The organism is Mesorhizobium sp. WSM4306, assembly GCF_007003975.1.
Taxonomy (GTDB): domain Bacteria; phylum Pseudomonadota; class Alphaproteobacteria; order Rhizobiales; family Rhizobiaceae; genus Mesorhizobium.
In genome coordinates this window covers 1-57,671 of record NZ_VFTC01000029.1, presented here as the reverse complement: position 1 = coordinate 57,671, position 57,671 = coordinate 1, and the positions used below count along the sequence as shown (strand labels likewise).

General features: G+C 57.3%; 43 protein-coding genes and 7 pseudogenes. 37 read left to right on the top strand and 13 right to left on the bottom strand.

The window, feature by feature from the left end; genetic code table 11:
• The first annotated feature begins 58 nt into the window (after positions 1-58).
• The 14 genes and pseudogenes from FJV77_RS26525 (at position 59) to FJV77_RS26460 (ending at position 11,012) form a co-directional block, all read left to right on the top strand.
• On the top strand, positions 59-931 hold the full coding sequence (locus FJV77_RS26525; RefSeq protein WP_063169369.1) for a universal stress protein: 873 nt from the start codon (positions 59-61) through the stop codon (positions 929-931).
• An 842-nt stretch (positions 932-1,773) separates the two neighbouring features.
• The gene (locus FJV77_RS26520) at positions 1,774-3,072 is read left to right on the top strand and encodes a SidA/IucD/PvdA family monooxygenase (protein WP_063169368.1); all 1,299 of its coding nucleotides are present in this window, start codon (positions 1,774-1,776) and stop codon (positions 3,070-3,072) included.
• Positions 3,073-3,085: 13 nt separating this feature from the next.
• The gene (locus tag FJV77_RS26515) at positions 3,086-3,463 is read left to right on the top strand and encodes a hypothetical protein (RefSeq protein WP_024505270.1); all 378 of its coding nucleotides are present in this window, start codon (positions 3,086-3,088) and stop codon (positions 3,461-3,463) included.
• Positions 3,464-3,735: 272 nt separating this feature from the next.
• Positions 3,736-4,881 carry a TlpA disulfide reductase family protein gene (locus tag FJV77_RS26510; RefSeq protein ID WP_063170388.1) on the top strand — a complete coding sequence of 382 codons (1,146 nt, stop codon included), beginning with the start codon at positions 3,736-3,738 and terminating at the stop codon, positions 4,879-4,881.
• Positions 4,882-5,201: 320 nt separating this feature from the next.
• Entirely contained in the window at positions 5,202-5,645 is a 444-nt protein-coding gene (locus tag FJV77_RS26505) for a DUF269 domain-containing protein (protein ID WP_224571203.1), read from the top strand.
• Positions 5,646-5,735: 90 nt separating this feature from the next.
• Positions 5,736-5,894, top strand: a complete 159-nt coding sequence (locus FJV77_RS26500) for a CCE_0567 family metalloprotein (RefSeq protein ID WP_224571204.1) — start codon at positions 5,736-5,738, stop codon at positions 5,892-5,894.
• Positions 5,891-6,206 (top strand): annotated as a pseudogene (fdxB, locus tag FJV77_RS26495) (ferredoxin III, nif-specific). Before FJV77_RS26500 ends, fdxB (FJV77_RS26495) begins: the two are co-directional and overlap by 4 nt.
• Positions 6,178-6,477, top strand: coding sequence for an exopolysaccharide production repressor protein (locus tag FJV77_RS33405; RefSeq protein WP_082826585.1), 300 nt, complete (start codon positions 6,178-6,180; stop codon positions 6,475-6,477). The pseudogene fdxB (FJV77_RS26495) and the gene FJV77_RS33405 overlap by 29 nt, the downstream one beginning before the upstream one ends.
• A gap of 236 nt (positions 6,478-6,713) precedes the next feature.
• Positions 6,714-7,727 (top strand): 1-aminocyclopropane-1-carboxylate deaminase, encoded by a 1,014-nt coding sequence (locus FJV77_RS26485; RefSeq protein ID WP_024505903.1) that lies wholly within the window; start codon positions 6,714-6,716, stop codon positions 7,725-7,727.
• A 599-nt stretch (positions 7,728-8,326) separates the two neighbouring features.
• Complete coding sequence (locus FJV77_RS26480; RefSeq protein WP_063170386.1) at positions 8,327-9,484, top strand: TlpA disulfide reductase family protein; 1,158 nt, start codon at positions 8,327-8,329, stop codon at positions 9,482-9,484.
• A 324-nt stretch (positions 9,485-9,808) separates the two neighbouring features.
• A pseudogene (locus FJV77_RS26475) lies at positions 9,809-10,245 on the top strand (DUF269 domain-containing protein).
• Between the two features lie 46 nt (positions 10,246-10,291).
• Positions 10,292-10,495 (top strand): CCE_0567 family metalloprotein, encoded by a 204-nt coding sequence (locus tag FJV77_RS26470; protein ID WP_063169367.1) that lies wholly within the window; start codon positions 10,292-10,294, stop codon positions 10,493-10,495.
• The gene (gene fdxB, locus FJV77_RS26465; RefSeq protein WP_174800308.1) at positions 10,492-10,809 is read left to right on the top strand and encodes a ferredoxin III, nif-specific; all 318 of its coding nucleotides are present in this window, start codon (positions 10,492-10,494) and stop codon (positions 10,807-10,809) included. Before FJV77_RS26470 ends, fdxB (FJV77_RS26465) begins: the two co-directional genes overlap by 4 nt.
• On the top strand, positions 10,806-11,012 hold the full coding sequence (locus FJV77_RS26460) for an exopolysaccharide production repressor protein (protein ID WP_082826584.1): 207 nt from the start codon (positions 10,806-10,808) through the stop codon (positions 11,010-11,012). The genes fdxB (FJV77_RS26465) and FJV77_RS26460 overlap by 4 nt, the downstream gene beginning before the upstream one ends.
• Before the next feature lie 597 nt (positions 11,013-11,609).
• Here FJV77_RS26460 and FJV77_RS26455 read toward each other — a convergent pair.
• On the bottom strand, positions 11,610-13,412 hold the full coding sequence (locus FJV77_RS26455) for an ABC transporter ATP-binding protein (protein WP_063169366.1): 1,803 nt from the start codon (positions 13,410-13,412) through the stop codon (positions 11,610-11,612).
• Between the two features lie 636 nt (positions 13,413-14,048).
• Between FJV77_RS26455 and FJV77_RS26450 the strand changes: the two genes are divergently transcribed.
• Positions 14,049-14,795, top strand: a complete 747-nt coding sequence (locus tag FJV77_RS26450) for a LuxR family transcriptional regulator (protein ID WP_063169365.1) — start codon at positions 14,049-14,051, stop codon at positions 14,793-14,795.
• A gap of 16 nt (positions 14,796-14,811) precedes the next feature.
• Here FJV77_RS26450 and FJV77_RS26445 read toward each other — a convergent pair.
• A pseudogene (locus tag FJV77_RS26445) lies at positions 14,812-15,047 on the bottom strand (transposase); the annotation flags it as partial.
• Between the two features lie 719 nt (positions 15,048-15,766).
• On the opposite strand from FJV77_RS26445, the gene FJV77_RS26440 reads away from it, so the two are divergent.
• The 7 genes from FJV77_RS26440 (at position 15,767) to FJV77_RS26410 (ending at position 26,367) form a co-directional block, all read left to right on the top strand.
• Positions 15,767-16,483, top strand: coding sequence for an SPASM domain-containing protein (locus tag FJV77_RS26440; RefSeq protein ID WP_224571099.1), 717 nt, complete (start codon positions 15,767-15,769; stop codon positions 16,481-16,483).
• Between the two features lie 1,064 nt (positions 16,484-17,547).
• The gene (gene ectB, locus FJV77_RS26435) at positions 17,548-18,804 is read left to right on the top strand and encodes a diaminobutyrate--2-oxoglutarate transaminase (RefSeq protein ID WP_063169362.1); all 1,257 of its coding nucleotides are present in this window, start codon (positions 17,548-17,550) and stop codon (positions 18,802-18,804) included.
• Positions 18,797-19,636, top strand: a complete 840-nt coding sequence (locus FJV77_RS26430) for a hypothetical protein (protein ID WP_063169361.1) — start codon at positions 18,797-18,799, stop codon at positions 19,634-19,636. The genes ectB (FJV77_RS26435) and FJV77_RS26430 overlap by 8 nt, the downstream gene beginning before the upstream one ends.
• A gap of 166 nt (positions 19,637-19,802) precedes the next feature.
• Complete coding sequence (gene ectB / locus FJV77_RS26425) at positions 19,803-21,104, top strand: diaminobutyrate--2-oxoglutarate transaminase (protein WP_063169360.1); 1,302 nt, start codon at positions 19,803-19,805, stop codon at positions 21,102-21,104.
• Between the two features lie 463 nt (positions 21,105-21,567).
• Entirely contained in the window at positions 21,568-23,397 is a 1,830-nt protein-coding gene (locus FJV77_RS26420) for an IucA/IucC family siderophore biosynthesis protein (protein ID WP_063169359.1), read from the top strand.
• 390 nt (positions 23,398-23,787) lie between these two features.
• Positions 23,788-24,354 (top strand): GNAT family N-acetyltransferase, encoded by a 567-nt coding sequence (locus tag FJV77_RS26415; RefSeq protein ID WP_158515808.1) that lies wholly within the window; start codon positions 23,788-23,790, stop codon positions 24,352-24,354.
• Positions 24,355-24,636: 282 nt separating this feature from the next.
• Positions 24,637-26,367, top strand: a complete 1,731-nt coding sequence (locus FJV77_RS26410; RefSeq protein WP_224571100.1) for a GMC family oxidoreductase N-terminal domain-containing protein — start codon at positions 24,637-24,639, stop codon at positions 26,365-26,367.
• An 81-nt stretch (positions 26,368-26,448) separates the two neighbouring features.
• Here FJV77_RS26410 and FJV77_RS33100 read toward each other — a convergent pair.
• Positions 26,449-26,592 (bottom strand): annotated as a pseudogene (locus FJV77_RS33100) (transposase); the annotation flags it as partial.
• A 456-nt stretch (positions 26,593-27,048) separates the two neighbouring features.
• Between FJV77_RS33100 and FJV77_RS26405 the strand changes: the two are divergent.
• Together FJV77_RS26405 and FJV77_RS26400 are read left to right on the top strand one after the other, a co-directional pair.
• The gene (locus FJV77_RS26405) at positions 27,049-27,978 is read left to right on the top strand and encodes a 2-oxoglutarate and iron-dependent oxygenase domain-containing protein (RefSeq protein WP_063170383.1); all 930 of its coding nucleotides are present in this window, start codon (positions 27,049-27,051) and stop codon (positions 27,976-27,978) included.
• Positions 27,979-28,454: 476 nt separating this feature from the next.
• Positions 28,455-28,895 carry a GNAT family N-acetyltransferase gene (locus FJV77_RS26400; RefSeq protein WP_158515807.1) on the top strand — a complete coding sequence of 147 codons (441 nt, stop codon included), beginning with the start codon at positions 28,455-28,457 and terminating at the stop codon, positions 28,893-28,895.
• 142 nt (positions 28,896-29,037) lie between these two features.
• Here the strand turns inward: FJV77_RS26400 and FJV77_RS26395 are convergent.
• The 9 genes and pseudogenes from FJV77_RS26395 to ectB (FJV77_RS26355) all read right to left on the bottom strand — a co-directional run.
• Positions 29,038-29,268: pseudogene (locus FJV77_RS26395) on the bottom strand (IS3 family transposase); the annotation flags it as partial.
• Positions 29,269-29,385: 117 nt separating this feature from the next.
• Entirely contained in the window at positions 29,386-30,555 is a 1,170-nt protein-coding gene (locus FJV77_RS26390) for a Xaa-Pro peptidase family protein (RefSeq protein WP_063169356.1), read from the bottom strand.
• Positions 30,556-30,636: 81 nt separating this feature from the next.
• Positions 30,637-31,905 (bottom strand): acetyl-CoA carboxylase biotin carboxylase subunit family protein, encoded by a 1,269-nt coding sequence (locus tag FJV77_RS26385; RefSeq protein WP_082826583.1) that lies wholly within the window; start codon positions 31,903-31,905, stop codon positions 30,637-30,639.
• A 313-nt stretch (positions 31,906-32,218) separates the two neighbouring features.
• On the bottom strand, positions 32,219-32,662 hold the full coding sequence (gene panD, locus FJV77_RS26380; RefSeq protein WP_063169354.1) for an aspartate 1-decarboxylase: 444 nt from the start codon (positions 32,660-32,662) through the stop codon (positions 32,219-32,221).
• A 986-nt stretch (positions 32,663-33,648) separates the two neighbouring features.
• Positions 33,649-34,842: pseudogene (locus FJV77_RS26375) on the bottom strand (IS256 family transposase).
• A 756-nt stretch (positions 34,843-35,598) separates the two neighbouring features.
• Positions 35,599-36,066, bottom strand: a complete 468-nt coding sequence (locus FJV77_RS33095; RefSeq protein WP_224571101.1) for a transporter substrate-binding domain-containing protein — start codon at positions 36,064-36,066, stop codon at positions 35,599-35,601.
• Positions 36,044-36,412 carry a GNAT family N-acetyltransferase gene (locus FJV77_RS26365; protein ID WP_063169352.1) on the bottom strand — a complete coding sequence of 123 codons (369 nt, stop codon included), beginning with the start codon at positions 36,410-36,412 and terminating at the stop codon, positions 36,044-36,046. The genes FJV77_RS33095 and FJV77_RS26365 overlap by 23 nt, the downstream gene beginning before the upstream one ends.
• Before the next feature lie 328 nt (positions 36,413-36,740).
• Positions 36,741-38,201: an aldehyde dehydrogenase family protein gene (locus FJV77_RS26360; RefSeq protein ID WP_063169351.1), complete on the bottom strand. Its 1,461-nt coding sequence runs from the start codon at positions 38,199-38,201 to the stop codon at positions 36,741-36,743.
• Positions 38,202-38,426: 225 nt separating this feature from the next.
• Entirely contained in the window at positions 38,427-39,743 is a 1,317-nt protein-coding gene (gene ectB, locus FJV77_RS26355; RefSeq protein WP_063169350.1) for a diaminobutyrate--2-oxoglutarate transaminase, read from the bottom strand.
• Positions 39,744-40,364: 621 nt separating this feature from the next.
• On the opposite strand from ectB (FJV77_RS26355), the gene FJV77_RS26350 reads away from it, so the two are divergent.
• The 8 genes from FJV77_RS26350 to FJV77_RS32525 all read left to right on the top strand — a co-directional run bounded on the left by FJV77_RS26350 (position 40,365) and on the right by FJV77_RS32525 (position 49,502).
• On the top strand, positions 40,365-40,829 hold the full coding sequence (locus tag FJV77_RS26350) for an Lrp/AsnC family transcriptional regulator (protein ID WP_063169349.1): 465 nt from the start codon (positions 40,365-40,367) through the stop codon (positions 40,827-40,829).
• 475 nt (positions 40,830-41,304) lie between these two features.
• Positions 41,305-42,990 (top strand): GMC family oxidoreductase N-terminal domain-containing protein, encoded by a 1,686-nt coding sequence (locus FJV77_RS26345; protein ID WP_063169348.1) that lies wholly within the window; start codon positions 41,305-41,307, stop codon positions 42,988-42,990.
• 770 nt (positions 42,991-43,760) lie between these two features.
• Positions 43,761-44,882, top strand: a complete 1,122-nt coding sequence (locus FJV77_RS26335) for an alpha/beta hydrolase (protein ID WP_063169347.1) — start codon at positions 43,761-43,763, stop codon at positions 44,880-44,882.
• Positions 44,883-45,106: 224 nt separating this feature from the next.
• Positions 45,107-45,979 carry an ectoine/hydroxyectoine ABC transporter substrate-binding protein EhuB gene (gene ehuB, locus FJV77_RS26330; protein WP_082826582.1) on the top strand — a complete coding sequence of 291 codons (873 nt, stop codon included), beginning with the start codon at positions 45,107-45,109 and terminating at the stop codon, positions 45,977-45,979.
• Between the two features lie 59 nt (positions 45,980-46,038).
• Positions 46,039-46,710, top strand: a complete 672-nt coding sequence (gene ehuC / locus FJV77_RS26325; protein ID WP_063169346.1) for an ectoine/hydroxyectoine ABC transporter permease subunit EhuC — start codon at positions 46,039-46,041, stop codon at positions 46,708-46,710.
• Positions 46,707-47,375, top strand: a complete 669-nt coding sequence (gene ehuD / locus FJV77_RS26320) for an ectoine/hydroxyectoine ABC transporter permease subunit EhuD (protein WP_063169345.1) — start codon at positions 46,707-46,709, stop codon at positions 47,373-47,375. Before ehuC ends, ehuD begins: the two co-directional genes overlap by 4 nt.
• 119 nt (positions 47,376-47,494) lie before the next feature.
• Complete coding sequence (gene ehuA, locus FJV77_RS26315; protein ID WP_063170381.1) at positions 47,495-48,271, top strand: ectoine/hydroxyectoine ABC transporter ATP-binding protein EhuA; 777 nt, start codon at positions 47,495-47,497, stop codon at positions 48,269-48,271.
• Positions 48,272-48,833: 562 nt separating this feature from the next.
• Positions 48,834-49,502 carry a hypothetical protein gene (locus tag FJV77_RS32525; protein ID WP_176477193.1) on the top strand — a complete coding sequence of 223 codons (669 nt, stop codon included), beginning with the start codon at positions 48,834-48,836 and terminating at the stop codon, positions 49,500-49,502.
• 248 nt (positions 49,503-49,750) lie between these two features.
• On the opposite strand, the pseudogene FJV77_RS26305 reads toward FJV77_RS32525, so the two are convergent.
• Positions 49,751-50,821, bottom strand: a pseudogene (locus tag FJV77_RS26305) (IS5 family transposase).
• Between the two features lie 715 nt (positions 50,822-51,536).
• Here FJV77_RS26305 and FJV77_RS26300 point away from each other — a divergent pair.
• Genes FJV77_RS26300 through FJV77_RS26280 form a run of 5 tightly spaced genes read left to right on the top strand, consistent with a single transcriptional unit; the run spans position 51,537 to position 57,132 of the window.
• Positions 51,537-53,216 carry an ABC transporter substrate-binding protein gene (locus FJV77_RS26300; RefSeq protein WP_063170379.1) on the top strand — a complete coding sequence of 560 codons (1,680 nt, stop codon included), beginning with the start codon at positions 51,537-51,539 and terminating at the stop codon, positions 53,214-53,216.
• Complete coding sequence (locus FJV77_RS26295; protein ID WP_063169344.1) at positions 53,213-54,202, top strand: ABC transporter permease; 990 nt, start codon at positions 53,213-53,215, stop codon at positions 54,200-54,202. The genes FJV77_RS26300 and FJV77_RS26295 overlap by 4 nt, the downstream gene beginning before the upstream one ends.
• Positions 54,199-55,131 (top strand): ABC transporter permease, encoded by a 933-nt coding sequence (locus FJV77_RS26290; protein ID WP_063169343.1) that lies wholly within the window; start codon positions 54,199-54,201, stop codon positions 55,129-55,131. The genes FJV77_RS26295 and FJV77_RS26290 overlap by 4 nt, the downstream gene beginning before the upstream one ends.
• Entirely contained in the window at positions 55,128-56,138 is a 1,011-nt protein-coding gene (locus FJV77_RS26285) for an ABC transporter ATP-binding protein (RefSeq protein ID WP_063169342.1), read from the top strand. The genes FJV77_RS26290 and FJV77_RS26285 overlap by 4 nt, the downstream gene beginning before the upstream one ends.
• A complete protein-coding gene (locus FJV77_RS26280; protein WP_063169341.1) occupies positions 56,131-57,132 on the top strand; it encodes an ABC transporter ATP-binding protein in 1,002 nt (333 codons plus the stop codon). The genes FJV77_RS26285 and FJV77_RS26280 overlap by 8 nt, the downstream gene beginning before the upstream one ends.
• Positions 57,133-57,671: the final 539 nt, after the last annotated feature.

The following is a 57,671-nucleotide window of genomic DNA, read 5'->3' as shown; positions in this document are numbered from 1 at the left end:
CTGAGAGCGGTGTTGCCGCTTTGAGGCGCTCCTAACGAAGACCAGGAGAAGCAGGCAAATGGAATTTAAAAGCATATTCAGTGTGACGGGTGCTGATCATTCTGATGAGGACCTCACAACAGCTGCCGGACTGTGTGCCGAGGTCGGCGCGCACCTATCGGTACTCATTATACCGCCTCCATTGCTCTTGATGTCGTCTCCGCCCCCCGAATGGAATACAGGACGTGCACAGGCAATTGCAGTACCGAACTATCGATTTCAGCAAATCGAGAAATTTTCACAGGACGTGACCAGAATGGAAAGACGGTCCGCGGATATCCTCAAAAGGCTGAAAGCTATGTCGCTTTCCTGTGACGTTGACACCGACTATTGCGATCCGGCTAGCCTCGGTGAAGTGGCACGACAGCGGGCGCTCTGCGCTGACCTGACGATCGTTGGAGGAGACCTCCTCAACGATGAGACTCTCGGACCTCCTGTTGTCAACGGCTGCTTGTTCGATAGCGGAAAGCCGGTGCTCATCGTGCCGAAGGGCGTTAAGGCGACGCTGTCGCCTCGACGCGTGCTGGTCGGCTGGGATTCGCGTGTAGAGGCCTCGCGTGCGGTTCGGGAAGCTCTTAGTATCCTATCCGCTGCCAAGGAAGTCTGTGTCGCTATGGTCGATCCAAAGGCGCAAAACAACGGGAAAGGCGCGCAGTCTGGAGCTGACATCGCTGCCTATCTTACTCGGCACGGTGCTCGGGTCTCCGTTGACCTGCTTAAGAGCGCCGGCAAATCGGCGGGCACAGTGCTGACCCAGCACGCGAACGACATCTGTGCTGACATGATGGTTATGGGTGCTTATGGCAGCCGTGGGCTGCGTGAGCGGATTTTCGGCGGTCCGCCGAGCTGGAGCTTTGGGAAGACCACATTGCCGCTGTTTTTGGCTCGCTGATCAGCTCCGTAGGAACACCGATCAGGTCGTAGGACCGCCAACCAGTCCGAAGTCGTCGTCGGTTACCGGTCGGATTGCGGAGACATGGCTGGATCCGCGAACATCTTGCGACGCTTGTCAGAGCCAAACCGGACGCCTCGACTGCTTCACGACGCTCTCGTGAACCAACTCGTGCGAGATCGTCCGCAACGGGCAGTAAAGACGAACGGCTGCAGCAGACCGCAGCCAAGCCACAGGGCGGGTGTACCAGGAGACCCCGCCTCGTGCGCGAACCCTGTTGGAAGGCCCCTTATCAGTACCCGGACGCGCGTCAAATCGGCGGCTGTCCCTGTCAGCCTGCGGTGTGCAAGGGCCGCTGCCGCGGAGCTTCCCCTGCCCGATCGTCGGGCGTGCGACAATGTCGGATTCCAGACGAGCTGGAACTGCGCGAACTCGTTGGTTTGACAGGTCTTTATCCGGCACGCCGCATGCATGGGAGTCTCCGAAAGCATTAAGAGCCGTTATCCATGGTTACGCCCCTCGAAAGAAAGAGCCGCTTCCGTCGTGGCAGGGAAACAGCCACTCCTGGGGTGGAGGCCGGCGCTAGAAGCCGCCGTAAGATCCGGAAGAGCCGCGCGACAGCATCACACACTTTCCTTCTGCTCTTGGGTTCGGATCACGCCGCGCCGCTGTCGATGCCGCCGACATTGAGCCCAAGACCTGGAAGGCGGCACACGCTTTTGCTGTCCTCTCAGTCGGGACCGCGGCTCAAGCATGCCTGTGAGGTTCGCATTGCTCAATGCCCGGCAATCGACGTCAACATGCCGCTGAGTTGGAAAACACTCCTAGAGGAGTAAGGATAAGTGGACCTCTTTTGTATTGGTGTGGGTGCTGGACCATCTAATTTGAGCCTTGCGTGTCAGATACAGGAAGAGATTGCGCAAGGGGCACTGTTCCTGGACCGGGAGGTCGATTTCCGAGGACATCCAGGCAGCGCTTTCGATTGCGCGGAGCTCCAGGTCGGCCACTTCCAGGATCTGGTTACTCTGGTCAATCCGCGATCAGCCTACACATTCGTAAACTACCTCCACGAGAACGGGCGTCTTTACAATTTCCTCAATGCGCAATTTCACGGGGTGCTTAGAGCCGAGTTCGCCCAATATCTCAACTGGGCGTTCCAGAAGAATCCGCTTGTCCGTGGCGGCGAGGCCGTTCGCGAAATCCGCTTTGACGGCGAGTTTCGCGTGCGGACGGACAACGCGGTCCTTGATGCAAGAAACCTCGTCATCGACATAGGCAAGCAGGCGCAAATTCCGCCTCAGTTTCATGGCTGGACTGGACCCAACCTGTTCCACTCATCTGAGTTGGCCCACATCAATCCTGAGGTGCAAAAAAAGCATGTCTGCGTTGTTGGCGGCGGACAGTCGGGAGCCGAGCTGCTACTGCACCTTGTCGGCCGGCCGAAAGAACGGCGGCCCGCGGCGATCACATGGGTCTTGACGCGCGAGATGCCTTTCGACGACCACGCGTTCACAAACGGGCTGTTCACGCCATGCTTCTCGGATCGTTTTGCTGCGATGAGCGAGGTGCATCGACAGCTGTTCCTGCGGCGTTTCGCGCTTGCCTCCGAGGGCATTTCAGAAAGCAAGTTGCGCGCGGTCTATCAGGCGCTCTACCACCACGCCTTTCTCGAGCCACACCAATGCGAGATCACATTGCGGCCAAGTTGCAACGTGTCGCGCTGCATCAATGCCGGAGCAGGGCACAGGCTCACGCTGCAACGCGGCTTGGACAACATCGGAGAAGTAACCGCCGATATCGTCATCCTGGCCACCGGGTACGAGAAACCGCTGCCGGGTTTCCTAGAACCGATCGCAGATCGCCTCGAACAGATCGGCAATGAGCTCGCCATCGGCGAGGATTTTTCGGTGTACTGGGACGGACCGCGAGACCGACGCCTTTTCGTTCAGAACGCCTGCCTTGGACAGCGCGGGCTGGCTGATCCGAACTTTGGGCTGCTGGCCTGGCGAGCGCGCCGCATCCTTGACAGCCTTCTGCGGCGCGCGCCATGCGCCAATCCCGAGCATCTAGGGTTCATCAACCGTCCCTTGACGGAGTGCTGGCCCGACCTCGGAGTCGAACAAATGGGCAGCGGGATATGATTCGTCGATATTGATGATCGGCGGTGGCATTCAGGAAAGATTTCCGCCTCTGGCGGCAAAAGCGGGACGAGCAATATTCCTACGGCGTCAGATCGCTCTGCTCGCGCTTGAGCAAGGTAGCGTCGCGCGACTCCTGCTTGGCGTGAAACAGCAAAGGGCATTCAATCACGATGCAGCTTTACGTGCTGTCGGGCTCAACGCCACGTGGATCGAGCCCAACGCCGCCGTTGGCAACCGCGACGCGAATTATGACGCCGGGCCACATGCGGCGGTGGCTGCAAGGGTACCGAGCCTCTCCCGCACTTTCGACCCCATCGCCGAAGTGCGACTACTCCAGGACGCCGAAGCCGGTCTTATCGCCAGCGGGCCAGCCAAACTCTCACCTTCCTAAACGGCAGCCGCTAAGGTGAGCCGTCGAAAGCCGACATTCAGGTTAACGTCAGCTGGCCGTGTTAGGGCTCGCTTATTCAAGGCGGTACCGGCGCTTGCCGAAGCTAAGAAGGGTTGGCATGCCCTTTGCCGTGCTTGATGTGCGGCAACACGGTGAGAGCTCCGCTGAAGCAAGCGAGAGGGAGCAATGCCCTCGAGACCGTGTCCGATTTTGACTGGAAAATATTCCGCGACAAAAGAGACGAAAGGTGTGGAATGACTTTGGACACCAAGATGGAACTGCGTATGGGGTCCCCGGCTCCTGCGCTGAAAGTGGAGAACTGGCTGCGTGGCGAGCCCCTCACGAGCCTTCGGCCCGGCAAGGTCTACCTCGTTGAATTTTGGGCGACTTGGTGCCGACCATGTGTCCACGCCATGCCCCATTTGATCGAACTGCAGGAGAAATATAAAGACAGCGGATTTGAGATTATCGGAGTCGCAGCTTGCGAAAAGGCTGCAACCGCGGACGAAGCGCGGACCAACGTGGATGCCTGGCTGACCGAGAAGTTCCCGAATCTGAATTATCGGACAGCGTTCGATTGCACTGGCGAAATGAAAAAGCTCTGGCTGGAACCCAGCTCTTCGTTCGGGATTCCCACCTCGTTCGTGGTCGACCGCGACGGCCACATCGCTTATATCGGCCACCCGGCACCTCTCGATGACGTTTTGCCGAAAGTCCTTAACGGCAGCTGGCGCAGCAGCTATGAAGCGAAAGCCGTCGATGCAAAGCGAATCTCGCGTGTGCGCGAATCGTCGCTGAGTCAGCCGATATACGCCAAACTTGGGCCGGCGATGCAGGACGAGGATTGGGCAGCGGCACTATTGGCCATCGAAGAAGGCCTCGCCGTGATGCCAGACTCTTTTGATTTTCGGCGGGTTCATGCGGATATTCTGCTTCACAAGCTGCGCGACATCAAAACCGGCTTGCCGCTTATGCGCGAATTGGTCGAGGACGCGATCAACAAAAAGTTCGAAGCGATGTCTTGGGTGGTGATGGCGCTGAACCAACTCTTCCATCCCACGATCGACAACTCCCATCTTCCGCATGATGATCGCTTTGCGATGGGCAAGGAGCTCTCCGAACAGATCCTGGAACTTAATCCTCCGCAAGGCGATGGAGACTTTAAATTCGGGTGTTACTTTCCGGTCGCTCAGTATTATTACGAGAGCGGCAACAAGGACCGGGCGATCGAGTTGATCGAGGTGGCAATCAAATCGCTGGACCATTCGGAGCCAGTGCCGGACCAAACCAAACAGCGCTACCTCACCTCGTTGCTCCAAGCCCTGGCCAACTACACGGGTGAGCCTGCCTGTCACGCGGGTCTCTGTGTGGCTCCGCAAAACAAGACTTCCGAAACTCAAAACGCTGTCACTTCCTGAGCAAGGATCGCGAAGGGCATGACAATTGGAATTGAACACCGGCAAATCCGCCCGCCCAGGCGCACTTCGCAGCAATAACGTCGATGCCGCAAAAGTGCGCGGCTTGCGGCAGGTGGAATTTCCATTGCGTTTACCTCGGGTCGAACCGCGGCGCAGGCGTTCGCGCCGCGGTGAAAGGTCTCGCATTGGTGGACGTGCTCGAGGTCGGCCACGGGACACTGTTGCGTGGGATCGGCTCGCCCAAGCCATTCCCCGCCCACGCAAGCGCCCGAACCACACATCGCAGAAAAAGAGATCGTCCTTCAAGAGGAGTACTGAAATTGGGGAAAAGCGAAATTCCTCATGAACCGGTTGGCCCTGCTGTCCACGGGGACGACGAGGCCCTTGCTTCCCCGTTCGTCAAATGCCTCCTGCGGCTCATTCGTACTCAGGATTCCTTCGGCTTATGGGAAGGCCATTCGGATGCCGAGCTGCTGGCCGAGTTCATCATCACCAAGCAACAGCAACGTGCGGTACCCTTTGGCGGCGATCCCGATCCTGACGCGCTGTGGAGGCTCGACATGTTTTACACCGCCGTAGCGCTTGCGATCGAGGAGCGCTCCGGCGTGTCGACGTCGCCGACAATAGAAATGAAACCCGTGGGGGCTTCCGGCGGTTGGGCGTTCTGTCGAGACGTCCACCGGTTCGGCTTCGAGACTTTCCGCAAACTTGCTGAGGCCGGTACGAAACTGGTCGACGATGCGACTGCAGCCATTGAAGCCTAGCCCGAGATGGAGCGCATCAAGAAACCATTGTTCCAGGAAGGATCTATGTCAGACCTAGATAGGATGAGGAAAAAAGTCTGAAAGCTCCAGTTGCGTGCAGCTATTGCCAAGATGGCATTGCAGGACCTCGTCGAGGGTCTGCCGGGCAAGTGGGCCGACATACAGGAAGTCGCCGAGAAAACCCAAGCCGTTTATGCCGAGTTGGATGTTGCCAAGAGAGAACTCGCTTCAATGAAGAATTTAGGATGATGCGCACATTCACCACCCGTGACGGCTCCATTTGGATGCCGCCGTACCTGACCTCCATCGATAGCAAATCTGCATCGGCTGCTGCCGTTGTTTCAAGGTCTGCTCGCGCGATGTCATGCATCTTCACGGCGTTGATGATGCGGGTGAAATCCTCGCCCCTGCGATGACGAGGACGACGATTTCGACGGCAAGCTCAATCGCATGATCATGGTTGTCGATGATGCCGGCCGCTGCATAGGCTGCGGAGCCTGCGGCCGCGTCTGCCCCAAGAACTGCCAGACGCATGTTCCGGCCGACGAGCTCGCAACATGATCTGGCGAAAACCAGGGGAGCGGCGTGCACTTCATCTTTTTGTCGGCTCGTGGGGCTGGTCCTGTGCAGCAATGCGTCGATGGTTTACTTCGCTTTGGATTCGCTCCGTGTGGCAGTCGTCACGACGCTGGCCTGTTCGCTGCTGCTTCAGGCCGGCTACTTCGGCCGCGTGCTCTTTCTGATCTGGCAGTCCTCTAGCCGCGCTCGTGGAACTCGCCACAGGGGCCAGCATGCCGATGGTTACAGGAAAGCTCGGGTACCAGTCGTCTGACTCTGATCAACTGCGGAATGCAATTTTCAGCTGTGTCCCGGCTTGGTCGAATGCCCAGCATGTGCTGCTGCTTTGATGCGCGGATGACAGGATCAGTGCTCAGACCCACACCAATTTTGGTCACCCTCTGATGACTGAGCTGATCGTATAGGGAATCTGTGTTCGGCTAACACGCGACCATACCCCTGGGCTGACCGGTGCGTAGCAGGTTCAGGTACTTTTTTGCTGGAGATAGCATGCTGGAAAAATTCGAACGTTATCCGCTCACCTTTGGACCCACGCCGATCGAGAGGCTCGACCGCCTCGGCAAGCATCTGGGCGACAAGGTGGAAATCTACGTCAAACGCGAGGACTGCAACTCCGGTCTCGCGTTCGGCGGAAACAAGCTGCGCAAGCTCGAATACATTGTGCCCGACGCGATCGCGTCAGATGCCGATACGCTCGTCACAATCGGTGGCGTGCAGTCCAACCATACGCGCATGGTCGCTGCGGTCGCCGCCAAGATCGGCATGAAATGCCTCCTGGTCCAGGAGAGCTGGGTCCCACATGATGATGCTGTCTACGACCGGGTCGGCAATATCCTCTTGAGCCGCATCATGGGGGCAGAGGTGCGCCTGGTTGACGAGGGCTTTGACATCGGCATCCGCCGCAGCTGGGAAAAGGCACTTTATGAAGTCAAGGCAAGGGGCGGCAGGCCATATGCGATACCTGCCGGCGCCTCTGTCCACAAATACGGCGGCCTGGGCTATGTGGGGTTCGCTGAGGAGGTGCGTGCCCAGGAAGAGCAGCTTGGGTTTGCCTTCGACTATATCGTCGTCTGTACGGTGACTGGTTCAACCCACGGCGGCATGCTCGTCGGGTTCGCCAAGGATGGTCGACAGCGCAACGTGATCGGTATCGATGCCTCCGCCATGCCCGCCAAGACCAAGGCGCAGGTGCTTGGCATCGCCCAAAATACAGCGAAGCTCGTCCACCTCGGAGCGGAAATTGTCGAGGCAGACGTGGTGTTGTTCATGGACTACGCGTACCCGGGTTATGGCGTTCCATCGGAGGAAACCAAAGAGGCAATCCGTTTGTGCGCGCGGCTCGAGGGCATGATTACGGACCCCGTTTACGAGGGCAAATCGATGCAAGGGATGATCGACCTCGTCCAGAGGGGCTTCTTTCCACAGGGATCGAGGGTCCTCTACGCACATCTAGGCGGCGCACCGGCGATCAACGGGTACGGCTACACCTTTCGCAACGGCTGACGTTCGGCAGTCTGCGATTCCGCGGTCGCGCTCGAACGTGGGTAGGTAGCGTCGTTCGAGCGCTTGGCTGGAGAAGTGGAGGCAGCGACGGGCATCCACTAATTGGTACCATTACGTGCTGTCGGTGCTCAACGCCACGCGCATTGAGCGCATGCCGCCGTTGGCAACCGCGAGGCGAATTTTGACTCCGGGGCAAGAATCCACACGCGGCGGTGGCGGCACGAGGACCAAGCCGGCGAGTTCGCGCTTTCGAACTGGCGCCAAACTGCCACTGCTCGAGGGCCGAGGCCAGTCTAATCACAGGCGAGCCGTCCAAGCTCTCAAGAGTGATAGGGCGAAACCCGACAGCGGCAGAAGACATGTCGGGTTCACGACAATCGGCCGCATTTGGCCTCGTGGAGAATTTCAAAGCATTTCCCGCCGCTTACCGGAGCTGAGGGAATTGGCACCTCCGTTGCAGCTTGATGTGCGGCAACACGGTGAGAGCTTCGCTGAAGCAAGCCAGAGGGAGCGATGCCCTCGAGACCGTGTCCGATTTTGACTGGAAAATATTCCGCGACAAAAGAGACGAAAGGTGTGGAATGACTTTGGACACCAAGATGGAACTGCGTATGGGGTCCCCGGCTCCTGCGATCAAAGTGGAGAACTGGCTGCGTGGCGAGCCCCTCACGAACTTTCGGCCCGGCAAGGTCTACCTCGTTGAGTTTTGGGCGACTTGGTGCGGACCATGTGTCGACGCCATGCCCCATTTGATCGAACTGCAGGAGAAATATGAAGGCAGCGGATTTGAGGCGGTCGGAGTTGCCGCCTGCGAACAGGGTCCTACCGCAGACGAGGCGCGGACCAACGTGGATGCCTGGCTGACCGAGGAGTTCCCGAATCTGAATTATCGTATCGGGTTCGATTACATTGGCGAAATGAACAAGCTCTGGATGGATCCCAGCTCTTCGATTGGGATTCCCACCTCGTTCGTGGTCGACCGCGACGGCCACATCGCTTTTATCGGCCACCCGGCGGAACTCGATGACGTTTTGCCGAAAGTCCTTAACGGCAGCTGGCGCAGCAGCTATGAAGCGAAAGCCGCCGATGCAAAGCGCATCGCGCATAACCAACTTGCAGCGCGCGAAATGTCGCTTACCGGGCCGATATACGCCAAACTTGAGCCGGCGATGCAGGCCGAGGATTGGACGGCGGCGCTCTTGGCCATCGAAGAAGGCCTCGCCTTGATGCCAGACTCTTGTGAGTTCCGGCAGATTCATGCGGATCTTCTGCTTCACAAGCTGCGCGACATCAAGACCGGCATGCCGGTCATGCGAGAATTGGTCGAGGACGCGATCGACAAAACGTCCGACGCGGTGTCGTGGATGGCCTTGGCCCTCAACCAACTCTTCGATCCCACGATGGACAATTCCCATCTTCCGCGCGCGGAGCGCTTTGCGATGGGCAACGAGCTCTCGGAACAGATACTGGCACTCAATCCCCCGAACGGCGATGGCCCGTTTAAATACCTCCGGTACCTCCCGGTAGCTCAGTATTATTACGAGAGCGGCAACAAAGATCGCGCAATCGAGTTGATCGAGGTGGCACTGAAATCGGTGGACCGGCTGGGGCCAATTCCGGACCACACCAAACAGTACTATCTTACCCCATTGCTCGAAGCACTGGCCAACTACACGGGTGAGCCTGCCTGTCACGCGGATCTTTGTGTGGCTCCGCAAAAGAAGGCACCCGAAACTCAAAACGAAGTCACTTCCTGAGCAAGAATCGCGAAGGGACTGACAATTGGAATTGAACACTGGCCAATCCGCCCATCGAAGCTCTCTTCGCAGCAAGTATGTCGATGCAGCAGGGCGGCGGCTTGCGGAAGGTTGGATTTCAATTGCGTTGACCACCGGTCGGATCGCGGCGCAGACGATGTGCGCCGCGAATTCGCGCCGCAGGTCTCGCACTCGTGGACATGTCGAGGTCGGCCACGGGGCACTCTTGGGGTTGGCCCGCCCAAGCCATTCGTCGGCCACGCAAGCGGACCCGGAGTGGGCATCGCAGGAAAAGGAAATCGTACCTCGAAGACGAAGACTGAAATGACGAACAACGAAATTCCTCCGGTTGGCCCTGCTGTCAACAATGACGACGAGGCCCTTGCTTCCCCGTTCGTCAAATGCCTCCTGCGGCTCATTCGTACTCAGGATTCCTTCGGCTTATGGGAAGGCCATTCGGATGCCGAGCTGCTGGCCGAGTTCATCATCACCAAGCAACAGCAACGTGCGGTACCCTTTGGCGGCGATCCCGATCCTGACGCGCTGTGGAGGCTCGACATGTTTACACCGCCGTAGCGCTTGCGATCGAGGAGCGCTCCGGCGTGTCGACGTCGCCAATAATTGGAATGAAGCCCCTGCGGGCTTCCAGCGGTTGGGCGTTCTGTCGAGACGTCCACCGGTTCGGCTTCGAGACTTTCCGCAAACTTGCTGAGGCCGGTACGAAACTGGTCGACGATGCGACTGCAGCCATTGAAGCCTAGCCCGAGATGGAGCGCATCAACAAAACCATTGTTCCAGGAAGGATCTATGTCAGACCTAGATAAGATGAGGAAGAAAGTCCGAAAGCTCCAGTTGCGTGCAGCTATTGCCAAGATGGCATTGCAGGACCTTGTCGAGGGTCTGCCGGGCAAGTGGGCCGACATACAGGAAGTCGCCGAGAAAACCCAAGCCGTTTATGCCGAGTTGGATGTTGCCAAGAGAGAACTCGCTTCAATGAAGAATTTAGGATGATGCGCACATTCACCACCCGTGACGGCTCCATTTGGATGCCGTCGTACCTGACCTCCATCGATAGCAAGACCTGCATCGGCTGCTGCCGTTGTTTCAAGGTCTGCTCGCGCGATGTCATGCATCTTCACGGCGTTGATGATGCGGGTGAAATCCTCGGCCCCTGCGATGACGAGGACGACGATTTCGACGGCAAGCTCAATCGCATGATCATGGTTGTCGATGATGCCGGCCGCTGCATAGGCTGCGGAGCCTGCGGCCGCGTCTGCCCCAAGAACTGCCAGACGCATGTTGCGGCCGACGAGCTCGCAACATGATCTGGCGAAAACCAGGAGAACGGCGTTGCACTTCATCTTTTTGTCGGCTCGTGGGGCTGGTCCTGTGCAGCAATGCGTCGATGGTTTACTTCGCTTTGGATTCGATCCGTGTGGCAGTCGTCACGACGCTGGCCTGTTCGCTGCTGCTTCAGGCCTGCTATTTCGGCTGCGTGCTCTTTTTCGCGGACGTCGATGATCTGTAGAACTGTTCATTCGCTCCGCAGAGGGCCGGCGAATCCAATCTCTTCCTAAGCCCGTTGGCCGTAATCGAAAGACACGGGGCCGGCGAGTTCGTGCTCAGCTGCCACTGTGCTAGCAAGGGAACGGAATCCAATCCCGGAGCAGATGGCCAGAGTTGAGCGAAGACTGCGGTCGGAGCTCCTGCGCTTCCGGGTCTCCAAGGGGACGACTTTGCGAACCGAAGGGACTTTGAACCGTTGACGTGGCCAGCGTGCGGTAGGTTGGGCCAGCGACAGGGATCCCGGCCGGCCGGGAAGCACCGCCCTCTCAATGTGCGTTGACTTCGCTTCCTTTGGCGAAATGTGGGTAACGGCGAGGGCCGCACTCTTCCCGGGCCGTCGACATTCCCGCCCTTTTGGTGCGTGCGCCGTTAGGCGCGACAATTCGGTGCCCGCGTGTAACTGCGCGCATTCGCCGAAGCTTAGACGTGGTGCATTCCCGCTCGCCCGTTTGGCGGACAGTTCCGGCCGTGCTGGTTTTGCCGCCTAACGCCCGCCGCTCGTCACTGCCACACCCCTCTCCGGCAACGGCTCGGCGCATCGCGCAAGCCGGTTTAGCGATCAGGCCAGGCCCTTCGCGAGTTCCAACGCCTGCCGTTCGAAGAGGCGGCGGTAAATGCCACCATCGAGATTGATCAGGGCGGCATGATCGCCGTCCTCCATGATGCGGCCACGGTCGAAGACGAGCAGCCGATCGAGCGAGCGGACCGTCGACAGCCGGTGTGCGATGACGAGTGTGGTTCGGCCCACCATCAACCGATCCACCGCTTGTTGAATGAGCACCTCGGATTCCGAATCGAGGCTCGATGTGGCCTCGTCCAGAATAAGGATCGGCGCGTTCGCGAGGAAGGCGCGCGCGATCGCCACGCGCTGGCGCTCGCCGCCGGAGAGCTTCAAACCCCTTTCGCCGACCAATGTCCCATAGCCCTTCGGCAGGGGCGCGATGAATTCGTGGGCACTTGCCAGTCGTGCCGCTTGCTCGATCTCGGCCTGGCTCGCGCCAGGCCGGCCATAGGCGATGTTCTCGGCAAGCGACCTGTGAAACAGGATCGGCTCCTGCTGCACGATCGCGATCTGCGAACGAAGGGACTCTTGGGTCACCTCCGAGACGTCCTGACCGTCTATCAGGATCCGGCCGCCGCTCAGGTCGTAGAGTCTCTGGATCAGCTTCACGAATGTTGTCTTGCCGGAACCGGAGGGTCCAACCAACCCAACCCTTTCGCCAGCTTCAATCGACAGCGAACATTCGCTATAGAGCGGCAGGGGATGGTTGGCGTAGCGGAAGTGGACGTTCTCGAAATCGATACGGCCGTTCGTGATCCGGATCGGCTTGGCCTCTGGACGATCGGCAACATCCACCTGCTGATTGTGGATGGCCACCAGTTCTTCCATATCATTAACCGAGTGCTGCACGTTGCGGACATGCATGCCGGCATCACGCAGATAGCCCTGCAGGACGATGAAGGACGTGAGAACATATGCTATCTCGCCCGGCGTTGCCTGTCCATGCGACCACAGAAGCAGGGCATATCCGACCACCGCCACCCTGAGCGCAACCAAAGTTACGCCTTGGGTTGAGCCGATGATCGTTCCGCGCACCCAGCTCCGGCGCGCGCGGTGCCGCCATTTCGTCATGATATTTGCAAGCCGCTCGTCTTCGCGAACCTCTGCGCCGAAGCCCTTGACCACAGCGTTGCAACTGACCGCGTCCGCAAGCGCGCCGCTGAGCCTTGTGTCCCATCGGTTGGCAAGGCTCGCCGCTGGCGCGACATAGCCGAGCGACAGCGAAATCGAAAACGCAAGGTAGACGAGAGAGCCGCAAGCAAAGATCACGCCCATGACCGGCCAGTGCCAGCCGAGCAGCACCGTCGAGCCGATCAAGATGACAAACGACGGGAGCAGCGTGACGAGTATCGTGCTGTTGAGGAGGTCGAGCGCCCACATGCCGCGCGTTATCTTGCGCACTGTCGAGCCGGCGAAGCTGTTTGCATGCCAGTCTGTCGAAAAGCGCTGCACATGATGGAACGCTTCGGTCGCGACGTCGGAAATCATTTTCAACACCAGGTCGCTCAGGCCAATGAAGGCGACGTGGCGCATGGCAATGCCACCGAGTGCCAATGCAATCGGTACAGAGAATGCTGCAACAGCTGAATCCGAAGCTGGTGCTGCCGCATTAGCAGCACGAGAAACAGCGTCGATGAGTCGGCCAGAATAGAGCGGCATCAACACGTCAGCCAGCGTGGAGGCGAGCATCGCGGTCATGATGATCGCGAGCCGGGCCGGCTGCCTGTTCCAGAGGCGAACAGTGAAGGCGAAAACGTCGCGACAAGTGGCGCCGCGCCCATGGACGGGGAAACGTCTCATAGTTTCCAAGCGGGCGCATCAACACGCTCGGTCCCAAAGACGATAAAAGACAAAACTGGAATTTCGACCTCCCCCATAACAGCATCAATTTTGGCGGGCAGCTCTTGCCGCCTCACGACGGTGAGTTCAAAAGTCGTGCCAACTGAGCGGGAACATCCGAAGGACAAATTCAGCAGGTTACCGAGCCTGGAGAAAGTCAGCCGCCATCCAGTCGATACGATTGCTACGGCTGCTCAACTCGGGAGATTGGAAAAGAAGGTCGATGTATCGATTGAATTTTGAGCTTGTTCTTGCCTCGATCAAATAAGTACAGTTGCAATGCAGCTTTCTCAGGCCCGGCACTTAGGTGCTGATTTCAAAAGCGCGCCGCGAATACTTTCCTGCCCATATTCCGTCAATCGAATGCTCGACTGTCGGATTGTGCGCTCCCCGACACAGTGCTGTCGGTTCGCCTCCTGGGTACCTCCCCCGTCGATTGACGACCTGAAGGAGAAGCTTCGCTCGCAAGCTGGCACGACTCTTGAGGGTACTCCAGGTGGCGGAAGGAACTCCGGCTCGAGTCCCGTTGACTTCGGATGTTGCGAGGCTGGGTTGGAGCAAACTGTGCACCAATGAGAACGCAATGAAGGAGACATCATGGAACTCCGGCGGATTGCGGTGGAGTTAGACCTATTCCTCAAGATGACTGATGATGTCGCTCAATCCGAACAGTTGTTCGAACTGTTGTCTGCGTTTGCGCTGAATTTCGATTGCCCGTGGATTGCCTATGGGCCGCTCGCATCAGAGAGGGCTTTCAAGCCGAACCGGGAGGGTTCTGTGGTGATGTGGAATTATCCTGCTGAATGGCAGGAGCGCTACTCGAGAATGGGCTATGCCAAAATAGACCCCCTCATCAAGAAAGGTCGAAAGGAGGCGGGACCCTTTCGATGGAGCGAGGTGTATACTGATGAAAACATAACTGAAGATGGACGCCGCGTCTTGGACGAAGCAGCAACATTCGGCTTGAGGTCAGGCGTTACCGTCCCATTACATGGCCCTGGTGGCAGCTTTAGGTTTGTGAGTTTTGCTCAATCCTCGGACTGCGAATTGCAGAATAGAGCGATCACCTACCTGCAAATGGCCGCGCTGCGGTTTCATCGGATGGTTACGAAGTTCGACACTACGACTGCGTCGGAACGAGCTCATAACCTGTCTCCGAGAGAAATAGAGTGCATTGATTTGGTGTCACAAGGAAAATCATCTTGGGAAATAGGAACTATTTTAGGCAGATCACGAAATACGATAGATTTCCATTTAAAAAATGTAATGCGGAAGTTGGATGCGACCAGCAGAACGGTAGCTGTTGTAAAAGCTTTGAACCTTGGGATTATCCAACCGCCGTAGGTGCGCAGCTAGTTCTCCGCCCGTAGTAGCGCGCGTGATAGCCGAGACGCTCCGGCGTGCGCTCGCTCTTCGAAGCACCCAGCGCCTCGTCCATCTCGGCCTCGAGCACCTCCTGCATCACGGCGCGAATCACCTCGTGCAATCCATCCGGCTTCGAAAGCAAAATGTCGTTGACGCTGCTACGGCGGATTTATCTTCAGGCTTGGTCCTGGTGGCGATGCTGAGTTCGCTTCGCTGAGATTGGGCGGTCATGACAGGGTGGTGTTCAATGTCACCGATTCCTGGAAGAAATTACCATCCGTATTAAGCGACTGACGATGAGTGATGTGTGTCCAAAATCTGACAGCTGTCAGAAAACATTTCGGGTTCAATACAGCGGAGCGTCTTAGCCCTGTCGGGCTTTTCGAAGCCTATCTCGCAGTAACTGCGCGCCAGGCGCACTAGCTCGGCCTTTGCTGGTCGATGTGCGGCAATATAGTGTGAGGGCTGACCCGCATGAGAACACGGAACTCGCTCGATGAAGGATGATCGACGGCATCCAGAAAGCTTCTCTCCGGCGGGTTCGAGGGTGCTGCGCGCGCATCTCGGCGACGGGCCAGCGACCAACGGTTGAGGCTACATCTCCGGAGCGAGTGATGCCTCGAAAGATGCAATGCTGTCTCTGGTCCGACGCGCTGGAAGTTTGTGAAGGGTCGGCCCGGCAAATCGGTGAACCGGGCGGCTTAGGCTGCCAAAAAGGGTAGATGTCTGCGTTGCCTCGGTAGATCAGCAGGCGGTATCAGAAAGCCAAAGGCACACGCACACCATCGTGGCGCTTCGCAGGAAGTAGATGGGAGTAATCACCAGTGATTTTACCGGAACTTCGCTCAGCAAACACAGCCGGCAGGGTTTTGGAGATAACGACGACCACGGGATGCGTCGTAGGATGTTCATATTGTCCCCAGGACAAGTTCGCGGTCCGGCAAAGAAAAGTGTCTCATGCGAGTCATCTGGATCTTGAAGATTTCAAGCGGTGTCTGGCCCGCGTACCGACTTCCGTCGACATTGGTTTTGCGGGATACTCCGAACCTTGGCTCAATCCGGACTGTACCGAAATGGTGGAGCACGCCTTCGCCAAAGGCCATGGCATCAGGATTTTTACGACGCTGGTGGGAATGAACGGGCAGGACCTGCAGCGATTGCAAGCCTTGCGCTTGGGCGTATTCGTGGTCCATGTTTTCGATGACGGCACCTACATGAACAGCCGCCTGGTCGGAGACAAGTATCGCGATCTGGTTCGTCAACTCGTCGACGCGGACATCCCCTTGATCCGATTCGTGGCCTTGGGCGAGCCCCACCCAGATATAGCCGACATTATTCCTACCGAAGCCCTGATAAAAGCGCGGCCGGTGAGCAGTAGGGGTGGAAGCGTCGACCCTAAGATCGTTGCACCACGTCAGCCAGTGGTCGGAGCCCTAACCTGCGTGGACGCACGACAGTATCGGAATGTTCTTCTTCCAAACGGCGACGTTACCCTGTGCTCTATGGATTTTGAACGGCGTCACGTATTGGGCAACCTTCTATATGAGGGTTACTCCGCTCTGTTTGAAAAGCCAGTTTTTCGCGAAATCGTCGACCGCATGAATGGAGCAGATGGTTTTCTGCTTTGCAGGATGTGTGAATTCGCCGACCCAAACGACCGGACCTGAGTGCATGCCGGCCGAGAGGGCGTGCCTGGCAGTGCGGATGGCCCCACGACAGATGCACCTGCCCGCGACGCCATCGTGTTTTCACGTTACGCCAGTATGTTCCTGTAGGCGCGGCAGTGGGCCTCGAGCATTTCGGAGACGAGCTCATCGAAAGGTCTTCGCCTTCCAACCGAGCTTGTCGGCCTGCCTAGCTTGAGGTAACGCCGATCACAGGTCAACCATCGGTCGGATGGAAACAGTGTTAGTCGATCCCGATCAGAGCTTGATTGCTTACTCACGGCTCACCTCGTCAACGCCTTCACCCTCCCGGACGATCTCCTTTTCGACTCGCCTGAAGGCAGCAGCCCAGCTGCGGCCGGGGATGGTTGCCGTCGCGGTAGTGGACGTTCTCGAAACCGATGCGGCCCTTCGCCAGCGCGTCTCCCGGTTGCTTCCGCCTGGCCTACGAACGGGCTTTCCGTCAAGGGGGTCCACGGCGGCCCCGCCCTCTTGATCCGGCGGCTCGGGCCAGTCATCGCGCAAGAGATCGGAATCCGCATTCTTCTCAAAGAGAGCGTGGCTTTCGCTGTGTCATCGGTCATCAAATAGTTTCTTGAATCAGGTTGGTGTCCGCAGCCCGAGGTTGAACGGCGAATATTGATGACCGCCGCGAAGCCGCTCGCTCGCTACGGCGCTATTGAGGAGCGCGCTCGCGAGCGGCTTCGCTACCGCCGAGCGACACAACCTCTGGCGACGCGACCCTGCTGATCTCCTTGGACTCATTCATTTGTCCGGAGCGCTATGGGCAGCGAAGGGTGGGTACGTCAACTACCTGATGCCATAGTAGCGATGCTTTCGCGGAAGCTTTAGAAGCCATCCTGTTGCAGCACATTCGAAAGCATCCGAATGGAGGGCAACGCAACCCAACAATATTTGATGAGGATGCCGGCATCACCAGACCAAACCCAGACCAAACAAAGCTGCCTCCGGCATTCTGCTTCAACGTTAAGCGACGAACATCTGCCGCAAACCACTAGCCATTAAACAGCTCTCTTCTTTGAAAGACTATGTGCAGAGGACTTGATATGGACACCGACGCTTTCACGGCTCATGAATCTAACGTTCGTCGTTATTGCCGGGCGTTCCCCACCGTCTTTACGAAGGCCCTTGGGGCGACGATCTGGGACGAGACGGGTAAGCCCTTTATCGATTTCCTGGTGGGTTCCGGCGCACTCAACTACGGGCACAACAATCCGGATATTATGGCGCCAGCGATTGAATATCTCGTCGGTGAGAACATTCTTCTGTCGCTTGATATGCATACGGCGGCAAAGCGTGACTTCATTGAAGGGTTCGTCGATTGGATCCTGAAACCCAGAGGCCTTTCGTACAAGATTCAGTTTCCCGGGCCGACCGGCACGAACGCCAACGAAGCGGCGCTGGCGCTGGCGCGAAAATACACCGGCCGCTCGAGCGTCATGGCCTTTACGAATGCGTTCCACGGCATGTCGCTCGGCTCTCTAGCGGTGTCGGGCTCGGCCTCAACCAGGGAACTGGGAGGCGTCGCTCGCCACGATGTGATCCGTGTTCCCTATGACGGCTATCCGAGCCAAGCTTTCGATTCCGCCAGTTACATCGACAGCGTTTTGAGCGACCCGGGGAGCGGCATAGAAAAGCCTGCCGCAATCATTCTGGAGACCATCCAGGCCGAAGGCGGCATGAACGCCGCATCCGCAGCTTGGCTCACGGAAATTCAGCGCATTTGCCGTACGCACGGCATTGTTTTTATCGTCGACGATATTCAGGCGGGTGCGGGCCGAACTGGCGATTTCTTCTCATTCGAGTCCGCGAAAATCGAACCGGATATTGTGTGTCTTTCCAAGTCCCTAAGCGGTTCAGGTAGTCCGTTGTCCATCGTTCTGATTCGACCCGACTTGGACATATGGAAGCCCGGAGAACATAGCGGGACCTTCAGAGGCAACAATTTCGCCTTCGTGACGGCAGGAGCCATGTGCAAGATGTGGTCGGATAGGAAATTTACTGCAGGTGTCGAGCGGACAGCCGTCAGGCTGCAAACGCACCTCGATCGCCTGGTTGCGAAATTTCCAAGATACATCGAACAGAAGCGCGGCCGCGGTCTGATGGCCGGCCTGAAATGCCGTTCACCGGCAGTTGTCGGCCGCGTGCACGATGTCGCATTCGAAAATGGCCTTCTTATCGAATCCTCGGGGCCAAATCGCGACGTTATCAAAGTCCTCCCACCGATAACCATCACCGATGCCGAACTCGATCGTGGCATCACCATCCTTGAACACGCACTACAGGAGCAAGACAATGCCTAGTCAGATATCTCAAGTGCCAGCCATCTCGCCGGTTTCGATCAAAGAACGGACCGGGTCGATCAACACGGCGGAGATCATCTCGGTCCTGAAAGGTGAGCTCACCGCTCTGCACATCAAGCAAGCTTTCAGCACCGAAGTAGCCGAGGAGATCACTACGAACTTTATTGGAAGCTCTGGTCTCAGAGAGCGTAAAGATGGTGTGCCCGGACAATATGTCGGCGCATCTCACTACAGGAAGGATGCAGCCACCTATTTCGCAGACGCCGAAAACGCGCGGCCGTACGTCGATGCCCTTTTTAAGAATTTGGTTGACCCGGTTCGAGCAGTATTCAGGGCGTTGAAGCGAGAGCTTCACAACCAGGGAATCGAATTGCGGCTAGCCCGTTCCGAACACGGCCAGGCCAATGTTTGTCGCGGCCTCAGTTGGTCGGGCACAGGCACATTTTCCTTGGATCCCCACGACGACGTCGCTCAAGTCTTACGTGCTGGCGATGATTACGAGCTTTCTGCGGTGGCGCACAATACGGTCGCAGCGCTCAACCTCTATCCCAGCATGCCTGAGGAAGGCGGCAATCTGAAGCTCTGGAGCCACAAGCCGACGGTTGCGGACCGGATATCGCAAGGTGTGGAGACCACTGGATATCCCTATTCGGCAGCCTATCTGGAAGCCGTCCCTTGCCGCGAGTTCGAGCTCAAAACCGGGGATATCGCCCTAATCGATGGCGGCTTCGTTCACGGGGTTACCGGTCAATTAGGCGACGGAAAGCGTCGCCTAGTGCTGAATTGCTTTTTCGGATTTGCGCGGCCTGATCTTGTTCTCTGGTGGACGTGACGTTGGACCTCGCAGCGATCGACTGGCTTGGGCCGTGAGTTGGCGTGGCCAGGCGTGTGACTGCTCATGCTGCCGTCATACAAGCCGAACCTCGAACCGATTGAAATGGCCTTCGCCAGACAGTTTGGGCTGATGCCTTTGCAGGCTACAATTCAGGACTCGCCCTATGAAGAAGCAGTTTACTCCTACAAACGATGTAAGCCTCGCGATCTTTGATCGTCTTGAGTCTGAGGTGCGGAGCTACGTCCGTGCGTTCCCAGTTCTGTTCGATCGAGGCGTCGGCACTGCCCTCATAGCTACAGACGGTCGGGAATACATCGACTTCTTGGGAGGCGCGGGAGCCTTGAATTACGGGCACAACAACCCAGCCTTCACGCGGGCGTTGTTGGACTACATTGCGCGCGACGGAATTGTGCACGGGCTCGACCTTGCTACGACCGCCAAGAAGGCCTTCATCGAAGCTTTTGAGCAGTTTATTTTGAAGCCCCGCGGTCTGTCTTATAAATTGCAATTTACTGGCCCCACAGGTACGAACGCGGTCGAGGCGGCTCTGAAGCTAGCTCGCCAAGTGACCGGCAGGTCAAACATCGTTTCGTTTACGAACTCGTTTCACGGAGTCAGCGCTGGGGCGTTGGCGGCAACCGGAAACACGAAGTTCCGAGATGCTGTCGGCTTTCCCCTCGCGCACGTGACATCGTTGCCGTACGAGGGCTATCTCGGCGCTTCAGACACGATCGAGTATTTCGAGAAGCTTCTCGATGATCCTAGCAGTGGTCTCGGCAAACCCGCTGCGGTGATCCTAGAAGCAGTGCAGGGCGAAGGCGGTGTCAATGCTGCTACCGTTGAATGGCTGCAACGGCTGCGTGATCTGACCTCTCGGCACGAGATCCTGATGATCCTCGATGATATTCAGGCTGGTGTCGGTCGCACAGGGAAATTCTTCAGTTTCGAGGCGGCTGAGATCGTGCCGGACATCGTTACCCTGTCAAAGTCGTTGTCTGCAATTGGAACGCCTATGGCCCTTGTCCTCATGAAGCCTGAACTTGATGTCTGGACGCCGGGTGCGCACACCGGCACGTTCAGGGGCAACAACTATGCTTTCGTCACTGCTCGTGCGGCCCTTGAGACTTACTGGTCCGACTCCAAGTTTGAAGATGAGATTGCTCGCAAATCAGCCATCTTGGCTCAAGAACTCAAGTCGATCGCAGACGACTTCCCCAGCCTTGCTCTGAATGTCCGAGGCCGCGGCTTGATGTATGGACTCGTATCACCAAAGCACCACTCATTGCCGGGGCTCATTTCCCGGGAAGCTTTTCGTCGCGGCTTGGTGATCGAGATCGCTGGCTCGTATGGTGAGGTGCTCAAGTTCATGACAGCCCTTACCATAACCGAGGCTGAACTGCGCCGTGGTCTGTCGATCGTACGCGACAGCATTGGCGCGGTGCAGGACAGCATTTCAGCGGAGTAGGCATTCACTCAGTCCCCCCTACCCAGTCTGGGCTTATCAAGCAAAGGAAATTCCGCTTTAGACGTATGCGATTGTATGGAGACGGACAGCAAAAATGGACACTCGGAGAGCTCAAACAATGGACACCGACCGCTTGACGTGATCGAACGACAGTACGGCATGTGCAAATCAATACACACTTCTTGCTCGTTGCAAGATGAAGGACGACGTCCAGGGCCGGTGAAACCGGTATTCTAATATATTATATAAGTAAGATGGTAATATTGCTGGTTTATCACGAGCGAAGACGAACGGTACACAACACATTAGAAATTAACTTGTATAAGAGGTCCGGTATTTCTTATCCTTTCTGATGAAAAATAGAACGGATTTTGTGCGACGTCGAAGTTTGGCGAGACGAGTGTAAGGCGCGTTCGCGAACCTTACACCGTTACGTTCTGAAGGAGTTGAGATCGTGAGTGATATGACAGCCCGAGACGATGAGATAAGCCTAGCCGAACGCGTAACGCAGCATTTGAAACCGCATTTATGGGCAAAGGCCAACCGGCTCCTTATCCGTAAAGCAATCAGCGAATTTGCACACGAGTTGCTAATTGCTCCTCGACTCCAGCGAATGGAAGGCGACTGGGGGAAGTATGTGCTGGAAAGCGAGACCCCTGGGTTGGAGTATTGGTTCCAGGCTCGGCGCCTCCTGCTAGATCACTGGCAAGTGGACGCCGGCTCTCTGGAGAAAAGGATTGAGGGCAGGCCGGCCCCCCTGGATGCGCTTGATTTTGTTATTGAGTTCAGCCGCCATCTTGGCATAAAGGAAGAGATGATGCCGGTTTACCTGCAGGAGATCAGCAGCACGCTGTATGGCAGCGCGTACAAGCAGGCCAAAACAGAGATATCCGCCGCAGAACTGGCTTTTGCCGATTACCAGATCGTTGAGGCTGGCATGACGGAGGGCCACCCGACCTTTATCGCGAATAACGGTCGCATTGGCTTTGACGCGCTCGACTATAGTCGCTATGCGCCGGAGGTGGGCAGTTCGATAAGACTCATATGGCTGGCCGTCCATAAAGAAATGGCAACGTTTAAGTCCATTTCAACGCTCGACTACGACCTTCTCATGCACGAGGAACTCGGTCGACAGGCGCTGGAACAGTTCGACGCAGCGTTGCGTCAAAAGGGACTAAACTCGACCGATTACATCTATATGCCAGCGCATCCTTGGCAATGGTTCAATCGGCTCTCAACTATCTTCGCGGCGGATATCGCCAACCGGCACATTGTCTGCCTAGGCCAGGGGAAGGACATATATCATGCCCAGCAATCGATCCGCACACTTTTCAATATAAGCGATCCGCATAAACGGTACGTGAAAACGGCGCTGTCGATACTTAACATGGGGTTTATGCGCGGCTTGTCACCGACACACATGCTGGCGACGCCCGCCATCAACGAATGGTTGAAGAATTTGCTCGACAGTGACTCCTATTTAGCCGCCAACGGCTTCAGCATCCTTCGCGAGGTCGCGACGATTGGCTATCGCAATCGTTGTTTCAACACCGCCCTCAAGAAGGACTCCCCTTACAAGCAGATGCTTTCTGCGCTGTGGAGGGAAAGCCCCCTTCGGCAGTTGAAAGAAGGGGAACGTCTGATGACAATGGCGTCGCTGCTTCATGTCGATTACAATGGTGAAGCACTCGTGACAGCCCTCATCAATGCCTCGGGGTTAGACGCCGCCGCTTGGCTACGCCGCTATTTTGAATCTTATCTGGCGCCGCTTCTCCACTGCTTTTATGCTTACGATCTAGCGTTTATGGCACATGGAGAAAATATAATTCTAGTTATGAAAGATCACGCTCCGACGCGAGTTATCATGAAAGACATTGGCGAGGAGCTTCGTATTCTAGGCGGAGATCTCAACGTGCCGGAGGAGATTAAGAGGATCTGCATTCAAGTAAATCGCGACATGAAGCACGACTTCATTTTCACCGACGTTTTCGACTGCTTCTTTCGTTACTTGGCTGTAACACTCGAAGAACATCTTGATTTTCCGTCGACACACTTCTGGCAGCTCGTAAGCGAGTCCATCCTTGGCTACCAGACGAAACATCCGGAATATGACGAAAAATACAGGCAGCATGACCTATTCGCTCCAGAATTTCTGCGACGATGTATGAATCGACTGCAGATACAAAAAAACCAGCAAATGGTGGACTTCGGTGATCCGGGAGAATACCTGCACACCGTCGGCACGCTGAAGAACCCACTGGCGGGCATTCGCAAAGTGACCAGTGCAGGTTAAGCTTGAAGGAGGCGCGTATTTTAAATGAACAATGTAGTTAGCCGGTTTTGGGCCAATACCATACCCCCCCCTTGGGGTAAGCAACCCCTTGCGTAAACGCCGCCGCAGCATGTTGCGCGTATCAGGCGCCCGCTCACCAGCGCGTCGCCTGCTTCCATTCTGAAAGGAGGCGCCTAATTTTTTTATCGCCTTCGGGCCGGCTTTCCAGGTGCCGTCAACACTGACACGGTTAGGCGCCCAAAGCTTGATTTGTGTAGACCTCGCTACCTTAAGCATAAACCTCGTCGAACGCCTTCAATCAAGCACTGCGGCCTTGACGCTCATGCTAGGAGATCATGGCCGCGTTGGAGGTAAGTGCGGCTCTAACTTATGGCTAGAAGGGAGCTTCTCATGTACATTCTAGAAACGCCGCGCCTAATCCTAAGGCCACCGTCGCATAGCGACGAGCTTCTTCTACATGAGCTTCATAGCGATCCATTTGTGGTAAATGCCATGTGGGATGGAGTCTATCCGACCCGAGAGCAATCGAAAGCTAAACTACAACAGTTCATCCATCATTGGCAGAGCAATGGTTTCGGCTTATGGATGGTGTTCGTAAAAGGCGAAGGCCAAGTCGGAAAATTCGCAGGCTACTGTGGATTGATGTACAGTGGCCCGTATCTGCCCGAAGATCCCACTAATGTGGAAACCGTATCGTGCCTCCACCTTGCGTCTTCCGGTAAGGGGATCGCCGCAGAGGCCGGCAGGGCAGCGATCCAGTTTGCTTTCGAGAACCTAACGCTCGAGAAGGTCACTTCATTCATTCGCCCAACGAACACGCGTTCGCTTCGGAAAGCACCGAAAGTAGGCCTTCGCTATGTAAGAGACCGGGTCTACAATAACGTAGTTATGCGATATTTTGAAGTGACAGTCTTGACTGCTGTAAAAATCGAAAAAGTCGTCGTTATCTCTTGTTAGTATCATTGTTTCTCGGAAGACGGTGATGCAAGAAACCGTAGGCGAGCGCTGCTCTCGCCCTACGAACTTGCAATCATTCACACCGACGCACCGGCGTGTCCGGAGATGCATGTGCCCTGGAATTGAGAGCTTGTCGGTTCAGAGATAGTTCAGATGGGTCGCTCGGTCTCGCTTCGGGCATGCCCTCGACCGATTTGGCGATCAAATCGCTCCGTTACAGACGGCATGATGTGGAGCTGCCGCGCCGTAAGTGACCATATCTCAGGCGGTAGGAGGAGCGCTTTGCTGAAGAAGCCCATCACACTTGGTACCTTGATGGGGAGTTGCGTGGTTTTCGATTATATCGTCGTGGGTGGTGGCTCCTCTGGATGCGTGATGGCGAGCAGGCTCTCCGCCTATGGCGCTCGCGTGCTGCTCATTGAAGCTGGCCCTGATACGCCGCCGAATGCCATTCCTGACGACATCCAGGATGGCGACCCAACGCGTGCTTACCTTAATCCCGGTTATCGATGGCAGTCACTCCACGCGACAACGGTGCGAGGTGGCCGCAAGCCTGTCCATTACGAACAGGCGCGCGTCATGGGTGGCGGCTCCAGCATCAATGCCCAAGTCGCCAACCGCGGCGGGCCCGGAGATTACGATGAGTGGGCCTCAAGCGGTGCAACGGGCTGGGGTTGGGAAGACGTGCTGCCCTACTTCCGTCGTCTAGAATGCGATTTGGATTTCGGCGGGGAATTTCATGGCACGAACGGCCCCTTGCCAATCAAACGTGTGCGCCAATCAGACTGGTCGGGCTTCATCCGGGCAATCTCCGATGCTTACGATGCTTTGGGGCTTCATTTCAGGCCAGACTTCAATGGTGCATTCGGTGATGGCTATTCAGTTGTCCCATTGACCAACCGCAATGGTCATCGGGTCTCCTCCGCGATGGCGTACTTACCCGAAACCGTCCGCTCTCGCCGCAATCTAACGATTTTATCCGAAACGACAGTTGCGCGGCTGACCTTTTTGGGAACAACGGTAACGGGGGTCGAGACGGAGAACAAATCGGGCGTGCAATCGTATAGCGCTTCTTGCGTTATCCTGTGCGCAGGAGCACTCCATTCACCCGCCATATTGATGCGCTCCGGGATCGGCCCCGCGAAGGAATTAGTACAATTCGGAATCCCTATCGTTGCAGATTTGAAAGGTGTGGGCCAGAATCTTCAGGAACACCCCACGATTTGCGTTTCGGCCTATTTGAAGCCGGCCGATCGCTTGTCACCCGGCGTGAGCGAATATATTCAGATGCACGCCCGCTACTCGTCGGGTTACGAAGGCTGCCCGTCGACCGATATGGCAATATCGACTGTTGCCAAATCATCCTGGCACCCGCTGGGGAGGCGCCTCGGCACTCTCGCCGTGTGGGTCAATCGCAGCTACTCGACGGGAACTGTGGCGCTCAAGGGTAGTTCGCATAAAATAGAGCCGGAGGTCGATTTCAACTGGTTGAGCGACAAGCGGGACGCCGAGCGCCTCAAGCAGGGCTTTCGCTTCATAGTCCGCCTGCTGCAGCAAGATTCGCTGTCCTCTGTGGCGCTGGACCCGTTTCCGTCAGCGTTGAATGCGCGAGCGAAGCTGGTGAGCAAGGTCACAAGCACAAACTATGCACTCACGTCATTTCTGGCGCTGCTCATGGACGCGTCGCCGCGGCTGCGCCGTGGGCTGATTAGGCGCGTCATAACGGATGGGGATAGCATTTCCGATCTCGTCAACGACGAGAAACATCTGGATCGGTATATTCGCCAGAACGTCATCCCAAGTTGGCATCCGACGTCGACCTGCAGGATGGGGGCAGCCGCGGATCCTGGCGCTGTGACCGATCCGTCGGGACGCGTTCATGGTATTTTGGGTTTGAGGATCGCCGACGCTTCCGTCATGCCATTTTGCCCTCGGGCGAACACAAACATTCCGACGATTATGGTGGCTGAGAAATTGGCCGACACAACCTTGAGAGACGGCAGACGGAGCTAAATCGCTGCCTGCTTTGCTGCTCGGCTAGTCGTCTCGTCGAGACGGCGGATAACGTCGACAAGCGCTTCCTCAGCTCATGTGCTCCTTGGTGCCGCCAGGCAGAACGCCGAACCCGATGTAGATGGCTTTTTTGCGAACGAAGTCTTCGTCCCTGAGCTTGACCGCTCGACCCGGATAGCGTCGAAAAAGACTATGGGATAGGAAAATTTCGAGCGGTCGGTTTCTGCCATTCGGCCATCGTCCGGGACGGCGTGTGTGATGGACGAGCTCAGGTAGCTGGCGATACCTCGCGTCATAGAGCTCTTCGAGATGGCCGATCCTGCCATGAAACCCGGAGGTCGGCGCTGGTCTGGATTGAGCCTGGAAGTCATAAAGCAATTCAGAATTGTAAATCGCTCTTAGTATCTTGGCCGTGATAATGTTAAACTAACCGCGACGGATGTAACAATATATACAACTATATTAACATACAAATCGTTGTTATCTTCACCAGGAAGCGCTAGAGATCAATTGCTAAGACGGAATCACCGCCCAGCCATCGGCTTAGCCTTAGAATGGGACATCATGTCGACTTTCGTTATTATTGGAAGAGACGGCGCGTTGCCCACATCCAAGGAACTGTCGACTTTGAGAGCCGCGGCAAACACTAATCAACTTAAGCGCCCAAAAAGGGGATTGACTATGACCACGCTGCCGAAAATTTCACTTTCGAAATTGAGAGACGATGCAACGCGACGTGACGAGCGCCAGCGCCTGCAAATGGCATGCCAGGAATACGGGTTCTTCTACCTTGTCGAGCACGGCATCCCCGGGGAACAGATCGCGCAAGCCATTGAGGCTTCCCGGCGATTCTTCGCATTGCCACAGTCGGTTAAGGAACGCTACGGGCACGCCTTTCAGGACGTGTACCCCACTGCCGCCCGTGGATACAGTCCTTTACACGGCGAAATGCTACATCCTGAGGCCGGCTTCGATCCAAAGGAGGTATTCGACCTCGGAATTGAGAACGAAGGCGACCGGCGTCCGTTCTCCGGCCGCACGCGCCTTCCGGATGAAGCCTTGGCTCCTGGCTTCGCAAGAAACCTGCTTGCTTTGCAGGCTACCGTGCTCGCCGGGATTGTCCCCCAGATCGGGGATGCGCTGGCGGACCTGATAGGTATGGAAGAGGCATGGTTCCAACGCCATTTCAGCACGCCGACGCTTGGGCAACGCGTGATACGGTATCCAGCTCGCGGCGGCACTTGCGCAAAGCACACGGATCATGGCTTCTTCACGCTGCTGCTGCAAGAGGAACTCCCCCTGCGTTCCTTGCAGGTGTGGTTCCGCGGTCGATGGATGCCGGTGCCGAGCCTGCCCGATAGTCTCGTAGTCAATCTGGGCGACCTCCTTCAGGTCTTGAGCGACGGCCGCTTCAAGAGTACGCCCCACCAGGTCGTGCATAGTGGTCCGACTGATCGAATTTCGCTGCCCTTCTTTATTTATCCCGAGATCGACGCTCGCCTGACTTCGCGACAAGGGCAGCAAGTTAGTGTTGTAGAAATGATGCTGCGCAACGTTGAGTCAATATGGGTGACTGGGAATGGCGCCGGACGCGCGCGCGAACTGCAATGATTGTCTGCTTTTCTAAAGCATGCGCAATTATGGCGCCGACGCGGTGCAGATCTCCGTGGTAAGCTGGAAGAACTCTCGCATCCGCTAGATTGTCCCGCCGTCGCGCGTGTAGCGCGGCGGTCGGAAGCCCGCTTCGGGATGAATGCACCTATGGTGTCAGATTGTTTGCATCGTGTGGTCGCAGGGAAAGATCGCACTAGATCTGCACCGCTGTCGCAAACGTGCTGCGGGAAAACCTGAGGGAACTTGATCCCATGATAACGCTCGCCCAACTCGCGCTTGACGTATCGCGAACCGAGCTCCCGGGAACCAGTTCCAGCGCGACCACGACGCCGTCACAGGCGGAAAGATCTTATAACACCCGGCGGTCGCGTGCTGCACGTCTTGCGGGCCGGTGGCAGTTATCGCAAGCCGTCAACCTTTCAGGCCGAACACCTCGCGCCCTGGAGCCCATTCTCAGCCGGAGCCCGCCCCTCATGGAGATTCGTCTCGCAGGCACTGCCGACCGCGATGCATGGCGGTCCCTTTGGTACGCATATTGCGCCGACCAAGGTCTCAATTCATCAGAACAGGCGACAGATAGGATCTGGCGGCGCATCGAGCGCCCAGACGAACCGATTAACGCGCTGATCGCGGTCTCAGCAACTGGCGTTACCATAGGTTTTGCTACCTTTGTCATTCACCCGTATACTCTTAGCGATCGTCCGGTCTGTTTTCTCGCAGATCTCTATGTCGACGAGTCTTCGCGGCGCCAGGGGATTGGCCAAGCCATGCTCACGAATCTGGCCTCCTACGGTCGCGACCAAGGCTGGCTGAGAATCTATTGGAATACGGACAGATCAAATTATCATGCGCGGGCGCTCTATGACAAGATCGGTAAATTGAGTCCATACCTTACCTACTACTATGACCTGTAGACTTGCTCTGAGGTCGTAACGAAAGCGCATTGACCTGCCCCAGTCTTTTAAACAGTGGCGAGTAGACTAGAGGTGCAGCCATTTATGTTGCGCACATGGGCTTGCAGCGGAATGTATTTTCGGCGCGATGATCCATTGATCAGGCAAGGACCGTGTTCGAGGTAAACTCCGTGCGGTGGTCTGCGACGATCATGCCGGGCTTGCCGCGCTGGGCGATCAGGTCGTCAGTTCGCGAGCAACGCGGCGACCAGAGATCTGTGTCCGGAATCGCGTAAGGCATTCGCGCGTCACGTCGTCGACGAGTTGATCGGCCGCAGGAGAACTGGTCGTACAGCGACCAGCGTGCGTTCGGCTTCGCCTCGACACGGATCGGCCCCGCATGCCGACCGCCGCTCGCCGTCCGCACTTCAACAAGGTAGGCGACATCTCGTCGACCGGCAAGATCTATTCCGGACGTCCGCGCTGTCGTTATGACAAGCCATATTCTAATTTAGATCTCAAAAATCTTCCGGGGAGCAGTGGTCAGTACCTCGACGCCGGAGTCTGTGACACGGAACGTTTCGCTGATGACGTATCCAAAATCCTCCTCGATCCAATTACCTAACATCAGGTGAAAGGTCATGTTTGGTAGCAACTCTGTCATATCGCCATCCTTAAGGCTTGCGGTCGGCTCCAACCAACCAATGCCGTGTGCATAGCCGCAACGCGTCTCCTTTTTGAGGCCCCGCTTCTCGATGCTGCGATTGAAGGCGTTGGCAACATCGCTGCAAGTCGCTCCTGGCCGTATCGCATCAAGAGCGACCTCAAGGCCGGCGACTTGGATCTCATGCACGCGACGTAGACGATCGGAGGGTGAGCCGATCGTGTAAGTGCGCATAAGCCCAGCACAGTAACCATATCGCGCACCGCCGATTTCGAGATTCACCTGCGATCCATAGCGAAAAACGTCCTCGCTCCACGGAATGTGGCACGTTCCCGTTCGCGGTGATGAACACAAACTTATTCCCTCGATCCCGCTTCCTGGCTTACCGTTTGCGCCGCGCACCAACGTTGCCACAATTTCCGCGCACGCGTCTGCTTCACGCACCCCGGGGCGTATTACCTCAGCAGCGCGTCGAATCGCGGCGTCTGAGATTGCCGCCGCCTCCCGCATTACAGCTATCTCGAGATCTGACTTGATGAGCCTTTTCCAAGTGACCGCCTTAGTAGCATCGACGATCGTGGCACCAGGCAGGCGCATCCTAAACTTTTTCGCCGATTGCGATGGAAGGCAGCATAGCTCGATTCCTATGCCTCGACTCGCGAGGCCGACGTCCTCCAAGTAATCGACTACCGCGTCATAGCCATCCTTGTCAGGATTTCCAATATACGCTTCGGGGTATGCGACGATTTTGTCGCGCTCCATAAAACATTGATGAATGGCTGCCGGCGCATCACAGCGGCGCAGAATGAACGTCGGTTCCTCTTCTCGTATCGAAACCACAACGGCCTGAGGAACATAGGCTGATAGCGCGGTGTACCCCGTGAGATAGGTAATGTTATGTTGGTCGGAAACGACGAGCGCGTCGATATCGCACCGACCCATTTCGAACTTCACCGAGCCGAGCCGGCGAAGGTATTCACTTCTAGGGAATGCCTGGGGTCCCTTGGATATATTCATAAGTTTGAACTCCAGCTATGCTTTTGACAACAAGGCGAGCTATTGCGGGTAAGAGTTCTTATGCTGGCGACGGATCACCTCTCAGTTGGGGGGGAGTCGTGGGGCTGCAGATCGCTCCTGTTCGCCCGACGGCGGTGTGATAGACCAAGCGATTAAGTCGACAGCTCGTTGGAGTATCGCTTCGGTCTGAGCAAGGCTGGGTGAAACGGCGACGACATGTCCTATCCAGTCTCGAAAATCGCCTTTCCTGAAGATCGGCGCGTTGGGTTCAACATACAATTTGATTTCAGCGACACCTGGTACCGCGATCGCCTGACTGCCGCCATCGATCCAATCGAGGGTGCCGTCGCAATCAGCAACTAGGAACCGCGCGGCTGCGGTCTGCAAATGCCTTCTGCGCAAATCCCATTCCTCGCCGACGACAAGCTTGATGTGCTCGGTGACCAGATCGACACCGCTCGCCAGTTGGACCAGTTCAGGCTCAAGCGCACCAGCAAGACGCGGATTCACTTCGATTACAACCGGGCCATGATTAGTCAACCGGAGCTCGATGTTCGTTGGCCCCCAATTAAGGCCAAGAGCTTGCAAGCACCTCAGCGAAACATCAACGATACGGTCATGATCGTCTTCCGCAAGCGGGGCCGGGAAGGTCGTTTCACGGAAGACGAAATGCGGTGGGGGGCCGAAATCAACGGCGACAATCCCAATAACCTCATTGCCCATTATCTCCACGCTATAAAAAGGGCCGCGCGCGAATTCCTCAACCAATATCCTCGGCGAAGACGGCCAGATGTGCTTCCCACCCAACAGATAGGTCGTGTGGTCAGCTAACTCATCGGCGTTGCGGCACAATCGGACACCGATGCTACCGCTGCCGATTGCCGGCTTAACAATTACGGGAAAGCCGATCTCCGCGACAGCGCTTTCTACTTCTGCCACATTCAGCGCCATGCGATAAGCGGGTATCGGAACTCCGGCTTCCGCAAGTAGCTGGCGCTGAGAGAATTTGTCACAGCATCGTTCAATCAATTCGGGGTTGGGTCCCGGTAAGTCGAAATGCCGACATAGTTTGCCAACGGTTGCATAGACCGACTCGTCGATGCCCGAGAAGCCCGTGATACCAGCGATGTCATTGGTCTCACGCAGCCTGGAACATTCGCGAATCAAGGTATCAAGATTGGTTGTATCGACACGGATTGCCTCGCTTCTTTCCGCCGCAAGATACTCGTACTGTGTTGGATCAACTGATAGTGTAATTGGATGAAAGCCAAGACGCCGGGCCGCGTGGATGTATCGTATTCCATTACCTCTTGCATGGCCTTCAACCAGGATGAGAGCTTTCCTTGACATTGGCTGTTCTCCACTCTGCGTTTTTGTCGATAGGTCGTTTTGCCATCGTGGACCTCAGACTTAAAGACAACGATCCAAGGCCAAACATTCCGTGAAATTGGTCGCCTCTACCCGCAGCCGCTGGCTGAAGCTGAAGTTGCCTTTGGCGCAGCAAAATCGTCTTCCCAGATCTGGGCAGAACCGATTGGGCTTGATGGCAACTGACCGAATAGTGGCCGAGTGGGATAATGCACTGTATCGCGTACCAGAGTACTGGGGACGAGTACGCCCTTGACCGGGACCCGGCGCCACGAGCTGTCACCGAAAGGCCCTACTAGGGAGTGAGTTTTAGCGCGTTATCGCCGGGAGAGCCCTCGCGAATCGAGAACGTTATCCTTCCATCGTCGTCTATTGCACCCTCGTAGAACATGTGGTCGCAGATAGAATTATCCCGGTGGAAAGTCAGCACTCGCGGCTTGATCTCCACCATCTGATGCTCCTCGATGTATGCGGAGGAGCAAACGATTATTTCGTCCCCGACCTGACAGGTGCGAGCAGCGGCTCCGTTCAGCACGCAGCAACGAGAACCCCGCTCTCCATAAATCACGTAAGTGCTGATTCGAGCGCCCGATGATTTATTCCAGATTTCAACGAATTCCATTGGAAGGATGCCGGCTTCGTCGCAGTGATCTGGATCCAAAGTTATTGAGCCCCGGTAGTTCAAATTCGCGTCGGTCACAGTTATTCCATGAAGCTTGGCGGCAACAAATTTTCTCATCTACATTTCCTCTCGGCGGTGGGACACTGCGTCGACAAGCGATTGCTGTGTCTTGGTTTCAGGATGGATGGATGGACGTTCTGCGATTTGTCGTATTGTGGTTCTTAGGACAAAATTGATTACTCTGGCGTGGCCAGCACGAGACAGTCAGGCGAAGGCTGGTTGTGGTGGGCGGAGGCATTGCCGGCCGGCTGTCCCCCATTGGTAATGCCATCCGATACAGTTCCGACATGTTCCGTTCCTTTAATTAGTTGTGATTTCAGGTGACTGTGCCAATCGGCCCGTTCAACTGGATCGCACACAAAGTTGCAAACCTCGTGCCAAACTGGCTAATCAGGCCGGAAACAGAAATGCGTGATCTCTTTCAGCTATTTAGGTGAGCAGACCACGGATCGGATCAAGAAGGCACGTCGCGGACGCGACAAAATGTTGAGTGTAGGACGGGTTGAGGTGGCGCCCTTCTGCTGGTGGTCGTGCGGCCGATCTGGGCATCGTTGACTTCTGGCGGCGGGGATGTCGAGGACGCTCGGGTATTGGCTGTTCGGATCTTAGACGCGTGCAGCCTCATGCCTCGAATGCGGCCGTTTTACTTGTCCCAGTCGAGGCCTGCCTAAATGTTTGATCTCAGGTTTTGATGGGGCATCCTTATCTTCCGAATCAAAGGATGCACTATGGGCCAGGTTCTTCATGGGAGCGCCACGACGACAGAGGCGGTCCGTCGGGCGCCCGCTGATCAAGGGTTTGTTTTCAGCGATGGGATGGTCGCGGGGCTTACGCTCCTAAGGACGACCTTAAGAGCCCAGCCTCGCTACCGTGCCATGATCGCGCAAGGCGGCCCTCGCCGGAGGCGTACCCGAGGATCGCCCCTGACCAACAAGGAAAAGCCGGATCGACGCGGTCATGTATCCTCTAAGAGTTGTCATGACGCTTACCTCCTTCAGGTTGTGTGCGTCAAGTTCTGCAAAATGGGGCGGCCACGATGCTGGTCATGCGGCTTGGCGTAGAGCGAGCTTCTTGTGCTCGCGCAGATCGTCCATGTTGATGTAGCGGTTGGCCTCCATCCAGTTCTCGTTGGTCTCGCAGCCAGCGCCCTGACGAGGCGCAGGCAGCTTTCATTGGGGAAGATGCGCATGACATTGGTGCGCCGGCGGATTTCCTCATTGTGCCGTTCAAGCATGTTGGTGCTCTTGAGATGCTTGTGATGCTGGCGCGGCAGGCAAAAGAAGGTCAGCGTGCGCTCGATGGTCTCCTCCACCCAACTCGTCAGTCGCGGATAGCGGCCCGACCATTTGGACAGCCATGCGGCGAGATCGGCCTTGGCCTCGGCGAGATCGCGCCGGTCATTAGAGCCAGCGCAAGTCCTGCAGGCAGTCGGCGCCGTGCTTTCTCGGCAGGTGATCGAGCGCGTTCCTGAGGAAGTGGACGTAGCAGCGCTGCCAGGCGGCTTCGGGGATCACCTCGCCGATCGCCGCGACCAGGCCGGCATGATTGGCGGAGACAACCAGCTCGACGCCCTTGGGGCTGCGCGCCTTCAGCGCGACGAGGAAATCCCTCCAGGCCGAGCGGCTTTCGCGATTGGCCATCTCGACGGCCAGGATCTGGCGCCGGCCGTCCCAGTCGATGCCGACAGCGATCAGCACCGCCTGGCTCATGACGACGCCGGCCTCACGCACCTTCTCTTAGCGCGCATCGAGGATGAGGTAAGGAAACGGCTCTTGAAGGGGGCGCCTGGCAAAGGCAGCGAGGCTCTCGTCCAGCCGCTTGTTGATGGCCGAGATCGACGAGGCCGAGAACGCATGGCCGCACAGCTCTTCCGTGATCGCCTTGACCTTGCGGGTCGACACGCCCTGCACATACATCTCCGCAAGCGTCGCCACCAAGGCCCGCTCCGAACGCTGGTAACGCTCGAGAAGCTCGGTCGAGAAGCGGCCGGCCCGGTCCTGCGGAACCCGCAGCTCAAGCTTGCCGACCCGCGTGACAAGGGTGCGGCCGTAATAACCCGAGCGGTAGCCGAGCCGCTCAGGTGTGCGCTCGCTCTTCGAAGCCCCCAGCGCCTCGTCCATCTCGGCCTCGAGTACCTCCTGCATCACCGCACGGATCACTTCGTGAAGTCCGTCCGGGTCCGAAAGCAGAATGTCTTTGATGGCAGCGCTGCCGGTCTTACTTTCAATCTTGGTCATGGTGGCGTTCCTTCGCGGGAATCGGTGACGTGAACAATCACCAGCCTGCCATGACCGCCCTCTCTCAGCGAATTTGCAGAACTGTCAGCACACACCCTCCTTCATCACAAACCCAACCGAACAACTGGGCAGGTGTTCCAAAAAACGCCGAGTTCCAATAAGGACTCAGGTCCTGGTCCGCTATTGTCACCCCTTCCAAGTCGATGTGTTCGTCACAAATCTTGCGCAATTGAGAAAGGTCGCCCGGGCGTACAACTCTGATTTCCACAGTATTCTCCTGCTTCTCGTTCCGGCACACGTCAGGGGATTTGCTTGCGCAGTTGCCTGATGTGGCAGGTGAGCCAGCCCGCATATTGGCCGTCGTATTGTGGGCCGCGACGCTCACATGTGCGCACCCGATGAAGTGTAGATGTGTTTGTTTCAGGCAATGAGGCGCGTCTTGTGAGCACCGCCACGGTGGACCTGAAATCGCCTCACAGACGCTTGCCCACTGAACACGTCCCCGCCATGACCGGGGACGTGTTAAGGCACATTGCCTTCAGCCTCTGCAGAGGTCAGCGGTCTTGCTGCCGTCCGCAGGTTGTCTTTGCCGTAGCCGTATTTGCCGAATACTGCCATCATTTCGCCAGAGCCAACATAGTCCTGCATACGGCATTGAACGCGTCGACCGCAGCCTGCTCGTTGAGCTCGAAGGCGATAGCAGGATAGTTGGCTGGCGCGATGAACGAATCGGCCAGCTCAAGGCTGTGGTCCTTCTTAACAAGTCCAGTCGCTGTAAAGTAGTCGAGGGCACCGGCGGCGGCGCGACAGCCTGTCCGCCGGCGGTCCGGCGACCTGCATGATTTTGTCGTCGGCGATGCCTGACTTTTTCGCGTCCTGGACCGCGGTGTAGCCTGTATCACTGACGAAGGTGAGTCCCTTGTCACGCACATCCTCATAAGAATGCAGCCCTTCCGGGTTGCCCTTAGGCACCAGCAGTGCGCCTCTCTCCGTAGCGATCGGTTCGCTGAACAGCACGTTGCGGCAGCGCTCCGGCTTGATCCACATGCCGGCCGTGATGAAGTCGAAGCGGCTAGCCTGCAGGCCGGGGACAAGTGAGCCCCATTCGGTTACGACCGGCTCGATTCTATTCTCGTGTTTTTGCGCGACGCACGCAAATGCCAGACAATCCGATCCCCAAATTAATTCCCAGCACCGCAGGTTATTTGGTGTCCGCTTTTTCAACGAGACGCTCCATGAGCGTGCTGTAGGCGACAAAACCGGTGTGAGACCAGAAGGTCTTGCGGCCAGGATTGGTCTCCAGCACGTCGAGGAAAATCCTTGATTTGTTGTGGAAACGAGACCGAATAAGCAGCTCAAGGGTCCTGCAGCCAATCTCCGAACGTCGGTGTTGGCAGCTGACGTAGAATTGCCTCAAAAAGACGCGTTGCCCACTCGGCTCCGCATTGTCTGGCTCCAAACGATGAGTGGCGAGGCCCACAATCTCGCCGTTCTGGCTGAAGAGGTCGACCATCCAAATTTCGCGATTCACCAACTGAATAAACCGCTCCTTGAGTTCTGAAACCGTCATCGGGGTTTCGATGCTTCTCGGCCTCGATCAACTCGCGGTTCAACATTGCCAACTTGTCGAAATCTTCGGCGGCAGCTCTGCGAATCTCAATTGTCTCTGAAGCACTGTGATCCTCTCCTGACCCATGCGACCCACGCAGCGGGCTAGGCAATGCGCTCCTACATGTCCGTGGTGGGTAAAGCCCGTCCGCAGCCAAAAATCCTATGATTAGAGTTGTTCTCGATGACCTCCGATACGGATTCTCTCGCCGGGCTTATTTCGATTTGGTCGAGGTCATTGAATCCTGCATCGCCCGACAGCCGCGCCGTCGGTAGGGATCAGCAAGCGTTCAATTTCCAGATGGTGGCTGCGAGAGGCGGATACCAACGTTTCTCGTCTGAACGTAGCCGTCCAGCGCTTCCTGACCCTTCTCCCTGCCGTAGCCGGACTGGTTTATCCCACCGAACGGTGTTTCCACCCCGCCCACATACCACCCATTCACGTACACTTGACCGGCCCAAAGGCGGTCGGCGGTCCAGAGGGCCCGGTCAATATCCCGCGTGAACACGCCCGCTGCCAGACCGTGAACGGTGTCGTTCGCGAGATTGACGGCCATTCCCGGATTATCGAACGTGGTAACGGCAAGAACAGGACCGAATACTTCTTGCTGGAAGAGATTGCTGTCTCGCGCGACATCGGCAAACACCGTGGCCGCCATAAAGTAACCGCTCCGCTCCGAAAGCGCAGTCCCGCCGGTTACGAGTCGCGCGCCCTGCGAGAGGGCCGTCTGGCAGGCCCGCTCAACTCCTTGTCGTTGGTTTCGGGAGATCAACGGGGTGATGTCGCAGTTTTCGCGTCCTGGACCGACCGACAGTCCTTCGACGCAGACCCTCACTCTTTCCACCAGTTTGTCTGCAATAGAACGTTCCACAATAAGACGTGTAAGGTTGTTGCAATTCTGGCCTGCATTCAGAAAGGTCCCGACGCGTACCGCTTCCACAACGCAGTCGAGGTCGGCATCGGAATACACAACTGCAGCCGACTTTCCGCCCAGTTCCATTATGCAGGGCACGATCCGATCCGCTGCCGTCTTGAGCACCGTCCGCCCAGTAGTAATCGAGCCCGTGAAGACGATGTGGCGAACGTCGGGATGTTCGATCAGCGCCTGGCCTGCCGTTTGGCCGTATCCAGTGAGCACGTTGACCGCTCCGGCAGGCAGCCCCGCTGTCTCACAGGCACGCGCAAGTTCAACTCCGGAAAGGGGAGCTAGTTCCGGCGACTTCACCACGACTGAGTTGCCGGTTGCGATGGCGCAGGCCAGCGAGCGGGCCGTCAGTTCAAGTGGACCATTCCACGGAACGATCTGGGCGGACACGCCGAAGGGACTTCTGACTGTGTAGTTGACCAGGTTGGCCCCGCGCGGGATCGAGCGCCCTTCAAGTTTGTCGGCCAAGCCACCATAGTATCGCAGGTATCTGATGGCGGTCTGAACCTCGCCATCGGCAAGTTCCAATGCCTTCCCCGTCTCCGCGCAGTTAATGGCTGCGATCTCGTCGAAACGCGCTTCAAGGGCGTCGGCAACGCGAAACAACATGCGACCGCGATCATACGGATGCATGTCTATCAGCACGCGGTCGCGAAAAACGCGGTGAGCAGCAGTAACGGCAAGCTCGATGTCTTGGGGTCCTGCTTCAGCTACGACAGCAATCGTTTCGGCGCTCGCCGGGTCATCGACCTCGATGCGTGTGCCGGACACAGAATCCCGCCACTCGCCATCGATATAATTTTTGACTACGTCGTTGCTGGCCATCCAGTCCTCTTTCTTATCGCTCGATTTTCTTCGAATTGGCGCAGCGACAGTGGTCGGCGCCGCAGGAAGAACGGCAACCGTGGTATCGGTCCGGCAGTGAAAGCCCTAGTCTGCCGTTCAGCCGCTCCGAGTTCGCCCACTGCCACATGCCACGGAACGGCCTTCCCGTTCCGTGACTGCGAGCGGCCCGATTTTGGACCTGCTAGTGGCCCGGTGCTTTGTCGGCTAGCGAGCCGCGCCTCCACCGTCGAGGGTAGTCGCTACTGCGCCAATGCTGTCGCGAATGATGGACAGACCACGCCGAAGGTCAGCCTCGGCGATGGTGAGGGCAGTCATGAACTTAAGCACCTCACCGTATGAGCCGGCGATCTCGATCACCAAGCCCCGACGAAAAGCCTCCTGGGAGACCAGACCTGGCAAGGAGTGGTGCTTCGGTGAAACGAGTCCGTACATCAGACCGCGGCCTCGCACGCTCAGGCCGAGGGTGGGGAATTCCTCGGTAATCGCGTTGAGTTCTTGGACCAAGATCGCAGACTTGCGAGCGATCTCATCCTCGAACTTGGAGTCGGACCAGTAAGCTTCGAGGGCCGCACGAGCAGTGACGAAAGCATAGTTGTTGCCTCTGAAGGTCCCGGTGTGTGCGCCCGGGGCCCAGACATCAAGTTCAGGCTTGATGAGAATAAGGGCCATTGGGGTTCCGATCGCCGACAAAGATTTGGACAGGGTAACGATGTCCGGCACAATTGCAGCCGCTTCGAAACTGAAGAAACTGCCCGCGCGACCGACCCCGGCCTGGATGTCATCGAGGATCATCAAGATTCCGTGCCGCGACGTTAGCTCGCGCAGCCGTTGCAGCCAAGTAACGCTCGCAGCATTGATGCCGCCTTCACCTTGGATCCCTTCCAGGATCACCGCGGCAGGTTTGTCGAGGCCACTGTTGGGGTCATTGAGAAGCTTTTCGAAGTAATCGATTGTGTCAACTGACGCCCCCAGGTAGCCTTCGTATGGCAACGATGTCACATGGGCGAGGGGAAACCCGGCAGCGGCCCGGTGCTCCTTGTTTCCCATCGCTGCCAATGCTCCAGCGCTTTCCCCATGGAACGAGTTGGTAAACGAGACGATGTTCGATCTCCCGGTCACCTGGCGAGCCAGTTTTAGACTCGCTTCGACCGCGTTCGTACCTGTGGGGCCGGGAAACTGTAATTTGTATGTCAGACCACGAGGCTTGAGAATGTATCGCTCGAAAGCTTCGATGAAGGCTTTCTTGGCCGTCGTGGCAAGGTCCAGCCCATGCACAATTCCGTCGCGCTCGATATAATCCAGCAGCGCCTTCTTGATGACGGGGTTGTTGTGCCCATAATTCAAAACGCCTGCACCGGCGAAAAAGTCGAGATATTCCCGACCGTCTGCAGCGATGAGAGTGGTCCCGACTCCGCGATCGAATAGGGCGGGGAAGGCGCGGACGTAGCTGCGCACCTCAGACTCCAGGCGATTGAAAACCGCGAGACCTGCATCCATTTCAGGTGCGAATTGCTTGCTCATAGGCGAACTCCTCAATCTGAAGCCTGCAAAGCCAGGCCTCTTCTGCTTTATGAAGTGGCGTGTAGGTGCCGTTGTGAGACAATAGCGCGCTACATTGGGCGCCTTGCGCAAATTCTGAGCGGCGGGATGCAGTAATTATGCGAAATTGCCGGCAGGTTGCATAAGGCCGGCGGTTTGTGTGGCTGCGGTGACGATTTTTCCCAACCACCTCAAGACGGCTGCATTTGATGCAGCAACCGGGGCAGGCGAACCTAGCGCTCGATTCCCTATACACAGATGAGACTCTTGGCAGCGTGAGCCAACGAATGGAAGCCGAAGCGCGGAAATAGAGGTCCCCCCTATCATCATCGTCCAGTCGGCTTAGCGTTTAAGTTCCGAGACGTTTCCTCGGCCGAACTGGGCGCAAGGCCTCGGCTTTTGACCGTCGGCTGCCATTGTCAGTTGGGCGATGGTGGACAGCACTCTTCGGCCAATGGCTATAACTGACGTCGAGGACGATAGCCGACTTTGGTCCCATGCCTGGCCTGATCGTTTGGGCTTCCGTCTGCGCGGGGTTGAGGCTACAGTCGAGTGCATATCGCAGTTTTTCTGCGCAAATTGCAGCTATTCCGGAGAATGACCATGGAATTGGATCGGATAGATCTGAAAATCTTAAGCGCTGTTCAGCGCAACAATCGCCAAACAACGGAAGAATTGGGCCAACTGGCCGGTATATCGCCCACGGCCTGTCAGCGGCGATTGAAGCAGTTGCGACAAATTGGCGTAATTGAGGCTGATGTTGCAATCGTGTCGCCTGAGGCGGTGGGCAGGTCCCTGATGATGCTGGTCTTGGTCGACATTGAGCGCTATCGTTCCGACGTCATCGATCGCTTCAAGCAGTCTCTACAGAAGGCGCCTGAAGTAATGAGCGCGTATGCGGTCACCGGTAACGCCGATTTCGTTCTCCTTCTCTCCGTGCGTGACTTGGCAGAGTACGACGCATTCTCGAGGCGTTTCTTCTTTGATAGCCCGGCTGTTAGAAATTACAGCACGATGATTGTGATGGATCGCACGAAGGTAACCTTGGCGGTGCCAATCGATGTATAGAACGCGCAATCTTACGCGCATTCAACAACTGGTTGATCCGATTCACCGATGACTGGCGCAAGGGTCAGCCGCCTTGCCCGCCGGCCATGATTGGGACGGGAGTTTTCGTACCGCTAAAGCGGCGATGGAGCGCAAGGCGAAGCATCATTCTGCTCCTTACAACGGCCTCGTCAGCGCGATGCTGCAAAAGCACTTCTGGACCTACCGGGCTGCATTCTGATGTATCTCGCGATAGGTTTGTCCCCTTCAGTCGCGATGCGCTTTGTCCACTTAAGTCACGACGCTCCGGCATCGCCTTCAGCCCTGATGGACTGCTGGCAAGGTCATGTTTAAACGTTCCGCCCCGTTGGGAGGCCGCCATAATGCGAATCTCTTAAGAATGCGCTGATTTCCTGCGTCCTGCAAGATAATTGCGCGTTTTTGCTTGCTCGCCGTCTGCTAGATTTTTGCCCGACTCAGACATTTGCGAGTTTGCGTGGTTTTCGATTATATCGTCGTGGGTGGTGGCTCCTCTGGATGCGTGATGGCGAGCAGGCTCTCCGCCTATGGCGCTCGCGTGCTGCTCATTGAAGCTGGCCCTGATACGCCGCCGAATGCCATTCCTGACGACATCCAGGATGGCGACCCAACGCGTGCTTACCTTAATCCCGGTTATCGATGGCAGTCACTCCACGCGACAACGGTGCGAGGTGGCCGCAAGCCTGTCCATTACGAACAGGCGCGCGTCATGGGTGGCGGCTCCAGCATCAATGCCCAAGTCGCCAACCGCGGCGGGCCCGGAGATTACGATGAGTGGGCCTCAAGCGGTGCAACGGGCTGGGGTTGGGAAGACGTGCTGCCCTACTTCCGTCGTCTAGAATGCGATTTGGATTTCGGCGGGGAATTTCATGGCACGAACGGCCCCTTGCCAATCAAACGTGTGCGCCAATCAGACTGGTCGGGCTTCATCCGGGCAATCTCCGATGCTTACGATGCTTTGGGGCTTCATTTCAGGCCAGACTTCAATGGTGCATTCGGTGATGGCTATTCAGTTGTCCCATTGACCAACCGCAATGGTCATCGGGTCTCCTCCGCGATGGCGTACTTACCCGAAACCGTCCGCTCTCGCCGCAATCTAACGATTTTATCCGAAACGACAGTTGCGCGGCTGACCTTTTTGGGAACAACGGTAACGGGGGTCGAGACGGAGAACAAATCGGGCGTGCAATCGTATAGCGCTTCTTGCGTTATCCTGTGCGCAGGAGCACTCCATTCACCCGCCATATTGATGCGCTCCGGGATCGGCCCCGCGAAGGAATTAGTACAATTCGGAATCCCTATCGTTGCAGATTTGAAAGGTGTGGGCCAGAATCTTCAGGAACACCCCACGATTTGCGTTTCGGCCTATTTGAAGCCGGCCGATCGCTTGTCACCCGGCGTGAGCGAATATATTCAGATGCACGCCCGCTACTCGTCGGGTTACGAAGGCTGCCCGTCGACCGATATGGCAATATCGACTGTTGCCAAATCATCCTGGCACCCGCTGGGGAGGCGCCTCGGCACTCTCGCCGTGTGGGTCAATCGCAGCTACTCGACGGGAACTGTGGCGCTCAAGGGTAGTTCGCATAAAATAGAGCCGGAGGTCGATTTCAACTGGTTGAGCGACAAGCGGGACGCCGAGCGCCTCAAGCAGGGCTTTCGCTTCATAGTCCGCCTGCTGCAGCAAGATTCGCTGTCCTCTGTGGCGCTGGACCCGTTTCCGTCAGCGTTGAATGCGCGAGCGAAGCTGGTGAGCAAGGTCACAAGCACAAACTATGCACTCACGTCATTTCTGGCGCTGCTCATGGACGCGTCGCCGCGGCTGCGCCGTGGGCTGATTAGGCGCGTCATAACGGATGGGGATAGCATTTCCGATCTCGTCAACGACGAGAAACATCTGGATCGGTATATTCGCCAGAACGTCATCCCAAGTTGGCATCCGACGTCGACCTGCAGGATGGGGGCAGCCGCGGATCCTGGCGCTGTGACCGATCCGTCGGGACGCGTTCATGGTATTTTGGGTTTGAGGATCGCCGACGCTTCCGTCATGCCATTTTGCCCTCGGGCGAACACAAACATTCCGACGATTATGGTGGCTGAGAAATTGGCCGACACAACCTTGAGAGACGGCAGACGGAGCTAGGCCAGGCGGCATGTACATTCTGCCGGAGCGCTGCCGCAATGTGGTGTTCACCGAGCCGCTTGCTAAGTTCACCGAAGCCCTGCTCATGCCGAATGGCAATCCCAAAAGACCAGCACTCCTTTGACGATATTCGTGATAAGGGCCTAACGCTGGTCACCACCGCCGGTTCCGACACGGTCACGACCGCCAAAGACGCGGGCATTCCGGAGGATCGTGTCATGCAGGTCGCCGGCCAGGCCGAATTCTTGCAGGCAGTGAAGGTCGGCCGCGCGGCGGCGGGGTCGCTAAACTACTTCACGGTAAGGAGCTCGCTGACAAGGTCGACAGCGTTGAAATGGCAGATCCGTTCACCCCGCCGGCTGGGAAGGCCGGCTACCCAAGTCTCGCCTTCCTGCCCAATCAGCAGGCGGTCGATGCCTTCAACGAGGTATTGAATACTTATATCGGCTCCGACCAAATGATGCAGTCGGTCAAAATACGGCTACACCAAAATCAATCTGCCGGACGGCACCAAGACCGGCGACCTGTGCAAGGGTTGAAATCTTGCGGGGAATGCCACCCATGCACCTAAAAGGCTCCCGGCCGCAGTGGCTGGGCGACGACAGAGCAAAGTGACAAGACGCGAGGCTCCGGGGTGCCGATTTCCGGTATTCAGACGAGATAGTTCGGCAACGTGGCATGTGAGGCTGCTACGCTCAGGAGTGAGCAATGGCAGTCCATCTCGCATGTCGCAATGCCGACCTGATGCCCCTCCTTTTGCCGAGGAACCGATGATCACCAAGCATCGCGTATCGGTTGATGGTGTCGAGACATCGTACTGCGAGAACGGAGCTGGTAGGCCGATTGTTTTCCTGCAGGGGGCGGGCTTCCGTGCAGAGGCTAAGAGTTCCTTTGTTCGGCAGCTGAACGGGCTATCCGATCAATTTACGGTAGTAGCGATTGATCAACTCCATTTTGGGGGAACGGATTATCCTGCTGACTGCAAATACATTAACCGGCTCGGTCGTGTGAATCATGTAATTAGCTTCCTCCAACAACTGGGTTTGAAGCAGATCACGCTAGTCGGCCATTCAGAAGGATCATTCGTCGACGCGCGGGTCGCGATCGTGCGTCCCGATCTTGTTTCTAAGCTTGTCCTGCTGACCGCTAACTCCGTGTCGCCGGCGTTCGGAGATGACCGTGACGAAGCTTGGCTGGAGGCCTGCCGGCAGGCTTACGGCTGTTCCGGCCCGATGCCGAGCGAAGAGGAATACATCACCGCACGGCGGAAAAGCTGCCGCGCCCACGGGCAGGATGTGGAATGCGCCGAGCGAGAAGCCTATCGGCGGGCCGCGGCTCGGGGACAATGGGAGATCTGGCAGAGATTGCCGGAAGACGAGACAAACCTGCATCGTTATCCACTGCTGCAGCAGAAGTATATCTTCCCCTACCTTGATCAGCTTCAGGCCCAGACGTTGATCATCTGGTCCAAGAACGACCCTACCGCGACGCCGGAGCAAGGGATCAACCTGGCGAAGCTGATCAGGAATTCAGATTTCCATCTGCTCAATAATGCCGGCGATTCCGTCCAGGTTGATCCGGAGCGAAGCCGTGAACAGACTCATCCGTCAATGGCACGAATGATCAACTGTGACGGGAACAATGCTCGGGCCAGCGTCTCCGAGGCGAATCTCTCAGCGGCGTGTCGCATACGACGAACTTGTGCCCTGCCATGGCAACAAGGGCATAGCCCAGGCGGTGGCGCCCATCCAACCGGGCAGGGCAGGAGTCATGCAAGACGTGGTGTGCCTCAGTTGGCCATACCACAGCTCGCGATTGTTCACTTCCAACGAACCACGGGGATGACGGAAATGTGCGTATGCACCCAAAAATCACCGAATTTCTGCGAATAACTTGCATTTCTCGCACAAAGCACCACAGCTGCGCTGCTACGCTCACGAAGCATGCACAAGTGGCGTAGCAAAGGATCGACTGGAGGAATCTATACCTAAGTGGGGACCCTGCAGCTCACACGATGATGGGAACCGCCGGACTACAAGCTCAACAAATGATGCAATGGTCTTTTCCCGAGGCATATCGGGAGACCATCGGCGATGCGAAAACGGAGGACTAACCAGTGGTCAAGTGGAAACTCGACGAATGCTTTAAGGCTGCAATCTTGAAGAGGATTGCCGCGCTCGGCCTGGCGGCGATGACAATCTCGTCCTTTGCCGGTTCGGCCTCGGCGGAGTCGCTGCTCGATAAGATTAAGAACGGAGAAACGATCCGTCTTGGCTTCACCAATGAGCCTCCCAGTGCCTATCCTGGTGCGAACAACGAGCCGCTTGGCCTGGTCAATGTGATGACACTGGACGTTCTGAGAAAGATGGGAACGACCAAAATCGAGCCGGTCGTAACCGATTGGGGTTCCCTTGTCCCGGGCCTCCAGGCTGGTCGCTTTGACATCATCACGGGCGGCATGTGGATTAAGCCGGAGCGGTGCCGCAACGTCCTGTTCAGCGAACCGATCGCATCGAGCAATGATTCGATGATCGTGCCGAAGGGCAATCCGGAAGCGCTGCATTCCCTCCATGACGCTCAGAAGAAGGGGCTTACCCTGGCCATCATGACGGGTACCACCGCAGTCGAGCAGGCGAAGAAATTAGGTTTCCCTGACGACAAGGTTATGCAGGTCGCCGGACCGCCCGAGGTCGTACAGGCTGTAAAGGCCGGCCGCGCCGCTGCCGGCTCGCTCTATAGTCTGAACGCGACGACTCTTGCCGAGCAGGATCCCAGCATTGAGGTGGCTGACCCGTATACCCCGCCGGGACCGAATGAACATCCCGCCATAGCCTTCCCGCTCAGCGAACAGGCTGCGGTAGACGCGTTCAATGCTGTGTTGAAAGACTATATTGGCTCTGACGAAATGATGGCCGCGGTCGGCAAATATGGTTACACCAAACGCGATCTCCCGGATGGCAGCAAGACCGCTGATCTTTGCAAGGGCTGAAGCTATGCGTCTGACCGCTCCCCGGCCCTTGGCCGGTAGGCGGTCAGTGGGGAGGGCATATGAGTAAGGTCGATCTCAGCTTTATCTTTGCCGTGCTCACCAAGGGCGTCATGACTACGGTCATCGTCACTCTTGGCGCCTGCGTCGTAGCGATCGTCCTTGGGCTTTTCGTGGGCCTGACCCGAGTCTCTCCCCGTCGGCAGTTGCGCTGGTTCAGTATCGCCTACATCGAATTCTTCCGCGGGACGTCCATGCTGGTTCAGCTCTACTGGTGGTTCTTTGTATTGCCGATTTTCGGTATTTTCCTGTCGCCGTGGACTGTCGGAATTTTGGGGATCGGAATGAATGCCTCTGGCTACGCAGCCGAGTATGTCCGCGCCGCCATTCAGGCCGTTGATAGGGGCCAGTATGAGGCATCTACAGCGCTCAATTTTTCGCGGCTCACCATGATGCGGCGTATTATCCTCCCACAGGCAATGCGCGCCATGCTGCCGACCTGGGGTAACATGCTCATCGATGTGCTTAAGGGTAGCTCGCTCGTCTTCTTCATCACCATTCCCGAATTTACTAGCGCCGCCAAGCAGGCGGCCGACGCAACTGGCGATTATATGCTGTTCTTTGCGGTTGCACTATTCGGTTATTACATCATCGCGCGCGCCCTCATCACTCCTTTCGTGCGCTGGCTGGAACGCCGCGTCTCGCGCGGTTTCGTTCGGGAGCAGGTGGCTTGAAGATCTGGGATTGGTCTTACGTATGGGAGGCTTTCCCATATCTCTATCAGGGAGCGATCGTCACCATTGAGGCTACGCTGCTCGGGTTTGCGATCGCGCTGATATTGGGTCTTGTCTTCGCGATGATTCGCCAGTCGCCAAACCGCTACGTCTCGACCACCATGGCGGAGATCGTGGAGTTTATCCGTTCAACGCCCTTGCTGCTGCAGTTGTTCTTTGTCTATTTCGTTGGTCCGCAGATCGGAATCTTCATTCCTGCCTGGACGGCGGGAGTTGGCGTGCTGGGGATCCACTATGCAGCCTATTGTTCCGAAGTCTTCCGCGGCGGCATCGAGAATGTGGATGGCGGCCAGTGGGAGGCCTGTACGGCACTAAACCTTTCGCGAACGCGGACCTGGCGAACAATCATTCTGCCGCAGGCGATCCCGCCCATGGTGCCAGCTCTGGGCAATTACTTCATCGGCATGTTCAAGGACACGCCGGTCCTGGCGGCAATCTCGATCTTCGAGATGCTGCAGCAGGCGAAAAATTTCGGGGGCAATAACTATCGATACATAGAAGCGATCACTATGTGCGGCTTCTTCTACTACGTGTTCAGCTTGGTTGCTTCCGCTATCGTGCAGTCGGTCCGCGTCTGGCTCAACCGCCGCTACCATCTGCAATAGGGAGGCCTTATACTATGAGCGAATTTGTGCTTCGCTTCGAGGACGATCTCACGAAGCGCCCTAGGGCATCAGCCAGGCGGGACGAGCTTGACCTCGATATCAGGCGCAGCGAAAAAGTCATGAACGAACCCATAGTTCGCTTCGAGAACGTCACAAAGCGCTACGGCGCGTTGACGGTGCTGGACGAACTCAATCTCGAGATCGCACGCAACGAGAAGGTGTCCATCATTGGTCCGTCCGGCTCGGGCAAGACCACCGTTCTGCGCATGCTGATGACGCTTGAGCACATCAACGGGGGGGTGATATGGGTCGACGGTGAACCGTTGACGCATACGCAGAAGAACGGCCAAATAGTGCCGGCGAGCGAGCGTCATCTCCGTCGCGTGCGTGCCAAGATCGGTATGGTGTTCCAGCACTTTAACCTGTTCCCGCATATGACTGCTCTGCAGAACTGCATGGAGGCGCCGATCTCCGTCCTTGGGCTCTCGAAGAAGGAGGCGGAGGCCCGAGCGGCAGAGCTGCTCGACTTGGTGGGCCTCGGCGACAAGAAGAACCATTTCCCGATCCAGCTTTCCGGGGGCCAGAAGCAACGCGTGGCGATCGCTCGGGCGTTGGCCATGCGGCCCAAGGTGATGCTGTTTGACGAGGTGACATCAGCGCTTGACCCGGAACTGGTTGGAGAGGTGCTCAACGTCATCCGCAAGCTCAGCGCCGAACATGACCTCACAATGCTGATGGTCACGCACCAGATGGGCTTTGCCAAGGAGTTCTCCGATCGCGTGTGCTTCTTTTCTGGCGGTAAGATTGTCGAGCAAGGCCCGCCCAGCCAGCTTTTAGGCAATCCGCAAAACGAGCGAACGCAGCAGTTTCTCAATGCGGTGCTGGAGACGAGGTGAGTTGCGGGTTGTGCCGCTAGTTGAGTTATCCCGTGGGTGGCTTCCGGGCAGGAACTGGTCCGTTCGGAGCAGGCTGCCCTGCGACGAACCTACGCGCGGTTTTTCAGGGCCGGGTTGATGTCGAGGTTACTGCCCCAGTTCATTCAGGACTGCATAACTAGGATCGTCCGGTCCAAGCCCCAGATTGGTCGAGTTAGGTAAATAGCGCTGCCCGTTCGGCAGTTGCGAGCTTGAAGATCTGATGTGCGTTCAATCTGCCATTCAGGGCATCTGGGCTCTGGAAAGTGCCCTAACACGATTGTCTGACGGCGGACGCAAACCCGGTATCCTACAGGCCCGGGGAGGGTCGCACAAGCGTTCTGCGGTTTCCCAGTTTTTACGGCTTTCATGCGAATGCACCAAAACAATGCCGACTTACTGCGCCTGGAAAGGCATGTTTCTCTGAAACAGCCGTTTCGACGCTGTTAAATTCGTGCATTCAGAGAGAACCTGTATCGCGCAGGTGATGGGCATTTGCTGCCGAAATCACCATCTTAGCTGCTTCCAGAAGAAGGATGCTTCCGTGACAACTCAACAAAGGGCCCTCGGAATTATTGGGCTGGAGATCGGACTTCCGCCTCGTGAATTTCCGCCACCGCAACCGGAGTCGGTCTTCAACCCGGCAACTTTCGACTTCCCAATTATAATAGAGACCGCGGCCGGGGCTTTGGAGGAGAGGGTCATTCCCGGTGATGCTTCTCTCGAGCCGGCCTACATTGCAGCTGCCAGGCGGTTGGTCGAGCGCGGAGCAGTCGCGATAACCGGGGACTGCGGGTTCAGTATCCGGTACCAGGCTGCAGTGGCCGCGTCTGTCGAAGTCCCGGTGGCCATGTCGAGCCTGCTACTGGCGCCCACGCTACTCCGGCAGCTTCCAGCTGACGCAAAGCTCGCCGTTGTGGCCGCAGACTCAAGACACTGCGGCAAAGAGCTGCTGGGCATAGATTCATCCGCAGAGGCAAGAGTAGTCATCGGCGGCATTGAAGGTGACGCGTGGCCGGCTGGTGTTGTTGAAATGGAGTCGGAGGTTGCAGCCTGTGTCGCGCGACTTGGCGCCGCACATCCGGGGATTGCCGCCCTCCTATTTGAATGTACATTGTTCCCGATGGTGACGTCAGCAATCCGTCGTAGGACAGGACTGCCCATCTATGACGCCGCGACCCTTTATCGGATGACATTCGCGTCCGTGGCTTGACCGCTTGGAGGCCACTATCCCAAAATATGAGCTCATGTCTGGTATGAGTTGCGGCTCGTTATTGTAACACACGTCCGCATCTTGTCGAATACTCTGTCGAGACTGGATCCTCGATTTCCGAGGTCAGGACGCGGTGCCTGAGATGCAGGTTGGATTTTTGGAACTCGTGCTGGTCGACCGTGATCCAGACGCTAAGCGGCGACCGACTTCGGCCGGAGTTGAAGCAGGGCGATCAAGGGCCACAAAAATCACTTCAGCCACCTGAGCAGGAGGGAGAAGTTGTATCCGGCGGCGGCCAGGACGGCGTTGAGGGCGTCGCCCTGCTGGCCGGCGAGGTAGTTGCGGCCCATGCGGTGTTCGTTCTTGATGTGGCCGATATGACGCTTGCCAGCGTGTGGCCGTCATAGGGATTGCCGGGCAGCGCTTTTGCATGCAGGGCGAACTGGCCGCCCTTGGAGCGCTTCAGCGTGGTGGCCACCGACACCTTCACACCGAACTCGTAGGGCATATGCGCCTTGCCCTTGCCAATGCATTCCACCTCGTGCGCGTGCAGGCTGTAGATCTTGCGGCCGCGCTGGCGCTGGCGTTGCTAGAGAACGGTGGCGGCCTGGTAGAACGGCCATTTGAAGAGCGCGTCCAGCCCCGCATCGCCGGCGATCTGGCGAGAAATGTCGCGAATGGTCCGGCCGAGATAGGTCTTGAGCCTGCGCAGCGCCTTGTTGGCCCGCTTGAACTGCTTGGCGTGGGCATAGCGCTGGTGGCTGATCAGCGCCAGCTGATAGCTCTGGCGCAAATGGAGCTCCTTCCCTCTTGGCCAGCCGCACCAGCCGTTCGCGCGCCCGGTTGATGAGCTTGGCGTCGGTCGGGAACATGACGTTCTTCGGCTGCACGGTTGTGTCGACGATCACCTGGCGCGTGTCGGCCGGCTTCATCGCCCCGGTCTTGACCGCAAGGCTGAGGCTCTCCTGCAACAGCGCCACGATCCGCTCCTCGCCCATGCGGCTGCGCCAGCGCGTCATCGACGAGAGGTCGAACGGCAGCGTATGGCAAAAGAACGTCTCGCCGGTGAGATACTGGAAGTAAGGGTTCTCCACCCAGCGCTCGCACAGCACCTCATCCGACAGGTTGAAGGTGTGCTTGAGGATCGCCAGCCCCGCCATCAGCCGGGTCGGCAGCGGCGGCATGCCGGGGCCGTCCGAATAGACGGCGCCGAAACGCTCCTCCAGCACCGGCCGGTCGATCGCCTGCTTCATGTTGATGATCTGATCGAGCCTGGAGCGGAACAGGTCCTGCTCTCCCGTCTCGCGTGGCTTGGACATTCGCCGTCCCCTCGATTCGCCGCCGCCGAACCGAGTGAATCACGCTCCGCAGCACAAGGGAATCGCAAAACCGAATTGCAGGAAAACAGCGTCCAAATACCGCTAATCCTGCAATTCAAAAGACGCTATCCGCCTCAATCAAAAGGCCAGATCAATGGCTTGCGGATAGTTCACGGTCGACGAGCTGGCGGCCACGCATCAGGCTGGAGATCCATCAGCGTTTACATCGTTTTTCAACGGGCGGCTCAAGCTCCGTGTTGTTGCGCGGCGCGCAGCTTGTCGAACGCCTCTTAGACCGTCGTGTGCCGGAAGAGGATATCCTCTGGAATTTCGGCATCGACATTCCGACATCACACATCCGTGATAAAGGCGTTTGCGGCTCGACGGGACCCTCCAACCCGAGGTCGCGAACAGAACCTGAATGACTGCCTCGTTTGCTATATGCGAATTGTCCGTGGGCGCCGCCAGGAGCTGGAACCGGCCAATCGACTTTAATTCTGGCTAGCTGTGCCCAGAATCGAGAAAAACGCCGGATTCATGCAGGCACAGCGGCCAATTTGCAGGAACCACCCCCCTGGGCACTGCTACTTATCTGGAATGAGGGGACTGTGGAGCTTCCGTCAAAAGGAAGCCAGATGTTCCGGGTTGAGGCCGTAGATCATCGTGGTCGTGTGAACATGAAGTGATGATAAAGCCGGCAAACAGGGAGGATAAAATGAGCCAATACTCATATAATCGTCGTGCGCTTATGAAGGCAATGCTGGCGATTTCGGCGACCCCTTGGGGGATTAACTCGAGGGCGTTCGCCTCGTCGTGCGACGATCGCATCCTGCGAATCGGCGGACTGGGTGGAGGCCCTGATTCGATGAACCCCTTCGCCACTTGGGGCTCCTTTTGGCCCTTGGCTATTTGCTATGATTTCTTGGTCTGCATAGACGCCCAGCGATACGACGATCGAAAGGGCTTTGCCCAATCTTGGTCCGTCGCCGACGACAACCTCACTTGGACCTTCAAGATCTGGCCCGGCATGAAGTGGTCGGACGGCCAGCCTGCTACCGCTAGGGACGCGGCGTTCACTTATAGTTATTTGCACGATTCCATAGGCAAGCCCGACGAGCTAAACGTCGGGTGGAACAGCACCAGCGGTCTTGAGAACGTCGAGTCCATCAAAGCGTTCGACGACGAGACTTTGCAGATCGTGACCAAGTTCCCCGCGACCTGGCCAATAGACAATATCATAATGATCGTTCCCGAGCACATTTGGAAGGACATCAGCTATGCTGACGCACGCGTAACCTTCCGCAACGATCCGCCTTTGGTGGGTACGGGACCTATGATCGTTTCGGAGTTTCACCAGGGCCAGTTTACACGCCTGACGCCGAACCCCTATTTCCGTACGGGGAAGCCCCAAATCGCGGGGGTGATCCTGCGGTCCTTCGATGCCGCCGATCCGATTGCGCAAGGTCTTAAGAGCGGGGAACTCGATTATGGCAACTACCTGACGTCCGCCCAGTGGGCTGATCTCTCGAAGGATCCCGACATTGTAGTCGGTGAATCCCGCATAGCTCAGAAAACCTATCTCGCCTTCAACACCGCTTCGGGAGATGGCGCAGGTAGCACCAAGGCTCTGCAGGATCCGGCGTTTCGCGATGCGCTCGGCTACGCGATCGATCAGAAGGCCATCGTCGATCGAGCCATGCGCGGACACGCCGACCCTGGTGTCGGACTCGCAATGCCGGTGGCGGCCGATTACTATTCAGATCTGAACGACATCAGGCGCCACTTCGATCTCGCCGAAGCCAACCGCCGGCTTGACGCCGCAGGGTACCGGGACACGAACGGCGATGGCATTCGGGAGGACAAGGACGGGAAGAGTTTCCAGCTAGAGCTGGTGTCTGGACCTTCAGCAAATATAGAGATGCCGGTCGCGGCAGTGCAGTTTATCGCTGGCTGGTTGGAGCAAATCGGTATCCCTGTATCGGTGACTCGGCTCGACTCCGGTGCGCTGAGCGCCCGCGCCGCAGCTCCGGCGAAAGGCGGCGGAGGGTGGGATCTGCTCATTTCCGATACCTGGCAAGGCCCAACACCTAAAGACCTGCTCATCTTCGGCAGCAGCAATTCCATCGGCATCAAGAACAAGGCGTACTGGACGAATGCGGAGTTCGACAAACTGTTCGCGGAGGTGCAGGTCACCGTTGACCTCAAGAAAAACCAAAAGCTGGTCGACCAGGCAGCGCGACTAATTTATACTGAAGCGCCTTACATCGTACTATGTTACCCCACCCTGCTCGAAGCCCACCGGAGGGATTGCTTCGAGGGTTGGGGAAAGCAAGGCATCATGTCGATGGACAGCTACTTCCCATTCGATCGCTTGAAGCCGGTGCCCGCGCCGTGAACGGAGGGGGAGGGAGCCGTCACATCCTGCGCATCATCGTCAGGGCCTCTATAACCCTCCTGATGGTGGCAGTCCTGAACTTCATCCTATTCCGAGTTATTCCAGGTGACCCTGCATCTCTTTTGCTTGGCGGGGCGCGCGTCAGCGTCACCGCCGAGCAGATTGAGGCGCAGAACCAACGTTGGGGCCTTGACCGGCCGCTGTTCCCGGACCAGGCGGTCGACTACCTGTCGGCAACACTCCGCGGCGATTTCGGCTACAGCTTCAAGTTCAGGGGCAGGCATGTCGCAGACCTGATAGCGGAACGCCTGCCGGACACCATAGTCCTAGTCGGGGTTGCTCAGATAATGGCAATCGTTATTGGGGTGATGCTTGGGATCTACGCAGGCTGGCGCCGGGGAGGAGCCGGCGACCGTATCGCAACCGGAGCCTCTCTGGCGCTCTATTCTACGCCGGCTTTCTGGCTCGGCATGATCCTGGTGGTAATCTTCAGCACGGCATTGGGTTGGCTCCCGGGCTATGGTGCATACTCGCCCGGCCTGATCACGGGCTCTCTTGGTTCGTTCCTCGACTACCTGCAACATCTCACGCTTCCCGCCACTGCGGTGGCGCTTGGGCTAATCGGCCAGTACGTCGTCGTCGCTCGTGCCGCAATGAGTGACGTACTCACCGAGGATTACATGGTAACCGCACGGGCGAAAGGGCTGACCAACGGTCAAATGCTGATGCGTCATGCATTTCGCAATGCAATGCTACCGGTCGTGACCTTGATCACCCTCAATATTGGCTATGTGGTCGCCGGGGCCATCACTGTCGAAGCCGTTTTCGCCTGGCCGGGTATCGGCGGGCTGACGGTGGAAGCACTCAACGCACGGGACTACCCAGTCCTTCAAGGCATATTCCTGTTGCTTGGCGTTTCAATTGTTCTCGCAAACCTCGTAGCCGATCTTGCCTACAGCCTTCTAGATCCGAGGGTCCGACAATGAGCGACAATATTGTTCGATATTGCCCGCGAGGCCGGGCGCGCGCAATAAAAGGCTTTCTGCGTCAATTTCTCAGCTATGGCGGTGCTCAGGTGGGCCTCGTATGTCTGGTATTCTTTCTTGTTGTGGGAGCGGTCCCCAATATTCTGGCGGGACCGCTCCAGACTGCGATCAATGCAACTGGCGATTTCCTCGCACCCCCATCAGGCGAGCATCTGCTCGGCACGGACGAAATCGGGCGGGACGTGCTCAATCTGGTCCTCCATGGTGCCCGGATCTCGCTTACGATTGCGCTACTCGCGACTGTGATCAGCCTCGTCGTTGGGACTACAATCGGTACGACCGCTGGCTACTATGGTGGCAGGGTCGACGTCTGGCTGATGCGCTTGACAGACTTCTTTTTTGTCATGCCGTCCTTCGTGCTGGCGCTGGTCATTACACCCGTGGTTCTCGAGGTGATGGGGCGCGGTGGAGAAATCCTGGGCTTCCGTCCTTCTCTTTTCGTGATCATTGTCGTTATAGGCATGACAAGCTGGTCCTTTGTTGCACGTATCGTCCGGAGTCAGACACTGTCGCTTAAGGAGCGACCATTCATTGATCGTGCGCGCGTTGCGGGTAGCAGTAATTTCGGCATCATGGTGCGGCACATCCTCCCCAATCTCGTGCCGCAAATCGCAGCCAATGGTGCGCTGGTGGTCGCCAGCGCAATCTATGTCGAGACATCGCTCTCATTCCTTGGACTCGGGGACCCGTTGCAGCCTTCATGGGGCACTTTGCTTTCGCTCGCTCAGCGCGCCGGCGCGGCCAGTGCTGGAGCCTGGTGGTACCTCGGCGCCCCAGGACTGTGCGTACTCACGGTTTCGCTTAGCTTCGTCCTGATTGGCAGTGCCCTTGACGACACGTTCAATCCACGGCGGAGGGTGATCCCATGACCAGCTCCTCCCAGGACAAAACACCGCTTCTGGAAATAGACCGGCTCTCTGTCGATTATGGGCTCAAGGGCGTTTCATTGCGAGCAATCGACGGCGTAAGCTTCGCGCTCCGAGCCGGAGAGGCCGTGGGCCTCGTCGGAGAATCGGGCAGTGGCAAGACCACGACCGCGATGGCGATCGCTGGTCTACTATCACCCAACGCGCGGGTCAGCGGCGGCCAAGTGCGCTATCGTGGCAACCGACTGCCGATCGACGATGATGCGGCGATGCGGCCACATCGCTGGAGCGAAACGTCCGTTGTCTTCCAGGGCGCGATGAACGCACTTAATCCTGTTCACCGCATTATCAAGCAGATCGCCGAGCCATGCATGCTGAAGCTCGGCATGTCGCGGGGCGAGGCGACCAAGCGGGGAAGTGAGTTGCTTCAACTGGTCGGCATCCCGGCGGATCGTGGTTCCGCCTACCCTCACGAGTTGTCGGGCGGAATGCGACAAAGGGTGATGATTGCCATGGCGCTCGCGTGTCGACCTTCGATTATCATTGGTGACGAGCCCACCACAGCGCTCGACGTCATCACTCAGGCTCAGATCCTTAACCTGCTAGGCGACTTGCGATCGCAGTTGAGCCTCGCCCTGATTTTGATCACCCACGACCTTTCTGTGGTGGCTAAGTGTTGTGATCGCGTAATGATCATGTACGCGGGCCGCATCGTCGAGGATGGCACTGTCGCCGAGATTTTCGCCCAGCCCAAACATCCCTACACCCGACAGCTGATCGAATCGATCCCGAACCCAGCGAGCGGCAAAAAGATGATCCGGCCAATACCGGGTGATCCTCCCAACTTGGTGAATCGACCCTCGGGCTGCGCTTTCCATCCGCGTTGCCCGTCGGTCATGGGGGGGTGCGCGACCGAAGTCCCCAGCCTCAATAAGTTCGGGCGGGGACGTGTCGCCTGTCACCTTCACCGGTCCTTGACGCAAGAAGACAAGGTCGCTGTTCATGCCTGACACTGCCGGCATCCTGCGTCTCGAGAGCCTGCAAGTTCATTTTCCTATCCAGGGCGGTCTGTTCGACCGTGTCCTGGGCCGATCTGTCGGCGCCATGCGCGCGGTAGACGGGATCGACCTCAACGTCGGGCGGGGCGAGATCGTCGCCCTGGTCGGCGAATCGGGAAGCGGCAAGACCACTGTGGGCCGCGTCATCACCAAGCTTGCCAAGCCGACTGGCGGCAGAATGCTGTTCGAAGGCCGCGACATGAGGTCGGTAGAGGGCTTCTCGGCTCTACGTCCGTACCGGCGTCGCGTGCAAATGATCTTCCAGGACGCTTATCAGGCCCTCAATCCGCGACACACCGTGTTCGACATCGTGGCGGAGCCGTTGCAGTCCCTGCGGCTGGTCGGTAACGCCACTCAACTCGCCGACCGGGTGAGTGAAGCGCTTGCGGCCGCTGGGCTCAATCCTCCCGGCGATTTCTTCGCCCGCTTCCCGCACGAGCTATCCGGCGGGCAGCGCCAGCGCGTCGTGATTGCAGGAGCGCTTGCCGTCCGGCCGGAACTCATCGTTGCTGATGAACCTGTATCGATGCTCGATGTCTCGATACGCGCTCAGATTCTTCAGGTCCTGGTTGACTTGCGCGACAGGCACAACATGGCGCTGCTGTTCATCACCCACGATTTGCCCCTTGCCTGGCTGATCGCCGACCGGATTGCGGTCTTGTATCTTGGAAAATTGGTCGAGATTGGTAGCGCCGACGAGATCACATTCAACCCTCGCCATCCGTATACCGTCGCCTTGCGCAACGCCACACCGCAGATTGGCGGCAACGCAGGTCGCGCCGAGTTGCCGGCCCTGCAGGGCGAGGTTCCAAGTGCCGCGCGCGTGCCGAAGGGCTGCCGTTTCCATCCTCGTTGCCCGCTTGCCTTCGACCGTTGCAAAGCTGAGGAGCCGCCGGCGATCGAAGTTGGACCACAGCACCTGTCAGCCTGCTGGCTCGCTAAGTGAAAGGCATGCAATCAGCGCCACCCCAATGAGCGTATTCCATCTGGTATTGCACAGGCAGGTGGGCTGGAACACCACCATGCAGATAGAATGCTGAGACCCGTCGAAATTGGCCACTCCATCTTGAATCAGTCTCAATGTCTGGGAGGCACTCTGAAGTGTGTAATGAACTAGGCCCGATTAAACCGCCAACGCCGCGATACGAAGTGGTTTTGCAGACCGGCTTGCGCGTTCCAATGCGGGACGGCGTTGAGCTCGCCACGGACCTGTATCGGCCTATTGGTTACACTGGGGAACTCGGGTCAATCCTTATCCGAACTCCATACGGTAAGACGCCCTATCGCTGTCCGGTTGAGCCTCGCCACAAAGTGGCAAGAATGTTTGCTGGACAAGGGTTCGCTGTACTTGTGCAGGAGCGTCGTGGCGTCTTCGATTCCGGCGGCGTATACGCTAGGGAACATATAGGGGACGACGGTTATGACACGCTGTCCTGGATTTCGCAGCAGCCATGGTCGAATGGACGCGTGGGCACATATGGGTGC

Bases quoted from the DNA above. Each gene is read 5' to 3' on its own strand.
- FJV77_RS26525 (WP_063169369.1), top strand. From the start codon at position 59: ATGGAATTTAAAAGCATATTCAGTGTGACGGGTGCTGATCATTCTGAT.
- FJV77_RS26515 (WP_024505270.1), top strand. From the start codon at position 3,086: ATGATCGGCGGTGGCATTCAGGAAAGATTTCCGCCTCTGGCGGCAAAA.
- FJV77_RS26510 (WP_063170388.1), top strand. From the start codon at position 3,736: ATGGAACTGCGTATGGGGTCCCCGGCTCCTGCGCTGAAAGTGGAGAAC.
- FJV77_RS33405 (WP_082826585.1), top strand. From the start codon at position 6,178: ATGTTCCGGCCGACGAGCTCGCAACATGATCTGGCGAAAACCAGGGGA.
- FJV77_RS26485 (WP_024505903.1), top strand. From the start codon at position 6,714: ATGCTGGAAAAATTCGAACGTTATCCGCTCACCTTTGGACCCACGCCG.
- FJV77_RS26480 (WP_063170386.1), top strand. From the start codon at position 8,327: ATGGAACTGCGTATGGGGTCCCCGGCTCCTGCGATCAAAGTGGAGAAC.
- FJV77_RS26470 (WP_063169367.1), top strand. From the start codon at position 10,292: ATGTCAGACCTAGATAAGATGAGGAAGAAAGTCCGAAAGCTCCAGTTG.
- fdxB (WP_174800308.1), top strand. From the start codon at position 10,492: ATGATGCGCACATTCACCACCCGTGACGGCTCCATTTGGATGCCGTCG.
- FJV77_RS26460 (WP_082826584.1), top strand. From the start codon at position 10,806: ATGATCTGGCGAAAACCAGGAGAACGGCGTTGCACTTCATCTTTTTGT.
- FJV77_RS26455 (WP_063169366.1), bottom strand. From the start codon at position 13,412: ATGAGACGTTTCCCCGTCCATGGGCGCGGCGCCACTTGTCGCGACGTT.
- FJV77_RS26450 (WP_063169365.1), top strand. From the start codon at position 14,049: ATGGAACTCCGGCGGATTGCGGTGGAGTTAGACCTATTCCTCAAGATG.
- ectB (WP_063169362.1), top strand. From the start codon at position 17,548: ATGGACACCGACGCTTTCACGGCTCATGAATCTAACGTTCGTCGTTAT.
- FJV77_RS26430 (WP_063169361.1), top strand. From the start codon at position 18,797: ATGCCTAGTCAGATATCTCAAGTGCCAGCCATCTCGCCGGTTTCGATC.
- ectB (WP_063169360.1), top strand. From the start codon at position 19,803: ATGAAGAAGCAGTTTACTCCTACAAACGATGTAAGCCTCGCGATCTTT.
- FJV77_RS26420 (WP_063169359.1), top strand. From the start codon at position 21,568: ATGACAGCCCGAGACGATGAGATAAGCCTAGCCGAACGCGTAACGCAG.
- FJV77_RS26415 (WP_158515808.1), top strand. From the start codon at position 23,788: ATGTACATTCTAGAAACGCCGCGCCTAATCCTAAGGCCACCGTCGCAT.
- FJV77_RS26405 (WP_063170383.1), top strand. From the start codon at position 27,049: ATGACCACGCTGCCGAAAATTTCACTTTCGAAATTGAGAGACGATGCA.
- FJV77_RS26400 (WP_158515807.1), top strand. From the start codon at position 28,455: ATGGAGATTCGTCTCGCAGGCACTGCCGACCGCGATGCATGGCGGTCC.
- FJV77_RS26390 (WP_063169356.1), bottom strand. From the start codon at position 30,555: ATGAATATATCCAAGGGACCCCAGGCATTCCCTAGAAGTGAATACCTT.
- FJV77_RS26385 (WP_082826583.1), bottom strand. From the start codon at position 31,905: ATGTCAAGGAAAGCTCTCATCCTGGTTGAAGGCCATGCAAGAGGTAAT.
- panD (WP_063169354.1), bottom strand. From the start codon at position 32,662: ATGAGAAAATTTGTTGCCGCCAAGCTTCATGGAATAACTGTGACCGAC.
- FJV77_RS26365 (WP_063169352.1), bottom strand. From the start codon at position 36,412: ATGACGGTTTCAGAACTCAAGGAGCGGTTTATTCAGTTGGTGAATCGC.
- FJV77_RS26360 (WP_063169351.1), bottom strand. From the start codon at position 38,201: ATGGCCAGCAACGACGTAGTCAAAAATTATATCGATGGCGAGTGGCGG.
- ectB (WP_063169350.1), bottom strand. From the start codon at position 39,743: ATGAGCAAGCAATTCGCACCTGAAATGGATGCAGGTCTCGCGGTTTTC.
- FJV77_RS26350 (WP_063169349.1), top strand. From the start codon at position 40,365: ATGGAATTGGATCGGATAGATCTGAAAATCTTAAGCGCTGTTCAGCGC.
- FJV77_RS26335 (WP_063169347.1), top strand. From the start codon at position 43,761: ATGATCACCAAGCATCGCGTATCGGTTGATGGTGTCGAGACATCGTAC.
- ehuC (WP_063169346.1), top strand. From the start codon at position 46,039: ATGAGTAAGGTCGATCTCAGCTTTATCTTTGCCGTGCTCACCAAGGGC.
- ehuA (WP_063170381.1), top strand. From the start codon at position 47,495: ATGAACGAACCCATAGTTCGCTTCGAGAACGTCACAAAGCGCTACGGC.
- FJV77_RS26300 (WP_063170379.1), top strand. From the start codon at position 51,537: ATGAGCCAATACTCATATAATCGTCGTGCGCTTATGAAGGCAATGCTG.
- FJV77_RS26290 (WP_063169343.1), top strand. From the start codon at position 54,199: ATGAGCGACAATATTGTTCGATATTGCCCGCGAGGCCGGGCGCGCGCA.
- FJV77_RS26285 (WP_063169342.1), top strand. From the start codon at position 55,128: ATGACCAGCTCCTCCCAGGACAAAACACCGCTTCTGGAAATAGACCGG.
- FJV77_RS26280 (WP_063169341.1), top strand. From the start codon at position 56,131: ATGCCTGACACTGCCGGCATCCTGCGTCTCGAGAGCCTGCAAGTTCAT.